Origin of the sequence: Kitasatospora sp. NPDC085895, from assembly GCF_040702125.1 — a bacterium.
GTDB lineage: Bacteria > Actinomycetota > Actinomycetes > Streptomycetales > Streptomycetaceae > Kitasatospora > Kitasatospora arboriphila.
In genome coordinates this window covers 1-57,671 of record NZ_JBFBJY010000037.1, presented here as the reverse complement: position 1 = coordinate 57,671, position 57,671 = coordinate 1, and the positions used below count along the sequence as shown (strand labels likewise).

Sequence of the window (57,671 nt, the reverse complement as noted above, 5' to 3'; positions counted from 1 at the left end):
AGCAAGAGGCCCGGATGACGAATCATCCGGGCCTCTCGTGCAGGTGGGGCTAACAGGACTTGAACCTGTGGCCTCTTCCTTATCAGGGAAGCGCTCTAACCGTCTGAGCTATAGCCCCTTGCCGCACTGAAAGATTAGCGGACCGACGGCCGATCTCCCAAATCCGTATCGGCCGGGTGCTCCGACCGGGGCCGGTCGGAGCTGTGGCGGGCCTCGGCGAGCCACTGCTCACGGGTGGCGGGGAGGCCGCTGGCACCGGCCTCGGTGGTGCGGACGGCGAGCACCTGGTTGATGCCGATCCGGTTCTCCTCGAAGGCGACGGCCGAGGCGGCCATGTACAGCCGCCACACCCGGGCACGGCCGCGGCCGGCCAGCTGGGCCGCCGTCTGCCAGTGCGCCTCCAGGTTGGCCACCCACTCGCGCAGGGTCAGTGCGTAGTGCTCGCGCAGCGACTCGACGTCCCTGACCTCGAAGCCGGCCTCCTCCAGGAGGGAGACGGTGCTGCCCACCGGCGCGAGCTCGCCGTCGGGGAAGACGTACCGGTTGATGAAGGGGCTGGGGGCGTAGGGCTCGCCGGGGCGGTCGGGGCGGCGGGAGATCTGGTGGTTGAGCAGCCGGCCGCCGGGGGCGAGCAGCCCGTACAGGCCGCGGGCGTAGCCGAGGTACTGGACGGCACCGACGTGCTCGGCCATGCCGACGCTGGAGATCGCGTCGAAGGGGCCGTCGGGGATCTCCCGGTAGTCCTGCAGCCGGATCTCGATCCGGTCGGCGAGCCCGGCGTCGGCGACCCGGCGGCGTGCGTACTCCACCTGCTCGGCGGAGATGGAGACGCCCACCGCGCTGACGCCGTGGTGCCGGGCCGCGTGCAGCAGCAGGGAGCCCCAACCGCAGCCCACGTCGAGCAGCCGCAGGCCGGGCCGCAGCCCCAGCTTGCGGCAGATCAGGTCGAGCTTGGCCTCCTGGGCGGCCTCCAGGCTCTTCGCCCCGGGCGTCCAGTAGGCGCACGAGTAGACCATGCTGGGGCCGAGGACGAGCCCGTAGAAGTCGTTGCCGACGTCGTAGTGGTGGCTGATGGCCTCGCGGTCCCGGCGGCGGCTGTGGGCGCGCCCGTGGCCCTTGGTGACCTCCTCCGGCGGGGGAGCGGGCTGCGGGCCCAGGGCGCCCGCCCGGAGGGCGGTGCGCAGGGCGCGCCGCCCGGGGCCCGAGAGGACGTCGGCGAGGCCGGGCCGGTGGACGTCGGTGCGGTCGGAGAACCGGCCGACGGCGGAGAGCACCTCGTAGAGGTCGGTGTCCGGGGCGGTGTCGAGGTCCCCGGAGACGTAGGCGCGGGCGAGGCCGAGCTCGTCCGGGTGCCAGAGCAGGCGGCGCAGGGCGCGCCGGTTGCGCAGGACGAGTCCGGGGGCGCCGGGCGGGCCGGCGGTGCTGCCGTCCCAGGCCGTCAGGCGCACCGGGATCCGGGCACCGAGCAGTGACTCCACCGCACCGACCAGCTCCGTCGCGACCTCGGCCATCAGACACCTCCGAGCAGCCATACCGGACAGTCCGGGCGCCCCCGGCACCGCCACAGCCAACCGCCGCCCGGGGCCGCAGGGCCGTCCGGCACGCCGGGGCGGTGGCGCTGTCACCCGGATGCCAGCGGGCCCCGACAGCTGCAACAGCCGTCGGGGCCCGCGTTGTTCCCGGGAACTGACCCGGTGTCAGCGATCAGGAAGGGAGGGGGGTGGAGGTCAGTCCTCCTCGGCGAGGGTCAGCTCGACACCGCCGGTGAAGCCGGCCGCGGTGTTGTAGATGAACGCCGAGAGGGTGGCGAGCGCGGTCATCAGCACGACGTCGATGATGGCGATCAGCGTGGTGAAGACCATCACCCGGCCGAAGCCGATGTACTCCATGAGGTCGAAGCCGCCGGAGGTGTCCGAGCCGGTGACGTCCTTGAGCGTGCTGGTCAGCGAGTCGAAGACGCCGAGCGCGTTGAGGACGATCCACAGCACGGCGGAGGCCACGATGATGACCACGCCGACGGCCAGCGACAGCAGGAAGCTGACCTTCATGACCGACCACGGGTCGGCCTTGATCACCCGCAGCCGGGCCTTGCGGACGCGGCCGCCGGCACCGGCGGCGGAGCCGGGGCTGCCGGAGGGCCGGCGCGCGGCCGGGGCGGACTGCGCCGCCGCGCCGGGGACGCGGGTGCCGCGGGCCGGCGTGGGCTGGCCCTTGGAGTAGGTGGTCGGCTGCGAGTAGCCGCCCGCCGCGGGCGGGGCGCTCGGGGCCGGCGGAGCGGCAGGCGCGGTGCCGCCGCCCGCGGCGAAGCCGCCGCCGGTGCCGCCGGAGCCGGGCTGGCCGGCTGAGGCGACGGGGGGCATCAGCGAGGTGGAAGCGGCCTGGTGCTCGGCCGGAGGCTGCGGTACGCCGCTGTAGGGCGTTCCGCCCTGCGCGGCACCCGGAGCTCCGCCCGCGGCACCTCCCGCTCCGCCCGTGGCTCCACTCACCCTGGTCCTCCCGCCGTTCCTTCCCGGGAGGCCGCCGCCGCCCGGTCATCGTCTGTCGGCCGGCCCCGGCCAGGTGGGCCGGCGCCGGTCGGCGGCCGGCGCGCCCCTCGGGGAGGGCTGCGCCGGCCGCCCGGACGTGCGGTCAGGCCTGGTCGGCCGTGCCGTCCGCCGTCGTCGTGTCCGCGGCGGCCTGGGCCTCGTCGGCCTCGCCCTCCGCGGTGTCCTCGTCCTCCGCCTCCGCGTTGCGGGCCATGCCCACCACCGCGTCGCGCTTTCCGAGGTTGATCAGTTGGACGCCCATGGTGTCACGTCCGGTTTCACGGACCTCGGAAACCCTCGTCCGGATCACGCCGCCCGAGAGGGTGATGGCCATGATCTCGTCGGTCTCCTCGACGACCAGGGCCCCGACCAGCGAGCCCCGGCCCTCGACGATCTTCGCCGCCTTGATGCCGAAGCCTCCGCGTCCCTGGACACGGTACTCGTCGACCGACGTGCGCTTGGCGTAGCCGCCGTCGGTGGCCGTGAACACGAAGGTACCCGGCCGGATCACGTTCATCGAGAGGAGTTCGTCGTCCTCGCGGAAGGCCATGCCCTTCACGCCGGAGGTGGCGCGGCTCATCGGGCGCAGCGCCTCGTCCGTCGCGGTGAACCGGATCGACTGGGCCTTGCGGGAGATCAGCAGCAGGTCGTCGTCGGCGGAGACCAGCTCGGCGCCGATCAGCTCGTCGTCCCGGCCCTCGTCGTCCTGGCGCAGGTTGATCGCGATCAGGCCGCCGGAACGGGGGGAGTCGTAGTCCTTCAGCGCGGACTTCTTGACCAGGCCGGCCCGGGTGGCGAGGACCAGGTAAGGCTTGTCCTCGTAGGTGCGCACCGCCATGACCTGGGCGATGTGCTCCTCGGGCTGGAAGGCGAGCAGGTTGGCGACGTGCTGGCCGCGGGCGTCGCGGCCGGCGTCCGGCAGCTCGTAGCCCTTGGCCCGGTAGACCCGGCCCTTGTTGGTGAAGAACAGGATCCAGTTGTGGGTCGTCGTCACGAAGAAGTGGTCGACGATGTCGTCCTGCTTCAGCTGGGCGCCGCGGACGCCCTTGCCGCCGCGCTTCTGCGAGCGGTAGAGGTCGGAGCGGGTGCGCTTGACGTAGCCGCCGCGGGTGATGGTGACGACGATGTCCTCCTCGGCGATGAGGTCCTCGATGGAGAGGTCGCCGTCGGAGGGGATGAGGGTGGAGCGCCGCTCGTCGCCGTACTTCTCGACGATCGCGGTGAGCTCCTCGGAGACGATCCCGCGCTGGCGGACGGGGGAGGCGAGGATCTGGTTGTACTCGTTGATCTTCGCCTGCAGCTCGTCGTGCTCGCTGAGGATGCGGGCGCTCTCCAGGGCGGCGAGGCGGCGCAGCTGCATCTCGAGGATGGCGTTGGCCTGGAGCTCGTCGATCTGGAGCAGGCCCATCAGGCCGGTGCGGGCGGCGTCGGCGCTCTCCGAGGCCCGGATGAGGGCGATGACCGCGTCGATCTGGTCGAGGGCCTTGAGCAGCGCGCGCAGGATGTGGGCGCGCTCCTCGGCCTTGCGCAGCCGGAAGGTCGTCCGGCGGACGATGACCTCGATCTGGTGGGCGACCCAGTGCCGGATGAAGGCGTCCAGCGAGAGGGTGCGCGGCACGCCGTCGACCAGGGCGAGCATGTTGGCGCCGAAGTTGGTCTGCAGGTCGGTGTGCTTGTACAGGTTGTTGAGCACGACCTTGGCGACCGCGTCCCGCTTGAGCACGATGACCAGGCGCTGGCCGGTGCGCGAGGAGGACTCGTCGCGGACGTCCGCGATGCCGGCGATCTTGCCGTCCTTGACCAGGTCGGCGATCTTCAGCGCGAGGTTGTCCGGGTTGACCTGGTAGGGCAGCTCGGTGATGACCAGGCACTGGCGGCCCTGGATCTCCTCGACCTCGACGACCGCGCGCATGGTGATCGAGCCGCGGCCGGTGCGGTACGCGTCCTCGATGCCGCGGCGGCCGACGATCAGCGCGCCGGTCGGGAAGTCGGGGCCCTTGATCCGCTCGATCAGGGCCTCCAGCAGCTCCTCGTTGGAGGCCTCGGGGTGCTCCAGGGCCCACAGGGCACCGGAGGCGACCTCGCGGAGGTTGTGCGGCGGGATGTTGGTGGCCATGCCGACCGCGATGCCGGTGGCACCGTTGATCAGCAGGTTGGGGATGCGCGAGGGCAGGACGGTCGGCTCCTGCGAGCGGCCGTCGTAGTTGGAGGCGAAGTCGACGGTCTCCTCGTCGATGTCGCGCATCATCTCCATGGCCAGCGGCATCATCTTGCACTCGGTGTAGCGCATCGCCGCGGCCGGGTCGTTGCCCGGGGAGCCGAAGTTGCCGTTGCCGTCGACCAGCGGCATCCGCATCGACCACGTCTGGGCGAGGCGCACCAGGGTGTCGTAGATCGACGAGTCGCCGTGCGGGTGGTAGTTGCCCATGACGTCGCCGACGACGCGGGCGCACTTGTAGTAGCCCTTCTCGGGGCGGTAGCCGCCGTCGTACATCGCGTAGAGCACGCGCCGGTGCACCGGCTTGAGGCCGTCGCGGACCTCGGGCAGGGCCCGGCTCACGATGACGCTCATCGCGTAGTCGAGGTACGAGCGCTGCATCTCCGTCTCGAGCTCGATCGGCTCGATCCGCAGGGCGCCCTGGGCCTCGGTGTTCTCCGGAGTCTCGTCGCCGTCCGGACGGTTGTCGTCGACCACTGGTGGTCAGTTTCCTTTCACGCGTGACTGGTCCGTGGGATCCCGGTGGGGATCACACGTCCAGGAAGCGGACGTCCTTGGCGTTGCGCTGGATGAAGGAGCGGCGGGCCTCGACGTCCTCGCCCATCAGGACGGAGAACAGGTCGTCGGCCCGGGCGGCGTCCTCCAGGGTCACCTGCAGCAGCAGGCGGTGCGCCGGGTCCATGGTGGTGATCCGCAGCTCCTCGGCGTTCATCTCGCCGAGACCCTTGAAGCGCTGGATGGCGTCGTCCTTGGGCAGGCGCCGACCGGCCTCGACGCCGGCCGCGATCACGGCGTCGCGCTCGCGGTCGGAGTAGGCGTACTCGAAGTCGTCCTTGCCCCACTTGATCTTGTACAGCGGGGGCATCGCCAGGTACACGTACCCGGCCTCGACCAACGGCCGCATGAAGCGGAACAGCAAGGTGAGCAGCAGGGTGCGGATGTGCTGGCCGTCGACGTCGGCGTCGGCCATCAGGACGATCTTGTGGTACCGCAGCTTCTCGGCGTCGTAGTCCTCCTGGATGCCGCAGCCGAAGGCCGAGATCAGCGCCTGGACCTCGGTGTTCTGCAGCACCTTGTCGATCCGCGCCTTCTCGACGTTGAGGATCTTGCCGCGGATCGGGAGGATCGCCTGGGTGCGGGGGTCGCGGCCCTGCTTGGCCGAGCCGCCGGCCGAGTCGCCCTCGACGATGAAGATCTCGCACTCCGCCGCGTCCTTGGACTGGCAGTCGGAGAGCTTGCCCGGCAGCGAGGCGGTCTCCAGCAGGCCCTTGCGGCGCGTCAGGTCGCGGGCCTTGCGGGCGGCGACCCGGGCGCTGGCGGCCTGGATGGACTTGCGGATGATGTCCGCGGCCTCGTTGGGGTTGCGGTCCAGCCAGTCGGCGAGGTGCTCGTTGACGACCTTCTGCACGAAGGTCTTGGCCTCGGTGTTGCCGAGCTTGTCCTTGGTCTGGCCCTCGAACTGCGGCTCGCCGAGCTTGACCGAGATGATCGCGGTCAGACCCTCGCGGATGTCCTCGCCGGAGAGGTTGTCGTCCTTCTCGCGGAGCAGCTTCTTGTCGCGGGCGTACCGGTTCATCAGACCGGTCAGCGCGGCGCGGAAGCCCTCCTCGTGGGTGCCGCCGCCGTGGGTGTGGATGGTGTTGGCGAAGGAGTACACGCCCTCGCTGTACGAGGCGTTCCACTGCATGGCGACCTCGACGGAGATCGTCCGGTCCTTGTCCTCGGCCTCGAAGGAGATGACCGAGGGGTGGACGACCTCGCCCTTGCGGGAGTTGAGGTGCGCGACGAAGTCGGCGATGCCGCCGTCGTAGCGGTAGGTGACGGAGAGCGGGTTGCCCTCGTCGTCGGAGTGCTCGGGGCGCTCGTCGGTCAGCGAGATGGTCAGGCCCTTGTTGAGGAAGGCCATCTCCTGGAAGCGGCGGGAGAGCGTCTCGAAGGAGTAGACGGTGGTCTCGAAGATGTCGCCGTCGGCCCAGAACGTGACGCTGGTGCCGGTGCGCTCGGTGGCCTCGTGCCGGACGAGCGGCGCGGTCGGCGCACCCATCTTGTAGTCCTGGGTCCAGCGGTGGCCGTCGGTGTGGATCTCGACCGCCAGGCGCGTCGACAGCGCGTTGACGACCGAGACGCCGACGCCGTGCAGACCGCCGGAGACGGCGTAGCCGCCGCCGCCGAACTTGCCGCCCGCGTGCAGCACGGTGAGGACGACCTCGACGGCGGGCTTCTCCTGCCCCGGCACGATGCCGACGGGGATGCCGCGGCCGTTGTCGACGACCCGGACGGCACCGTCGGCCAGGATCGTCACGCCGATGGTGTCCGCGTGCCCGGCCAGTGCCTCGTCGACGGAGTTGTCCACGACCTCGTAGACGAGGTGGTGCAGGCCGCGCTCACCGGTCGAGCCGATGTACATGCCCGGGCGCTTGCGGACGGCGTCCAGACCCTCCAGCACCTGGATGGCGTTGGCGTCGTAGGACTTCCCGGTCGCGGGGTCGATGGATTCATTGGTCTGGCTGGGATTGCCGGAATCGGCCACGAAGCGCCCTCTCTGGCACAGCGCGGGCCGCACCCCGCCCCTTCGTCGGGCGGGTCTGCGACCACGGCGTTTCGACTCGGTTGCTGCGAGCAACAGCGTTTGCTCTTCAGTCTACCGGTACGACTGACAGAGACGGGCGTTTGGCAGCCCCTGAGGGCAGATGTGCCGCCCTGAATCCCCTCCGCACATGTCCCGATACTCGCCAGGGGGGCTCAGGGCCCCTGGACGGGCTGCCAGCCGTTCCGGATCCGTTCACTCCGGGTGATGCCGTCAGCCCCAGGTGTCGCCCGGCCCGCGGCTGCCCGGCGCACGCAGCCGGCCGTAGCCGCGCTTGGGGGCGTCCGGCCCCAGAACCTTGATCACCCGCACCGTGCCGTGCCCCAGCTCGTGGTTCAAACGAGCCACCAACTGCCGCGCCAGAAGCCTTAGTTGGGTGGCCCATGCGGTGGAGTCGCACTGCACGGTGAGCACCGCCGCGGCCTCCTCGAACTGCTTGGGCACACAGTGCGCCGCGATGTCCGGGCCGACGATCTGCGGCCAGCGGCCCATCACCCCGCCGACCGCCGCCGGCGCCTCCCAACCCCGCTCCGTGATCAGACGGTTCAGCGCGGCCCCCAGCGGAACCGGATCGCGGCCGTCCGCCCGCGCCCCGCTGCGCAGCCCGTGCCGCTTGGCCTCGCGCTTCTCCCGGACCTGCTCACCGCGCCGGCGCGCCTGCTCCTTGGCCGCCCGCAGCGCCACCCGGGCCAGGTCGACCCCGGACGGATCGGCCTGCCCGGCCCCCTGCGGCGGCGTCTCGCCCATGCGCGGCTCTCCCTCGTCGCTGCAACGCTGAGCCTTCCAGGGTACGCACCGGCCCGACCACGAGGACGCGCGCGGGCACGCCCGCACGCCCGCACGCCCGGCGGGGCCTAGGGGTCGAGCCGGGCCACCGTGCCCTCGGAGACGGCGTAGCGCGCGCCGGTCAGGGCCTTCGGGACGTCCTCCGGGACGGCCGCGGTCACCAGCACCTGCTCGCCGCCGGCCACCAGCTCCGCCAGTCGGTCGCGGCGCCGCGCGTCCAGCTCGGCGAAGACGTCGTCCAGGATCAGCACCGGCTCGCCGCCGTCCGCCTTCAGCAGCTCGTACGAGGCCAGCCGCAGCGCCAGCGCGAACGACCAGGACTCGCCGTGGCTGGCGTACCCCTTGGCCGGCAGCGGGCCGAGCCGCAGCACCAGCTCGTCCCGGTGCGGACCGACCAGGGTCAGCCCGCGGTCGACCTCCTGCTTGCGCACCTCCTGCAGCGCGGCGAGCAGCTGCTCCTCCGCCTGCTCCCGGCTGGTGGGCAGCGCCCCCTCGAAGGAGCTGCGGTACTCCAGCACCGTCTCGCCGCCGCCCGGCGCGAGCTGCCGGTACGCCTGGGCGACCAGCGGCTGCAGCGCACCGACCAGCTGCAGCCGGAAGGCGGTCAGCTCCGCGCCGGCCCGGGCCAGGTGGCCGTCCCAGACCTCCAGGGTGGAGAGGTCCGCGCCCTTGCCGCCGCCCGCCCGGCGGGCCATCGCCGCCGTCTTCAGCAGGGCGTTGCGCTGCTTCAGCACCCGCTCGTAGTCCTGCCGGACCCCGGCGAGCCGGGGGGCGCGTGCGGTCAGCAGCTCGTCCAGGAAGCGTCGCCGCTCGCCCGGGTCGCCCTTCACCAGGGCGAGGTCCTCGGGGGCGAACAGCACCGTCCGCAGCAGCCCCAGCACGTCGCGCGGCCGGACGTTGTCCGAGCGGTTGATCCGCGCCCGGTTGGCCCTGCCCGGGGTGATCTCCAGTTCGACCAGGGTGGGCCGCTGCTCGCGCACGATCGAGCAGCGGACGACCGCCCGCTCGGCCCCCAGCCGGATCAGCGGGGCGTCGGTGGCCACCCGGTGGCTGCCGAGCGTCGCCACGTAGCCGACGGCCTCGACGAGGTTGGTCTTGCCCTGGCCGTTGGGCCCCACGAACGCGGTGACGCCCGGGTCGAGGGGCACCTCGACCCGGGCGTAGGAACGGAAGTCGGCGAGCGACAGATGCGCGACATGCATGGTGGTGGACTGCGCCCGCCTTCCGTGGACTACTTCGACTCGACCGCGTGGCCGCCGAACTGGTTGCGCAGGGCGGCGATCATCTTCATCTGCGGCGAGTCCTCCTGCCGCGAGGCGAAGCGGGCGAACAGCGAGGCGGTGATCGCCGGCAGCGGCACCGCGTGGTCGATCGCGGCCTCGACCGTCCAGCGGCCCTCGCCGGAGTCCGCCGCCCAGCCCTTGAGCTTGGCGAGGTGCTCGTCGTCGTCCAGCGCCCGGACGGCCAGGTCCAGCAGCCAGGAGCGGATGACCGTGCCCTCCTGCCAGGAGCGGAAGACCTCGCGCACATCGGTGACCTCGGGGGCCGCCTCCAGCAGCTCCCAGCCCTCGGCGAAGGCCTGCATCATCGCGTACTCGATGCCGTTGTGGACCATCTTCGCGAAGTGGCCGGCGCCGACCTTGCCCGCGTGCACCGAGCCGAAGTCGCCCTCGGGCTTCAGCGCGTCGAAGACCGGCTTGACCCGCTCGACGTGCTCGGCGTCGCCGCCGTACATCAGCGCGTAGCCGTTCTCCAGGCCCCAGACACCGCCGGAGACGCCGCAGTCGACGAAGCCGATGCCCTTGGCGGCCAGCAGCTCGGCGTGCTTGATGTCGTCCGTCCAGCGGGAGTTGCCGCCGTCGACCACCACGTCGCCGGGCGCGAGGAGCTCGGCGAGCTGCTCCACCGTCTCCTGGGTCGGACCACCGGCCGGCACCATCACCCACACCACGCGCGGGCCGTGCAGCTTCTCGATGAGCTCCTGGAGGCTGTCGACGTCCGCGAGGTCCGGGTTCCGGTCGAAGCCGATGACGGTGTGGCCGGCGCGGCGGATGCGCTCGCGCATGTTGCCGCCCATCTTGCCGAGACCGATGAGGCCGAGCTCCATGACAAGTCCTTCACTGTGGTTTCGTGCCGAGACGGCGGCGCCGTTGCCGCGCTGCCCTGAGCCTACGCCGCCCAGGGGCGAGGCCCCGCCGGTCGCAGCCGACCGGGCGAGGCCTCGTCGTCCACAGGGTGTGGACCGGGTGCGCCCGCCTGTGGACGGCGGGCGCAGCGGTCAGCCGGAGAGCCGGACCGGCATGATCAGGTACTGGTAGGCCTCGTCCGCCTCGGCGTCCACCGCGGGCTTGCCGCTGAGCAGCGCCGGCTTGGTCGGCGTGGTGAAGCTCAGCTGGGCGAAGGCGGAGTCGATGGCCTTGAGGCCCTCCTCCAGGTAGCCCGGGTTGAACGCGATCGAGATGTCGTCGCCCTCGAGGTCGGCGTCGATCCGCTCGGTGGCCTGCGCGTCGTCGCCGGAGCCGGCCTCCAGCGTCAGCACGCCCTGCTCGAAGCTGAGCCGGACCGGGGTGTTGCGCTCGGCCACCAGGGAGACGCGCTTGAGCGCCTCCAGGAACGGCTGGGTCTGGATCGCGGCGACGGCCGAGAACTCCGTCGGGAACAGGCTGCGGAACTTCGGGAACTCGCCCTCCAGCAGCCGGGTGGTGGTGCGGCGGCCGGCGCCCTCGAAGCCGATCAGGCCCTCGCCCGCACCGCCGGAGGCGAGCGCGATGGAGACCGTGTCGCCGCTGCCGAGGGACTTGGCGATGTCCTGCAGGGTCTTGGCGGGCACCAGGGCGACCGCGCTGATGTCCGGCTGCTCGGGCTTCCACAGCAGCTCGCGGACGGCGAAGCGGTACCGGTCGGTGGCGGCCAGGGTGATCCGGTCGCCCTCGATCTCGACCCGGACGCCGGTCAGCACCGGGAGGGTGTCGTCCCGCCCGGCGGCGACGGCGGCCTGGCTGACGGCGGAGGCGAAGACGTCGCCGGAGACCGTGCCGGTGGCGGTCGGCATCGCCGGCAGGGCCGGGTACTCGTCGACCGGGAGGGTCGGCAGGGTGAACCGGGAGCTGCCGCAGACCACGCTGACCCGCATGCCGTCGGTGGAGATCTCCACCGGCCGGTTCGGCAGGTTGCGGGAGATGTCGTTGAGCAGGCGGCCGGAGACCAGGACGGTGCCGGCCTCCTCGACGTCCGCCTCCAGCTCGACCCTGGCCGAGACCTCGTAGTCGAAGCCGGAGAGGGCCAGGGAGCCCTCCTGGGCCGTCAGCAGCAGGCCGGCCAGCACCGGCACCGGCGGCCGCGCCGGGAGGCTGCGAGCAGCCCAGGCCACCGCCTCCGCGAGGACATCACGCTCCACCCGGAACTTCACCGGTAACCGCCTCCTGGCTCACTGCTGTGCGCTGCGCGCTCGATCGTCTCGGTGCACTGGGCCGCCCGGCGCAACCGCGCGGCTTCCAGTTGCCGAGGACAGTCTGACGTACTCCACCGACAGACGGAGCAGATGGGCGGAAGCAACCCGAACAGGTGTCGGGATCGCGTTGTCCACAGATTTCGGCCCGCCCCCCTGTTGATCAAGCTCAGGGGTCTCTAGGTGTAGTGGTAGTAGTAGGGCCTGTGGAAACCGTGGATAACCCTGTTTCCACAGGTCAGGGCCGATATTTTGTCCACAGTCGCTGTGGACGGCCGCTGTGGACAACCGGGCCCCGCTGTGGACGACCGAGAGTTACCCACAGGGCACGCTGAGTATCCACAGGTTATCCCCAGGACTGTCCCCAGATGATGCCCCGGTTATCCACGGGTGTCGAGCAACATCACGTGACGCCTTTCACACCTGGGGGTGAACATCTACGCCGAGTTGTCGAACTGTGGATACAGCTGTGGAGAACCTGGGGAAAACCGTCCGTCCCCTGGGGACAACCGGTGGACAACCTGATCGGCCGACTGGCGGAACGTCAACTTTCCACACCCTGTGGATAACCGTTGTGCACAAGTCCACAGCCACCTGACCTGCAGGGAAGAGCGTAGCCCGGATGCTCCTGTGGACGAATTCTGGATAACCCGGCGTCCCGGCCCCTGTGGACGGGGGAAAACCCCGCCGTCCTGTGGATTGCAGCGCTCAGCGGCCGACCCGTTCGAATTGCTGGACGCGCGTTCCATTCGGCGCATTTCCCGCCCCTCGCGCCGTCCGGTGGATGCTGCCCCGGCGCGGCGGCGTCCACACCTGCCGCACGGCCCCGTCCAGCGGCCCCGTCCGGCGCCCGTTCCGGGCCGGCCCCGGGGGGACGGCGAGGCCCCGCCGACGGTGCGTCGACGGGGCCCTGGAACGCCCGGCTGCCGCCCCCGCGGGGCGACTCGGGGGATCAGCTCTTGATGCGGTTGGTCAGCTCGGTGACCTGGTTGTAGATCGACCGGCGCTCGGCCATCAGCGAGCGGATCTTCCGGTCGGCGTGCATCACCGTGGTGTGGTCGCGCCCGCCGAACTGCGCGCCGATCTTCGGCAGCGAAAGGTCCGTCAGCTCGCGGCAGAGGTACATGGCGATCTGACGTGCGGTCACCAGCACCCGGCTGCGGGAGGACCCGCAGAGGTCGTCGACGCCGAGGCCGAAGTAGGCGGCCGTCTGCTGCATGATCACCTGCGCGGTGATCTCCGGCCCGGCGTCCTCGTCGCCGCCAGGGATCAGGTCCTTGAGGACGATCCCGGCCAGCTCCAGGTCGACCGGCGCCCGGTTGAGGTTGGCGAAGGCCGTGACCCGGATCAGTGCGCCCTCCAGCTCGCGGATGTTCCGGGTGATCCGGGAGGCGATGAACTCCAGCACGTCGGCCGGGGCGTTCAGCTGCTCCTGGATCGCCTTCTTGCGCAGGATCGCGATCCGGGTCTCCAGCTCCGGCGGGGTGACGTCGGTGATCAGCCCCCACTCGAAGCGGTTGCGCAGCCGGTCCTCCAGCGTGATCAGCTGCTTGGGCGGCCGGTCGGACGACAGCACGATCTGCTTGTTGGCGTTGTGCAGGGTGTTGAAGGTGTGGAAGAACTCCTCCTGCGTGGACTCCTTGCTCGCCAGGAACTGGACGTCGTCCACCAGCAGGATGTCCATGTCCCGGTACCGCTTGCGGAACGCGTCCGCCTTGCCGTCCCGGATCGAGTTGATGAACTCGTTGGTGAACTCCTCCGAGCTCACGTACCGCACCCGCGTGCCGGGGAAGAGGCTGCGCGAGTAGTGGCCGATGGCGTGCAGCAGGTGCGTCTTGCCGAGGCCGGACTCGCCGTAGATGAACAGCGGGTTGTAGGCCTTCGCCGGAGCCTCGGCCACGGCGACCGCGGCCGCGTGCGCGAAGCGGTTGCTCGCGCCGATGACGAAGGTGTCGAAGAGGTACTTGGGGTTCAGCCGGGCCGGCTCGTCCTTGCGGGTGCCGCCCGCCGGCGGGGCCCCGGGCGGCGCGGGCACGCCGGGCGCCGGGGTGCGCTCGGGCAGGGCCGGGGGGCCCGGGGCCGGCGGCGGGGCGACGGGCAGCCGGGCGGCACCGCGGCGCGAGCCGCCGCCGGCCCGCGGCCGGGCCTCGGACGGGTCCGGCCCCAGCACCCCGCCGAACAGGTCGCCCTGCGCGGGGGTGGCGGTCGGCAGCCCCTTCGGCCGGGGCGGCTCGGGCTGCCGCTCGGCCGCGGGCGGAGGCGCCTGCTCGTAGTCGGGGCGGTCCCACTCGGCGGGGGCGGCGGGGCGCTCGCCCCAGGGCCGCTGCTCCTCGGCGTACGGGGCCGGTACCTGCTCGTAGCGGGGGGCGTCGTACCGGTCGGGCCGCTCCGGCTGCTCGTACGGGCGCTCGGGCTGCTGCTCGTACGGCCGGGGCTGGTCGTAGGACGGGGGTGCGTAGCGCTCGGGCTCGCCGTGGTACGGGCGCTCGGACCACTCCTGGCCGGGCTGCGGGCGCGGCGGCTCGGCCGGCTGCGGCTCGGGGGTCGGCAGCGCGTTGGCGTCCACCATCACGGCGATCCGGACGGGCCGGGCGAACTCGTAGGTGAGCGCCTCGGTGAGCTGGGGGAGGAGACGACCCTCCAGCACCTGCTTGGCCCGCTCGTTGGGGGCCGCCAGCAGGGCGGTGTCGTGCATCATCCACATCGGCTGGGTGCGCCGCAGCCACATCTTGTCGCTGTCCCCGACCCCGGCGTCGTTGACCAGCCGCTCGACGACCTTCGCCCAGAGCGGGACGAGATCGCTGTTGACATCAGCCACTGGTGCACGCTTTCTCGTTCCCCGCGGTGGGGGGCTCAGGGGGACTCGGGTGCAGGTCCGATCGATGAACAAACCCGACAAGTCCTGCAACGGTAGTCAGCGGGCAGAGCTGATTCAAGTTGTTGTCCACAGGCTGTGGGCGACGGGCGGCGGGGCTGCCGGTTTGACCCTCCGGGGCGGTGCCGCGTACCGTAACCAGGTCGAGTTGTCGATGGCCGCTGCCGCATGCCCGCGGGTCCACCCGCTTCCACAAGGCGCGCAGCACGGGCGCCGTGGATGGCCCCAACCCCAGCAGACCTGGGCCGTTGGGGTGGATTTCCCGTCGAAGGGGAGATCGCGCGGACGCACGGTGACGGCCAAGCGACGTCCCGTCATCCTACGATTCACCTCAGGAGCCCCCGAGTGAGCAAGCGCACCTTCCAGCCGAACAACCGCCGTCGCGCCAAGACCCACGGCTTCCGGCTCCGGATGCGTACCCGCGCCGGCCGCGCCATCCTGGCCGCTCGCCGTGGCAAGGGCCGCGCCAGCCTGTCCGCCTGATCCGGCGCACGGGTTCTGATCGTGCTGCCCTCCGAGAATCGGCTGCGGCGGCGCCAGGACTTCTCGACCGCGGTGAAACGCGGTCGCCGGGCCGGTAAGCCCCTGCTGGTCGTCCACCTCGACAGAGAGGGCGGCCGGCCGGGGCCGACGGACCGGGAAAGCGACTGCGGCCCGCACGCCGCCGAGGGGCTTCCTTCGGCGCGTGCGGGTTTCGTCGTGAGCAAGGCCGTGGGATCCGCGGTCGTGCGCAATCTCGTGAAGCGTCGCCTTCGTCACCTCGTCCGTGAGCGTCTGCCCCGGCTGCCCGCAGGTAGCCTGATAGTGGTACGCGCGTTGCCCCAGGCGGGGTCGGCGTCGTACATCGATCTCGAACACGACCTGGACGCGGCGCTGCGGCGGTTGCTCCGGGCGGAGCCGACCGGCAGTGCGCCGACGGGAGCAGGGCGATGAAGTACCTGCTGATGGGGCTGATCAGGCTCTACCAGTGGACGATCAGTCCGCTGCTCGGGCCGGTGTGCCGTTACTACCCCTCGTGCTCGCACTACGGGTACGAGGCGGTGCGCCAGCACGGTGCGATCAAGGGGAGCGGTCTGACCGCATGGCGCATCCTGCGCTGCAACCCCTGGTCGCCGGGCGGGGTCGACCATGTGCCACCGCGCAAGCACCCGGTGTGGCACCGCCGGGTCCGCAATCTGCTGAGCCCGAAGAGTGGGACCGCCGGGCCGGAGCCGGTGGCCAATCCTGATGTCCAAGGAGCCTGACCGGTGACGTTCTCCTTCCTTAGCCCCCTCTACACAGCGGTGTCCTGGATCATCGTCCAGTTCCACTCGCTGTACAGCCACGTCTTCGATCCGGACGGCGGCTGGGCCTGGGGTCTGTCCATCGTCTCGATGGTGGTCGTCATCCGGATCTGCCTGATCCCGCTCTTCGTGAAGCAGATCAAGGCGACCCGGGCCATGCAGGCGATCCAGCCGAAGATGAAGGCCATCCAGGAGCGCTACAAGAACGACCGGCAGCGCCAGTCCGAAGAGATGATGAAGCTCTACAAGGAGGCGGGCACCAACCCCTTCTCGAGCTGTCTCCCGATCCTGGTGCAGGCCCCGTTCTTCACGGCCCTCTACGGAGTGCTGGCCTCGGTGGCCGCCGACAAGACGATCGGCGTCATCAACGAGCAGCTGCTGGACAGCGCCAAGCAGGCCCACATCTTCGGTGCCCCGCTCTCGGCGACCTTCCTGGGCAGCAGCGAGCTGAGCGTCAAGATCGTCGTCGCGGTGATGATCGTCCTGATGTCGCTGTCGCAGTTCGTCACCCAGCGCCAGCTGATGACGAAGAACGTCGACCTGACGATCAAGACGCCGTTCATGCAGCAGCAGAAGATGCTCATGTACGTCTTCCCGATCATCTTCGCCGTGATGGGCATCAACTTCCCGGTCGGTGTCCTGGTCTACTGGCTGACCACCAACGTCTGGTCGATGGGCCAGCAGCTGATCGTCATCCGCAACAACCCGACGCCGGGCTCCAAGGCCTTCGCCGAGCGCCAGGCCCGCCTGAAGAAGGCCGGCCGGCTGAACCCGGACGGCTCCGTCCGCAAGGCCCCCTGGCTGGCCGCGCTGACCGGTGGCAACAAGCAGCCCGCGGCGACCGCCGAGGCCGTGGTGGCCGAGACCGTCCAGGTCCGTCGCCAGCAGCCGCGCAAGCAGAGCAAGGCGCAGCGCCAGCAGGCCGCCGGCCACCAGGCGCAGACGACGACCGGCGAGCACGCCGAGGAGCACGTCGCCGACGAGCCGGTGGCGCTGTCCAAGCAGGACGACGCCGTCCCGGCCGGCCACTCCGCGGCCAAGCAGCCCGCCGGCAAGACCGGCCCGCGCCAGCAGCCGAAGCGCGGCGGCCAGGGCGGCGGCCAGCGGCCGAAGAAGAAGTCCTGACCGGCCGACGCCGGTCGACGCGGACCCAGATCTTCCCTCTCGGCCCCACCCGAGGGCCCATCCCCGAAGGAGTCCATCAGTGACGGAAGGCACCACCTCCGCCGTCGAGGTCGAGGCAGGCGCGGAGTCCGGCGAGAGCGTCGTCGCGCGGCTGGAGCGCGAGGGCGACATCGCCGCCGACTACCTGGAGGGTCTGCTGGACATCGCGGACCTGGACGGCGACATCGACATGGACGTCGAGGGCGACCGGGCGCTGGTCTCGATCGTCAGCGACGGCACCGACCGGGCGCTGCAGCGGCTGGTCGGCCAGGACGGCGAGGTGCTGGAGGCGCTGCAGGAGCTGACCCGCCTGGCGGTGCACCGGGAGACCGGCGAGCGCAGCCGTCTGATGCTGGACATCGCGGGCTTCCGGGCCCGCAAGCGGGCCGAGCTGGCCACGCTCGGCGCCGAGGCGGCCGAGAAGGCGAAGTCCACCGGCGAGCAGGTCAAGCTCCGCCCGATGACCCCCTTCGAGCGCAAGGTGGTGCACGACGCGGTCGCGGCCGCCGGACTGCGCAGCGAGTCGGAGGGCGAGGAGCCCCAGCGGTGCGTGGTCGTGCTTCCGAGCTGACCCCGTGCCCTGTCGAGCGACCCCGTCCGCCGCGTGCGGGCGGGGTCGTCGTTCCTTCGAGGGTGGTTCGTACGGCCCGGTTTGCGTGCGGGGCGGGTGTCCGCGTGAGGATGGTGCCTGATGTGGGGTGGATACGGTGAGCGGAGAGGCTGACATGGAGACGGACGGCGTGGCGACCGAGGGCGGCCCGTCGGAGGGCGCACCCGGTCGGGGCACCCCGGTGGAGGACGCCGCTGCCGGCGTTCCGACCCCCGGTGCGGGGCCCGGCGAGCCGCCGGCGGCCGCGGCGGGCATCTTCGGGGACCGGCTGCCGGTCGCGGTGCGGTACACCGAGCTGCTCGCGACGGCCGGGGTGCAGCGCGGGCTGATCGGTCCGCGCGAGGTGCCGCGGCTGTGGGACCGCCACGTGCTGAACTGCGCCGTGCTGGCGGAGCTGCTGCCGGCCAACGCCTCGCTCTGCGACGTCGGCTCCGGGGCCGGCCTGCCGGGCATCCCGGTGGCGATGGCCCGGCCGGACGTCTCGGTCACCCTGCTGGAGCCGCTGCTGCGGCGCACCACCTTCCTGGAGGAGGTGGTCCGCGAGCTCGGTCTGGAGAACGTGACGGTGCTGCGCGGGCGGGCCGAGGAGATGGTCGGCAAGGTCGCGGTGGACATCGTCACGGCCCGGGCGGTGGCCCCGCTGGACCGGCTGGCCGGTTGGGGGATGCCGCTGCTGCGGCCGTACGGCCAGATGCTGGCGCTGAAGGGCGACACCGCGGAGCAGGAGATCGAGGACTCGCGGTCCGCGCTCACCAAACTGGGTGCGGAGCGCTGGTCGGTGATCTCGGTGGGCGAGGGCACGCTGGAGACCTCGACCCGGGTGGTCCGGGTGGAGGCGGGCGAGAGCCCCGGCGGTGTGAGGGCGGCCACTCGGCGGGCCAAGGCGGCCCGGGCCGGCCGCGGCGCCAAGGACGGCGGCCGCGGGGGTGCGCGCCGCCGGCGCTGATCGACCGGTTCCGGAGGTACCGGGAGCGGGTGGCCGTCGGGCCGCCCGCTCCTCGCGTTTGTGCAGGCCGGAGGCGGTGCGCCGGACGGGGATGTCGCCAGGAGGGTGGTATCGGATCGGGGACGGAGTGTCGCACCGTCAGATGTGCGACATTCCGGTCATGGTGTTTCACGTGAAACGACGCTCACTGCTCCCCGGAATCCTCGACCGCGCCATGGCGGTGACTGTTGCCGCTCCGGTTTCACGTGAAACACTGACCCCCATGCAGGACTCCGAGACCATTCACCAGATCGACGACACGCCGATCGCGCGCGCCGCCCAGGCCGCGGTGCAGGCCATCGGGCGGACCGGGGAGGGGCTGCCCAGGCCGGCCAGCACCCGGGTGATCGTGGTGGCCAACCAGAAGGGCGGGGTGGGCAAGACCACCACGACCGTCAACCTGGCCGCCGGCCTGGCGATGCACGGGCTGCGGGTGCTGGTCGTCGACCTCGACCCGCAGGGCAACGCCTCCACCGCGCTCGGCATCGACCACCACGCGGAGGTGCCGTCGATCTACGACGTCCTGGTCGAGGGCAAGCCGCTCGCCGACGTCGTCCAGCCGGTGGTGGACGTGGAGGGGCTGTTCTGCTGCCCGGCCACCATCGACCTGGCCGGTGCGGAGATCGAGCTCGTCTCGCTGGTGGCCCGCGAGAGCCGCCTGCAGCGCGCGATCGCCGCGTACGAGCAGCCGCTGGACTACGTCCTGATCGACTGCCCGCCCTCGCTCGGCCTGCTGACCGTCAACGCCCTGGTCGCCGGCCAGGAGGTGCTGATCCCGATCCAGTGCGAGTACTACGCGCTGGAGGGCCTCGGGCAGCTGCTGCGCAACGTCGAGCTGGTGCGCGCCCACCTCAACCCGGCGCTGCACGTCTCCACGATCCTGCTCACCATGTACGACGCCCGCACCCGGCTGGCGGCCCAGGTCGCGGAGGAGGTCCGGACGCACTTCGAGCACGAGGTGCTGCGGACGGCCATCCCGCGCTCGGTCCGGATCTCCGAGGCGCCCAGCTACGGGCAGACCGTGCTCACCTACGATCCCGGTTCCACCGGTGCGCTCTCCTACCTGGAGGCCGCCCGGGAGATCGCGCTGCGGTCCGCGGAGGGCGGTTTCGCGCCCGGTGCCCCGGCCGGTTACGGTGCGGTCGGGCAGCAGCGGACGGCGGCCGCGGCGGCGACCGCCGCGACGGCACAGCACGGCACGATGGAGGGCAACCGGTGAGTGGTGGGCGCAGAGGACTGGGACGGGGTCTGGGGGCGCTGATCCCGGCCGCCACCCCGGCGGCAGGGGCGCCGGCGGCCGTCCCGGCCGTGACCGCGGGGTCGGCGACCCCGGTGGCCGTGCCGGTCCTGCCGACCGGCCGCGGCACGGTGGCGGCGAAGGCCGCCGCGGAGAGCCTGCGGGAGCTGGCGGGCGAGGCCCATGCGCGGAGCGTTCCGGAGGCGGCGCTGGCGCCGGTGAACGGGGCGCGCTTCGCCGAGCTGCCGCTGGACGCGATCACGCCCAACCCCCGGCAGCCGCGCGAGGTCTTCGACGAGGCGAAGCTCGACGAGCTGGTCACCTCCATCAAGGAGGTGGGCCTGCTGCAGCCGGTGGTCGTCCGGCAGACCGCCCCGGAGCGCTTCGAGCTCATCATGGGCGAGCGCCGCTGGCGGGCTTCCCGGGCGGCTGGCCTGGAGGTGATCCCGGCGATCGTCCGGGACACCGAGGACGACAAGCTGCTGCTGGACGCGCTGCTGGAGAACCTGCACCGGGCCGAGCTGAACCCGCTGGAGGAGGCGGCCGCCTACGACCAGCTGATGCGGGACTTCGCCTGCACCCACGAGGCGCTGGCCGACCGGATCGGCCGCTCGCGTCCGCACGTCTCCAACACCCTGCGGCTGCTGAAGCTGTCGCCCGCGCTGCAGCGCCGGGTCGCGGCCGGGGTGCTGAGCGCCGGCCACGCCCGGGCGCTGCTGCGGGTGCCGGACGCCGAGCGGCAGGACGCGCTGGCCCAGCGGATCGTCGCGGAGGGGATCTCCGTGCGGAGCACCGAGGAGATCGTCTCGCTCATGGAGCGGGAGGAGAAGCCGAAGAAGGCCGCCGCCCCCAAGGCCGGGCGGATCCTCTCGCCGGCCTTCGACGACCTGGCGGGCCGGCTCTCCGACCGGTTCGAGACCCGGGTGAAGGTCGAGGTCTCGCAGCGCGGCGGCAAGCTCGGCAAGGGCAAGGTGGTGCTGGAGTTCGGTTCGGTCGAGGACCTGAACCGGATCCTGGACAGCCTCGCCCCGGGCGAGGAGGGGCTGCGGCTCTCCCAGGGCTGACCGGAGGCTCACCGAGAAGCGGACGAGCGGGTGCATGTTTCACGTGAAACGTGCACCCCTCGCGTTTTTCGGAGCAAGCTCGTGGTGTGGGACCGAGCCGGAGGAGGTGTGTGGGGCGTGGGTCGCAGGCTCGCTCCGCTGACGCTGGACAACCTGGCCGACCTGCCGGACGGCTGCCGCTCGTGCGTGTTCTGGGAACTCGACCCGGTCAGCGGACGGGCAGCGGTGGACGGGGGCAAGGGGGAGCTGGAGAAGGAGGGGTGGATCTCGGCGGTGCTGCTGGAGTGGGGCTCCTGCGGACGCATCGTCTACGTGGACGACGTCCCGGCGGGCTTCGTGCTCTTCGCACCGGCGGCGTACGTGCCGCGCTCGCAGTCGTTCCCGACCAGCCCGGTGTCCTCGGACGCCGTGCAGCTGATGGTGAGCCGGGTGGTGCCCGGCTACCAGCGGCAGGGACTCGGCCGGGTGCTGGTCCAGGCGGTCGCCAAGGACGTGCTCCGCAGGGGCTTCCGGGCGATCGAGGCGTTCGGGGCGGTGGGCCGCCCGACGCCGAGCTGCGTGCTGCCCGCCGACCACCTGCTGGCGGTGGGCTTCAAGACCGTACGGCCGCACCACCGCTACCCGCGGCTGCGGCTGGAGGCCAGGAGCACGCTGTCCTGGCGCAGCGACGTCGAGGGGGCGCTGGAACGGCTGCTGGGCGGAGCCCGGAAGGAGCCGGCGCTGCGGCCGTTCTGAGCGGTGCCGGAGGTGGCCGGGAAACGCCGGAGGGCCCCCGGATCGTCCGGGGGCCCTCCGCGGCCGGCAGGCGGGCGGCGACTCAGATGAAGTCGGCCAGCTCGCGCAGCAGCGCGGCCTTCGGGCGGGCGCCGGTGATGGTCTTCACCAGCTCGCCGTTCTGGTACACGTTGAGCGTCGGGATCGAGATGACGTTGTAGGCGGCAGCGGTCTCCTGGTTGTTGTCGACGTCGAGCTTGGCGATGGTCAGCTTGTCGCTGTGCTCGGCGGCGATCTCCTCCAGGATCGGAGCGACCTGGCGGCACGGGCCGCACCAGGTGGCCCAGAAGTCGACCAGGACGGGCTTGTCGCTCTTGAGCACCTCGGCGTCGAAGGTCGCGTCGGTCACGGTGATGGTGGCGCCGGCCACGGAACTCTCCTTGGGGTCACGGACGAGGCGGTGCCTCGCCGCCCGGGCGGCGGCTCGGCACCTTCGGTAGGGACAACAACCGCGAGGGCTGTTCTGTTTCGGGGGCCTTCGAGGCCTCGTGGCCTCGGCGGCGTCAGACCGCGACGGCCGCGGCCTGGGCCTCCAGGTCGGCGAGCGAGGCGAGGTAGCGCTCGGCGTCCAGGGCGGCGGAGCAGCCGGTGCCGGCGGCGGTGATGGCCTGGCGGTAGGTGTGGTCGACCACGTCGCCGGCGCCGAAGACGCCGGGGATGTTCGTCCGGGTGGAGGGGGACTCCACCTTGAGGTAGCCCTCGGCGTCCAGGTCGAGCTGGCCGGTGAAGAGCTCGGTGCGCGGGTCGTGGCCGATCGCGATGAACAGGCCGGTGACCGGCAGCTCGCGCAGCTCGCCGGTGGTGGTGTCGCGCAGGGTGAGGCCGGTCAGCTTCGGGTCGCCGTGGATCTCCTGGACGGCGCTGTCCCAGGCGAAGGTGATCTTCGGGTCGGCGAAGGCGCGCTCCTGCATGGCCTTGGAGGCGCGCAGGCTGTCGCGGCGGTGCACGACGGTGACGCTGCGGGCGAAGCGCGAGAGGAAGGTGGCCTCCTCCAGGGCGGTGTCGCCGCCGCCGACCACGGCGATGTCCTGGTCGCGGAAGAAGAAGCCGTCGCAGGTGGCGCACCAGGAGACGCCGCGCCCGGACAGGACGTCCTCGCGGGGCAGGCCCAGCTTGCGGTGCTGGGAGCCGGTGGCGACGATCACGGCGCGGGCGCGGTGGACGGTGCCCTCGGAGTCGGTGACGGTCTTGACGTCGCCGGTGAGGTCGACGGCGACGATGTCGTCCGGGACGAGCTCGGCACCGAACTTCTCGGCCTGCGCGCGCATGTTGTCCATGAGCTCGGGGCCCATGATGCCGTCGCGGTGGCCGGGGAAGTTCTCGACCTCGGTGGTGTTCATCAGCGCGCCGCCCGCGGTGACGGCGCCCTCGAAGACCAGCGGCTTCAGGGAGGCGCGCGCGGTGTACAGCGCAGCGGTGTATCCGGCGGGGCCGGAACCGATGATGATCACGTTACGGACGTCGCTCACTGCATCTCCTGGTTCGCTTCGCGACCCGCGCTGGGGCGGGGAGGGCGGTCCTGCTCCGCCGCCCGGGACAACGACTGACCAGTCTCCCGCATTCCCGGGCCCGGCTGTGTCACATGCCCGCACTGTGGGAGCGGATGTTCCGATGGGTGGCCGTTCCCGGTACCCGATGCCGGGTGTTCCGGGTCGGGGCGGCCGGCCCGGTCAGCCCGCGGGGACCGTTCGGTGGAGCACGACGCCGGGGGCCGAGCAGTCCGGGGTGATCAGGTAGACGTCCAGCCGGTCGGAGCCCTCGGGGTACACCAGGGCGGTGACGGCCGTGGAGCCGTACCGGCCGCCGGCGACGGCGAGCGGTGTCCGGTCGCCCTGCCCGGTGAGGGCCGCGGCGCAGGACGGCGCACCGGTGCCGGCGGGGGATCCGTCGCGGTCCGGCTGGGCGAGCCCCTCGGGCGTCTTCGAGCTGCCGGGGGCGGCAGGGGCGGCGCGGACCAGCTGCTGGGCCTGGGCCGCCAGGGTGCCGTCCTGGAAGGCGGTGCCCGCGGTGAGCGCGGGCTTCTGGGCGGAGCCCGCGGCGGGCCGGGCGGCGCTGTCGGCGGGTGCCCCCGTGGTGCCGCCGCCGGTCGTGGAGAGCGGGAGCAGCAGCGCGCCGAAGCCGATCGCGGCGGCGGCCGTGACGGTGGCCAGCAGGAGGCGGGCGCGGCGTCGGGGGCGCCGCTCGCGGCCCGGTCCGCCGTTGCCCGGCCGGGTGCCGCCGGCCGGCCGTCCGGCGGGGGGCGAGGCGGCACCGGGACCACCGGGAGCTGTGGCGGGGCGGTCGGCAGCCGGCGTCGTGGCGGCGGCCGGTTCGGTGCGGGCCGCGGCCAGGGCGGCGTCGATCCGTTCGGCGACGTCGGCGGGCATCGGCGGCGTCTCCACCTCGCCCAGCAGCTCCCGCACCTCGGCGAGGGCCGCGAAGGTGTCCGCGCACTCGGCGCAGCCGGCGAGGTGGCGCCGGAGGGCCGGTTCGTCGGCGGGGTCGGTCAGCTGCTCGGCGAGGTCGGCCAGTACCTCGACGTCCGGGTGTCCGGGGTCCGGGGCGGACGGCGTGGAAGGCGGGTGCGGCGTCATCGCTTGGTCGCATCTCCTTCCACCATGCTGCGGCGCCCGGCGGCGTCCGTAGCTGGGACGGTGCGGGTGCCGGACGGGTTCCCGCGGGGCGGCGTTTCACGTGAAACATCCGTACGGGTGCCGCGGGCCGGGCCGTCCTCCTCCGCCGTTTCACGTGAAACGGCGTCGCCGCGCAGATGGCGGACCAGTGGCAGCAGACGGGCCCGACCACGGGCGCAGCGGCTCTTCACCGTGCCGACCGGTACGCCCAGCACCTCGGCCGCCTCGGCGACCGGGTACCCCTGCATGTCGACCAGGACGAGGGCGGCCCGTTGCTCGGCCGGCAGGGCGGTCAGTGCCTCGGCGACCTCGCGGCGCAGTTCGGCGCGGACCACCACGCTGTCGGTGGCCTCGGCGCTGCCGAGGGCGGCGTCGAGGCGCTGCGGGTCCTCGTCCAGCGAGCCGGCGCGGCGGGAGGCGGCCCGGCGGGCCCGGTCGAGGCAGGCGTTGACCACGATCCGGTGCAGCCAGGTGGTGACCTGGGAGCGCCCCTGGAAGGTGTGGGCGGCGCGGAGCGCGGAGACCAGGGCGTCCTGGAGGGCGTCGGCGGCCTCCTCGCGGTCGCCGAGGGTGCGCAGGGCGACCGCCCACAGGCGGTCCCGGTGGCGCCGGAAGAGGAGGCCGAAGGCGTCCGGGTCCCCGGCCGCGTGCCGGGCCAGGAGATCGGCGTCGGACGGCTCCTCCGCCATGTCCGCCACCCCCTGTCCGTCCTCGCTCAGCCGTTGACCGTGATCTCGGCCACCTGGCCCTTGTAGTCGCTCCCATCGTTGGGGATGGCGGTCAGCCAGATCAAGAGGAAGCGGGTGGTGACCGGCTTCTTGGGCTTCAGCTGGAGCTCGTTGCTGCTGGTGCCGGAGGCGATCGCGTCGCCGAAGCTCTCGAAGCCGGCCTTGCTGGTCTGCGGGGCCGAGGTGGCGCCGGGCAGCGCCTTCAGCTCGACGGTGTGGGCGCCGCCGGCGAGCTTGACGACGACCGAGCCGACGGGGCGGGCCGAGCCGAGGTCGAGCAGCAGACCCGTGCCGGGCCGGTAGCCGCCGCCGAACGGGTCGTTGTAGCTCTGGGTCGTCCAGGCGGTGTCGGCCTTGCCGTCCTTGAGGAGCGGCAGCGCCGAGGCGTGCTCGTCCTTGCGGTCGCCGAAGGCGTTGAACGAGGTCGGGGTGTAGTCGAGGGTGACGCCCGAGAGCGGCGCACCGGACTGCTGCTGGGCCGGCGGAGCGCTGGACTGCTGGGCCGGCGGGGCGTCGGCCTGCCCGTTCTTCGACTTGTTCAGGTACTCGACGCCCTGCCAGGAGCCGACCACGATCGCGGCCAGTGCCACCAGCGAGGCGGTGGCCCGCAGGACGGTGCGCACCAGCCGACGGCGGCGCCGGGGTCGTGGGGCCGGCACGGGGTCCGGGTGGGCGGTGTGCGGCGGTCGGGAGTGCGGGGGCTGGAGCACGGCGGTGTGCGCGGCCGCGCCGTGCTGGGCCGGCTGCGGCTGGGGCTTCGGCTTGGCGGTGAACGCCGGGGCCGGCTGCTCGGGCTGTCGGACCTTGGGCATGAGCGCGATCGCCTTGGCGAACTGCTCGGGGGTGGTGATCGGGTCCTGGTGGTGCGGGGGGTGCTCGCACAGGGCCCGGGCGGCCAGCTCGGACAGGCCCTTGTGGACGCCGGCCCGGACCTGGTCCGGCGGCACGCAGCCGAGGCTCTTGGGCATGCCCCGCAGGTCGTAGCGGTCCTCGGGGTACGGCCAGCGGTGGGTGAGCGCCGCGAACAGCAGGGCGCCGATCGCGCGGGTGTCGGTGCGCTCGGCCTCCTCGGTGGGCAGACCGCGCAGGGCGGCGTCCACCGCGATGCCGTTGATCCGGTACTGGCCGGTGTCGGTGCGCAGCACGCAGCGCGGGGTGAGCCGCAGGTGGGCCTGGCCGCGGCGGTGGGCGGCGGCGACCGCGTCGGTGACCTGACGGACCATCTGGTACGCGTCGTAGGGCTCCATCGGGCCGTCGGCCAGCAGGTGGGCCAGGTCGGAGGCGTCCGGCAGCCACTCGCGGACGACGTAGACCAGGTCGCCCTCCTGGACGGCGTCGAGGACCTGGACGAAGCGCGGGTCGTTCAGCAGGGCGGCGGCACGGGCGGCGGTCAGCACCGCCTTGGCACGCCGGTGGCCGGCCGCCATCAGGTGCACGCCGACCGCGCGGCGGAGCTTCTCGTCGACCGCGCGCCAGCTGCTGAAGGTCTCCGACTGGGTGATGCACTCCTCCAGCCGGTAGCGGCCGCCGATCTTGTCGCCGCTGTGCCGCAGGGGGGCCGGCTTGGCGGCCGGGAGGGTGCCGGTGTCGGCGTCCAGGGTCTCGGTGCTGACGACGGGTCGGTCCTCGCGGGCCGGGGCCTGCGGGGCGGGGCGGCCGGAGCGGGAGGGGCGGCGGGCCGGGGCGGCGGCTCCCCGGGCGGTGAGTTCGGCGGCGAGCTCGGCGGCGGAGAGCTGGGCGGTGGACTCCCCGGCGTCGTCCGCGTCCGCCGCGTCCGCCGTGTCCGAGGCGGTCGCGGGGGCACCGGTGGCATGGTCGGCACCGGAGGACCCGGAGGCGGGCTCACGGGCCGTCACGGCCGCCTCGACGGCCTCGGAGGCGGCCTTGCCGACCTCCGTGCCGTCGGCGTCGTCAGCGGCCCCGGAGGGCTGCTGAGCGGCCTCGGAGGGGCTCTCGGGGCCCTTGCCGCGGGTGGTGGCTGCGGCGGGGGCGGAGACGGCGTCAGAGGCGTCCGAGGCGGCGTCAGGGGTCCCGTCCGTGGAGCCGTGCCCGTCGGCCGCGGTGCCGTCCTCGGGCTCGACGTCCTCGATTGCCATGGCCAGCGCCGCCCCGTCCGCGACGGACGTGTCGACGACCGCCTTGGTGCCATCAGCCACCGTGGTCCTGCCTCCCCTTAGTTCCGGCCCGGTCCTGGGAATCCGGTCTGCCCGTCCGCCCGGCCGCCGGGTCCGCCAGGACAATTGTGCCCACTGATCCTCCCCTGGTACGACCGCTGGGCCGCCCGACCGGTTGCGCAATCATCCGCGATCCGGTGGACGGCCCGTCATCGGGGTCCCCCTCGGCGCAGCCGCTCGGGCCGCGCCGGGTTGACGTCATGTCATGCTCAGCGGCCGAGCCGGCTGCGCACCATGCCGAGCATCGCGTTCAGCTCCTCGATGCGCATCCGCCGGGCGACCAGCAGGAAGGTACCGGTCTGCACCGAAGCGGCGAGCACCAGGGTCAGCACCCCGGCCGGCCAGCCGTCCAGCAGGTCGAGCATCACCAGCTCGACGGCGAGCCCGAAGGCTGCGGCCGGCAGCGAGGCGATCGCCAGACGGACGTAGGTGCGGCCGATCCGGCCGGTGTCCAGGCCGCCGATCCGGGCCTTCAGCCGGGGCACCGCGACGGCGACGCCGACCGCGTACGAGGCGCCGTAGCAGAGCGCCATGCCGGTGACCGCCCACTGGGCGGGCAGCACCAGCCAGCAGAGCACCGCGGTCGCGGCCTGGCAGGCGGCCACCCAGACGGTGTTGGAGAACGGGGTCCGGGTGTCCTCGTAGGCGTAGAAGCCGCGCAGCAGCACGTACTGCACGGAGTAGGGGATCAGGCCGAGCGCGAACGCCGACAGCATGTAGCCGATCGACAGGGCACCGTGGGCGGACGAGCCGCCGTTGCCGAGACCGTAGACGGCGTAGCCGATCACCGGGCCGAGCGAGAGGAAGAGGAAGGCGGCCGGGACGATCGCCACCGCGGAGGTGCGCAGTCCGTACGACAGGTCGTCGCGGACGGCGCCGCCGTCGTGGTCGGCGGCCGCCCGGGAGAGCCGGGGCAGCACCGCGCTCATCACCGAGACCGTCACCACGGCCATCGGCAGCTGCCAGATCAGCAGCGCGTTGGAGTACGCCGCGAGGCCGACGCCCAGGTGGCCGTCCTCCTCGGCCGCGGCGCCGGCGGCGGTGGCGAGCTGGGTGACGACCAGGAAGCCCGCCTGGTTGGCCAGCACGAACAGGAAGGTCCACTTGGCCAGCCGGGCGGCCTTGCCCAGGCCGTGGCCGCGCCAGTCGAAGCGGGGCCTGAACGAGAACCCGGCGGCCCGCAGGTAGGGGATCATCGACAGCGCCTGGACGGCCAGGCCCAGCAGGGTGCCGACGCCGAGCAGCCGGACGCCTTCGGGGGCGATCGTCTGCGGCGTCACCTGGCTGTGCTGGAAGGTGCCGTAGACCCAGATGTAGGCGCCGAAGGTGGAGATCACCACCAGGTTGTTGAGCACCGGCGTCCACATCATCGCCCCGAACCGGCCGCGGGCGTTGAGGATCTGGCCCATCACCACGTGCACGCCCATGAAGAACATGGTCGGCAGGCAGTACCGGGCCAGGGCGACGGTGGTCTCCGCACTGGCGGGGTCGCGCATCAGCGAGTGCGAGATCAGCTGCACGAGCAGCGGCGCGGCGATCACGGCCACCGCCGCCACGCCCGCCAGCCCGCAGACGACCAGGGTGAGCAGCCGGTTGGCGTAGGCGGTGCCGCCGTCCTCGTCGTTCTTCATGCTGCGGACGAGCTGCGGCACGAAGACGGCGTTGAGCGCGCCGCCGCCGATCAGGATGTAGAGCAGGGTCGGCAGGGTGTTGGCGGCGTTGTACGAGTCGCCCATGGTGCCGACGCCGATCGCGGCGGCGATCACCATCGTGCGCAGGAAGCCGGTGCCGCGGGAGACGAGCGTGCCGGCGGCCATCAGCGCACTGGAGTTGACCAGGCCGGTGACCCTGCCCGCCGCCGGGGCGGGCACGGTCGTGGGCGGGGGAGCGGCCGGCGGGGCCGCGGGCGGCGGGGCCGCGGGCGGTGGAGCGGCGGGCGGTGGGGCGGCGGAGGTGTCCTGGGGGCCGCCCTCGGCGAGCGCCTCGTGCAGGCTCGCCTCCTCCGCGGTGAGCGGCGGGTCGAACTCGATCGCCGGGACGAAGGGCAGCGGCTCGGGGGCGCTGCGGTCGCCGCTCAGCAGCGCGTCGACGCCCAGGTAGTCGGCGGCCTCGGCCTCCGCCTCGGCCTCCGCCCGGGCTTCGGCATCGGCCCCGGTCTCGCCGGCCCCGTCCGCGTCGGGGTCCGCGTCGGGGTCCTCGTCGGCCGTGCCGCCGTCGTCCCCGCCGCCGTCGTTCCCCTCGTGGCTCCCGCCGTTCCGGGCGGGCGGCTCCGCCGCGGTCGGCACCGGGGTCCCCGCCCAGTGCGGGACGGGGGCGCCGAGGACCGCCGGCTGCGCCTCGGCGGGCTGGGGGCCGGGCTGCGGCGGCAGGGCCGCGGCCTCGGCGGCGGCCAGCCCGTACGGATCGTGCTCCGCCGCGCTGCCGAAGGCGTCGCCCGCGTGCGGATCACGGGCGTAGGTGTCGTCCACGTACCAGTCGGTGGCGGGTTCGGCGGCCTTCGGCCCGCCCGTGCTGCCGGGGCCGCCCCGGCCCTGTGCTCGCTCCTCGCGCGGACCGCTGCTCATGCCACCTCTTCGCTGGTCGGTGGAGCCCGGACGGGGTTCCCTCAGTGACCAACCTTCTCATCACCGGTGGCCCGATCCCGGGCATCTGAGGCGCTCTCCGGCGTGGAGTCGGACGGCTCCCCGGCACCCTCCGGGCCGGCCGCGCCGACCGCTCCCGCGGCGCTCCCCGGGGCGGTCTCCGCGGTGCCGTCCGCGGGCGCCGAGTCGTCGGCCCCGGCCTCGGTGTCCTCGGGCTCCAGCAGCCGCTCCGGGTCGAGGTCGACCTCGCCGGCCGCGGAGCGCTTCTTGCGTTGCAGCGAGAACCGGACGCCGGCCAGCGCCATCAGCACCACACCGCCGCCGATGACGTACATGACACCGCTCGCCACCGAGGTCACCTCGACGGTGAAGGACACCGCCTGGCCGTACGGCTGCGCGTTCGGCCCGGTCGTCCACAGCTGGGCGGTCATCTGCACCGGTCCGTTGACCTGCGCCTCGGCCGGGAAGCGGAAGGTGCGGCTGGTGGTGCCGTCCAGCACCACGGTCGCCGGCTGGCCCACGTTGAGCCGGTTCACCTGCGCTGAGGTGACCCGCAGTTCGAGGTTGCCGACCGCCTGGTTGAGGTCGTTCTTGACGCTCACGAGCAGGATGGCGTTGTCGCCCGGCAGCGTGATCGAGCTCTTGGCGGGCACCTTCACCGCCGTGGTGAGGTTGTCCAGGTAGCTCCGCACGCCGTTCCGGTAGGCGGCGGACGCCTCGGCGTGGTCGCGCCACTGGGTGGACATCGAGCGGACCATGGCGGCGTTGAACGGGCCGCGCACCCGCTGCGGCTGGGTCAGGATCTGCAGCAGCTGGTCCAGCCCGGTCTGCACGCCCATCACCGAGCCCAGTGCGGCCGAGGAGAGCTCGGAGCCCCGCAGCTCGCCCGGGTAGTCGCCCGGCACCGAACCGTTGGCCTCCGGGTCGGCGGCGGCCGTGGCCACCGCGTCGAGGCGGGTGGGCGCCACCCAGCCGTTCGGCTGCGCCGCCGCGTGCAGGGCGTCGGCGAGCGCCTCCGCGGTGCCCACCGTCAGCGTCCGGGAGGGCATCACCAGCAGGCTGCGCTGGTCGTCCGGGCGCTGCTGGGTGATCGTCATCGTCTCGGCCAGGAAGCGCTGCTGCGCGAGGCTCTGAGCCTGGTCGGAGTCGAGGTCGCCGGAGAACAGCGAGGAGAGCACCGGGTCGGCGACCACCGCGGTCTGGCCGTTGCCGATCGGGCGCACCGCGTTCGGCGTGTAGGAGAGCGAACGGGACTCCGGCATGCTCGACCCGTTCACCAGCAGCAGGTCCTCGCCGGCCGTCCGGGCGACACCGGCGGTCGCCTGGTCCAGCCGTCCCAGGAACGGCCAGGCGACGTTGCCGCTCACGTCCACCGACAGCCGGCCCTCGGCGGTCACCTTGCCCGCGGTGGAGGCCTTGCGCAGCGCGGTGTCCATGCCCGCCAGCCCGTTGCCGTTGTGCGCGATCGAGGCGAGGTCCGGGTCGGCGTACGGCAGCGCCACGACCTGTGAGCCGTTGGCGGCCACCGCGGTGCGCAGCTGCGCCAGCCAGGCGGCGGCGACGTTCTGGCCGGTGCCGGCGACGGTGTTCTCGTCCTTGGCGGACTCGCCCGCCGTGCCGGGCTTCTGCACCCGGTACGGCTTGGTCATCGCGTACACCGTGTCCAGCAGGTCCGGGTCGACCACCCAGGTCAGGTTGGGCAGGGTCTGGCCGATGCTCACCAGCTTGCCGAGCCGGCCGTCCGGCGCGAGCTCGGTCGCCAGGCTGTCGTCCCGCAGCACCGGCATCTGGTCGTTGTCCGGCATGGTCTGGGCGACCAGCTCGGGGGCGTGGGTGATCGGCCACAGCGTGGCGATCCGGGTCTGCTTGCCGCTCGGCGCCGTGTTGAACGGCAGGAAGGTGCGGGCGATGCCGAGCGGGTGGTCCTCGTCCGCGTCACGGACGTCCACCGCCAGCTCGTACACGCCGGCCGTCCTGAGCCCGAGGTCGGCGGTCGACACCTGCAGGGTGTACGCCCGGGACTGGCCGGGCGCGAGGTCGCCGAGGTCGGCCTTGTGGCCGGCCAGGACGGTGCCGTCCTTGCCGGTCGGCCCGGTGCGCCCGGCGACCAGGTTGATCGCGCTGCGGGTGTCCAGCTCCTCCTTGGGGGAGCGCAGCACCACGTGCGCGGCCTTCACCGTGGACGAGCCGGCGTTGGTGACCCGGCCGGTGACCGTCACCGTGGCGTTGTCGCCCGCCACCGGCGCGGAGAGCGAGTCGATCTGCACGGTCGCCGGGTAGTCCGGGGAGGCGGCCGGGAAGCCCGTCCGGGCCGGGGCCGCGGCGGTGGCGTACGGCGCCGCGGACAGCAGGACGGTGCCGCCGGCCAGCACCGCGGCCAGGCGGCGCGCCGCCCGTCCCACGCGTCCGTACGCTGTCAGGCCGTGCCGCGCCTCGCCCACGTGCTGTGCCCTCGCCGTTTCTCGATCGAATGAGTGGATAGCCATGACCATCGCGGACCCGGCCGGAGGCCTCGCCGGCGCCGGGCAGCCCCGACCGACCGGAGCACCCGCGGGCGCCGCCCGCACCGGGCTCTCCCCGGCATGGTAACGACGTGTCCGAGCGACCGGTGGTGCGGGCCGCCGACTGCCCGGAGGAGCAAGCCGGCGCGCCCCGGCGCCGAGCGCCGCACACGGCGGAAACGGACGGGCGGCGCGGCCTGCCGGGCACGTACCCTAGGGAGCCGTGTCCACTGCCAATGACTCCAGCGTCCATCATTCCAGTTCCACCGCGCCGACCGCCCTTCCCGGGCTGAGCGAGGCGCAGACCCTCGGTCTGCAGGAACTGCTCCGGGTCTCGCCGGTCGCCGACGAGATCGCCCGCCGCTTCCAGGCGGCCGGCTTCCGGTTGGCGCTGGTCGGCGGCTCCGTCCGGGACGCGCTGCTCGGTCGGCTGGGCAACGACCTCGACTTCACCACCGACGCACGCCCGCACCAGGTGCTCAAGCTGGTCAAGGGCTGGGCCGACGCGGTCTGGGACGTCGGCATCGCCTTCGGCACGGTCGGCGCCCGCAAGGACACCGCCGACGGCTCCTTCCTGATCGAGATCACCACCTACCGCTCCGAGGCGTACGACCGCACCTCGCGCAAGCCCGAGGTCACCTACGGCGACACCATCGAGCAGGACCTCGTCCGCCGGGACTTCACCGTCAACGCGATGGCCGTCGACCTGCCCGGCCGCGGCTTCGTCGACCCGCACCGCGGCCTGGAGGACCTGGAGGCCCGGGTGCTGCGCACCCCGGCGACCCCCGAGGAGTCCTTCTCCGACGACCCGCTGCGGATGATGCGCGCGGCCCGCTTCGCGGCGCAGCTGGACTTCACGCCCGCGCCCGAGGTCGTCACCGCGATGACCGCCATGGCCGAGCGGATCACCATCGTCTCCGCCGAACGCGTCCAGGCCGAGCTCAACAAGCTGCTGCTCGCCGCCCACCCGGTGAAGGGCCTGCGGCTGCTGGTCGACACCGGCCTGGCCGAGCACGTGCTGCCGGAGCTTCCGGCGCTGCGGCTGGAGAGCGACGAGCACCACCGCCACAAGGACGTCTACGAGCACTCGCTCACCGTCCTGGAGCAGGCGATCGCGCTGGAGCAGGACGGCCCGGACCTCACCCTGCGGCTCGCCGCGCTGCTGCACGACATCGGCAAGCCGCGCACCCGCCGCTTCGAGTCCGACGGCCGGGTCTCCTTCCACCACCACGAGGTGGTCGGTGCCAAGATGACCCGCAAGCGGATGCGCGCCCTCAAGTACTCCAACGAGCTGGTGGACGAGGTCTCCCGGCTGGTCGAGCTCCACCTGCGCTTCCACGGCTACGGCGGCGGCGAGTGGACGGACTCCGCGGTGCGCCGCTACGTCACCGACGCCGGCCCGCTGCTGGAGCGCCTGCACAAGCTCACCCGCTCCGACTGCACCACCCGCAACCGCAAGAAGGCCGCCGCGCTCGCCCGCACCTACGACTCGCTGGAGGAGCGGATCACCCTGCTCAAGGAGCAGGAGGAACTCGACGCGATCCGGCCGGCGCTGGACGGCAACCAGATCATGGAGCTGCTCGGCCTCAAGCCCGGCCCGCAGGTCGGCAAGGCGTACAAGTTCCTGATGGAACTCCGCCTGGAGCACGGCCCGATGGAGTACGAGGAGGCCGTCGCCGCGCTGCGGGAGTGGTGGGCGGGCCAGCAGTGAGCCGCCCGGCCCCGGCCGGGAATCCCGCATCCGAGCATCGCCGAGCGTAACCACCCGCTCGGCGGAGCGTTGCTCCGTCCGAGGGAGGGGATCCGCCCCTCCCCGGACGGAAGGACACGGCCATGGCTGTGGATGCGGTCCTCCTGGAGTCGCCGACCATGCGGGCGACCGTCGCGGGCCGGGTCGAGGCGCTCGACCGGGTGCGGGCCCTGGAACTGCTGCCGGACGGTGTGCACGTCACCACCGAGGGGGTGGCCTACTTCGGGGTGGGAATCAACGCGATCTACTCCCTGGTGGCCGACCACCGCTCCGAACTCGCCTCCAACGGGTACGTCGTGGTGGCCGGTGCGCGACTGACTTCCTTCAAGGAAGTCAGTGGGATTCAGTCGCGCGCGCTCGCTCGCCCTGTTCACCAGGCGCGCCGTCCTCAACGTCGCCATGCTGCTGCGGGACAGCGAGACCGCCCGGCAGGTGCGCTGCCACCTGCTGGACGCCGAGCGGGCGGCCCGCCCGGCGGCTGTGGACGGCGCCGCACCACCTGTGGACAACGCACCGCCTGTGGACAACGCTCCGCGGTGGCCCGAGGGCTCGCTGCAGGCGGCGGTCGCCGGGGTGGCCGAGCAGGTGGTCCGGGACGTGGTCGGCACGGCGGTGGTGCCGCTGCTCAACGCACTGGCGGTCGAGGTCGGCCGGAACAGCAGGAAGATCGACGCGATGGCCGACCGGGTCGACCGGCTGGAGCGGATCGTCCTCGACGACGGCGAGCGCACCGTCGCCCGGCGCCGCCGCCTGCTGCTGCAGGCGGTCGACGAGGGTGCGGACGGTGACGAGCTGGCCGCCCTGCTGAGCTGACGGCGCGGGGCCCGGGGCGGGAACACCCGCCCCGGGCCCCGTGGGGTGCCGAGGGTCAGAACTTCTTCGGCGAGGCGGCCGAGCCTGGGGTCTTCACCGAACCGGAGGTCAGCGGGCCCAGGCAGAGGACGTAGTGCTTCTTCCGCCAGCGGCGGCCGGTGCTGCCGCTGAAGGTGGCCGTCGTCCCGGGGGTGCCGTCGCAGGCGGCCGTGCTGCCGCCGCTGATGTTGTTCAGCACCTTGTAGGTGGCCTTCGGGTCGGTGCAGGACACCTTGGAGACGCTCTTGTAGCCGGTCTTCTCCACGCAGTCGCCCGCCTTGGCCGCCGACGGCGAGGAGTCGGCGACGAAGAACCCGATGACGATCACGACCAGGCCGGCCGCCGCCACGGCGCCGCGCAGCCAGGACTTCAGCGGGCGCTTCGGCTTCGGCGGTGCGGGCATCGCGGCGGGGCCGGGCGGCGGCGGGTACGCGGGCGCCTGGTGGCCGGGGCCGCCGCCGTACGGGGGCTGCGGCCCGCCGGGCGGTGCGGGCGGCGGCTGCCCCGGACCGGGGTAGCCGTACGCCGGCGGTTGCTGTCCGTACGCGGGCGGCGCTCCGTAGGCCGGAGGCTGGCCGTAGGACTGCTGCTGCCCGTAGGCGGGCGGCTGGCCGTACGCCGGAGGCGGCGGCGGTGCGCCGTAGGGCGGCTGCCCCTGGGGTGCTGCGCCGTACTGCGGCTGGCCGTACGGATTCTGCGGTGTGCTCATCGGTCCCCCCGTGGGCTCTGAGATCGCGCCGGTACGCGGACGTACCTTAGCGACTCCCGGCGGGCCGACGGGACGTCAGTCCCGGCCCGCGGCGGTCGGAACGGGCCGCCCGGGCGTAGTACAGGGCGCCCAGCGCGTAGGTCAGGGCGACTCCGCAGACCACCGCGACGGACCGCCCGTCGAGCGGCAGGACCACCGCGGTGACGCCGGCGGCGGCGACGAAGGAGACGTTGAACAGCACGTCGTAGACGGCGAACACCCGGCCGCGGAAGTCGTCCTCGACCGACTCCTGGACGAGCGTGTCGGCACAGATCTTGGTGCCCTGGGTGACCACGCCGAGCAGCAGGGCGGCGGCCAGGCTCGGCCACTCGCGGAAGAACAGGCCGAGGGCGGGGACGAAGACCGCCGCGGCGGCGAGGCAGGTGACCATCCAGCCGGTGAGCCCGAGCCGGCGCGTGCACCACGGGCTGATCAGCGCGGCCAGGAAGAAGCCGACCGCGGAGAAGCCGACCGCGCGGCCCAGGCTGGTCAGGCCGCCGGCGGCGTCGTCGGGGGAGTTGAAGGTGTAGCGGGAGAGCATCAGCACCACGACGATCAGCACGCCGTAGCAGAACCGGGCCAGGGTGACCGCGGCCAGCGCGTGGGTGGCCGGGCGGCAGTCGCGGACCAGGTGCCGCAGCGCCGTGCCGAGGTCGCGGGCGGCGGTGGTGAGCGCCCGGCTCAGCGGTGGCCGGCCGGGGTGGTGCTCGGGGCCGAGCAGGTCGCGGTCGATCAGCAGGGCGGCCAGGGCGGCGGAGAGGTACAGCAGTGCGGCGATGCCGACCAGGGCGGCGTCCGCCCGCGGGCTGGGCGGGAGCACCTGGTGGACGAGGAAGCCGAGTCCGCCGCCCAGGGTGGCGGCGACCGTGCCGAGGGTGGGGGAGACGGCGTTCGCGGTGACGAGTTGGCCCGGGCCGACGACCCGGGGCAGGGCGGCGGACAGGCCGGCGAGGATGAACCGGTTGAGGGCGGTGACCAGCAGCGCGGAGGCGAAGAACAGCCACTCCGGGGCGCGGCCGAGCAGCAGGGCCGCGGTGACCAGGCCCAGCCCGAACCGGGCGAGGTTGCCGTAGTGGAGGACCTGCCGGCGGCGCCAGCGGTCGAGCAGCACACCGGCGAACGGCCCGACCACCGAGAAGGGCAGCAGCATGACGGCGAGCACCGCGGCGATGTCGGCGGGCGAGGACTGCCGCTCGGGAGAGAAGATCACGTACGCGGCGAGGGCGACCTGGAAGGTGCCGTCGGAGAGCTGGCTGAGCATCCGGACCACCAGCAGCCGGCGGAAGTCGCGCCCTCGCAGCAGCCCGCGGAGGGTGGCGCGGTGGGGTGCCTGCCTGCCGTCGTTCTGGATGATCGCCACTCGGACAGGTTGCCATGCCGGGCGGCACGGTTTCACGTGAAACATCCCTCGACCCGGGAACGCCGAGGGGCCCCGGTCGTGGACCGGGGCCCCTCGGGGAGGCGTGCTCAGCGGATCAGCGCCCGTCGCCGGGTGCGGAGCCGTCCGTTCAGCGCTCGACCTCGCCGCGGATGAACTTCTCGACGTTCTCCTTGGCCTCGTCGTCGAAGTACTGAACCGGCGGGGACTTCATGAAGTAGGAGGACGCGGAGAGGATCGGGCCGCCGATGCCGCGGTCCTTGGCGATCTTCGCGGCGCGCACGGCGTCGATGATGACACCGGCCGAGTTCGGGGAGTCCCAGACCTCGAGCTTGTACTCCAGGTTCAGCGGGACGTCGCCGAAGGCGCGGCCCTCGAGGCGGACGTACGCCCACTTGCGGTCGTCGAGCCACGCGACGTAGTCGGACGGGCCGATGTGGACGTTCTTCGCACCCAGCTCGCGGTCGCGGATCTGCGAGGTGACGGCCTGGGTCTTGGAGATCTTCTTGGACTCCAGGCGCTCGCGCTCGAGCATGTTCTTGAAGTCCATGTTGCCGCCGACGTTCAGCTGCATGGTGCGCTCGAGGATGACACCGCGGTCCTCGAAGAGCTTCGCCATCACGCGGTGCGTGATGGTGGCGCCGACCTGGGACTTGATGTCGTCACCGACGATCGGCACGCCGGCCTCGGTGAACTTGTCCGCCCACTCCTTGGTGCCGGCGATGAACACCGGGAGGGCGTTCACGAAGGCGACCTTGGCGTCGATGGCGCACTGGGCGTAGAACTTGGCGGCCGCCTCGGAACCGACGGGCAGGTAGCAGACCAGGACGTCGACCTGCTTGTCCTTGAGGACCTGGACGACGTCGACCGGGGCCTCGTCCGACTCCTCGATGGTCTCGAGGTAGTACTTGCCCAGGCCGTCCAGGGTGTGGCCGCGCTGCACGGTGACGCCGGTCGGCGGCACGTCGCAGATCTTGATGGTGTTGTTCTCGCTGTTGCCGATGGCGTCGGCCAGGTCGAAGCCGACCTTCTTGGCGTCGACGTCGAACGCGGCGACGAACTCCACGTCACGGACGTGGTAGTCGCCGAACTGCACGTGCATCAGCCCGGGGACCTTGCCGGCCGGGTCGGCGTCCTTGTAGTACTCGACACCCTGCACCAGCGACGCGGCGCAGTTGCCCACGCCCACGATGGCTACGCGAACCGAACCCATTCCGGTTGCTCCCTGTGTTCTCATGAGGCCCGCCGGGAAGGCGGTTCTCGTCCCTACTGGTATGACTGTCTGACGGGCGCGCGGCGCCCACTCCTCCCGTGGATCCGGCGCTGCGAGGGCGCCGGGCCGCGGGTCTCAGCGCTCCTGTGCGGAGCGCCCCGGGCGGTCGTGCGGTGGCCCCGGCGGGTCCGAGGACCCGGCCTCCTGGCCACGGCCGTCCGAAGTCCGTGTGGCACCGTTCGGCGCGCCGTTGCGCCCGGTGCGGTTGGCCCGCTCGGTCTCGATGAGCTCGTTGAGCCAGCGGACCTCGCGCTCGACCGATTCGAGGCCGTGCCGCTGGAGTTCGAGCGTGTAGTCGTCGAACCGCTCGCGGGTGCGGGCGATCGAGCTGCGCATCCGCTCCAGCCGCTCCTCCAGCCGGCTGCGGCGGCCCTCCAGGACGCGCATCCGCACGGCCTTGTCGGTCCGCGCGAAGAACGCGAAGTGGACGCCGAAGTGCTCGTCCTCCCAGGCGTCCGGGCCCGAGTCGGCGAGCAGCTCCTCGAAGCGCTGCTTGCCCTCGGGGGAGAGCCGGTAGACGATCTTCGACCGCTTGCCGTTGAGCGCGGTGGCCGGGACGTACTCGACGTCCGGGTTGTCCTCGACCAGGAAACCCTGGGCCACCAGGTTCTTCAGGCAGGGGTACAGCGTGCCGTACGAGAAGGCGCGGAACGAGCCGAGCAGGACGTTGAGCCGCTTGCGCAGCTCGTAGCCGTGCATGGGGGCGTCGTGCAACAGGCCGAGAACGGCGAACTCCAGCACTCCGGAACGCCTGCTCATCCCCTGCCGCCTCCTCTCCCCGTGGCCGTCCGGTCCGGTGCACGGCGCGGCTATGCCGCTCCGATGTATCGGCTCGATATATCGAGAACAGTAAACCGGGGTCACGATGCGAGCAAGGGGGGCACGCGTGAACGTGATCACAAGGCGGCGGGGGCGCGTGTCGATGGGGTGCGCAGGGCCCCGCGTCAAGGGCCGACGCGGCCCGCTAGGCAACGGCACTGTAATGATCTGCCGAACATATGCGGCATTTGCCCTTTGATGTCTGAATGTTGGCGATTGAAGGATGCGTACGCTGTCGCGTGTGCACGAGGACCACCTCCGGGGATTCAGGCGGTTGCGGGCATCGGACGTGAACCCTGCCTTCGGGCCCGGACAGCCCGACCGAGGAGTTGCTGAGAGATGAGCGAACACCGGCGAAGGTCGCCCAACGGCGGAGGCCAGCCTCCGGGCGGCCACGGCGACGGTCGTCGCCCGTATCCGCCGGGCAACCCCCCGCAGGGTGCGCCCTCCCGCGGTCGGCCCGGGCAGGACGAGCTCCGCGCCGACGGGCTCCGCCGTGCGCGCGCGACCGCCCGGGAGACCGCGCAGCAGCCCCGGCTCACCCGTGCCGAGATGCGCCGCCAGGCCCAGAAGGGCGGCGGCGCGGCCGCCGGCACGGCCGGCGGCGGCCGGCGCGGAGGCCCGCCGGCCGGCGGGCCGCCCAAGAAGCGCTTCGTCGACTACCCGCGCTGGGGCAGGAGCGGCTTCCGCCGCTGGATCCCCTCGTGGAAGCAGATCCTCACGCTCTTCCTCGTCTTCTTCGGCGGCACCGTCGCGGCCGTGGGCGTCGCCTTCGCGCTGACCCCCGTCCCGGACGCGAACAAGGAGTTCGACGAGCAGAACAACATCTACTTCTGGGCCGACGGCAGTGAGATGACCCGCACGGGCGGCACCACCAGCCGCCAGGTCGTCCCGCTGGCCGACATCAGCCGGGCGGCGCAGGACACCACGATCGCGGCCGAGAACGAGACCTTCCGCACCGACAGCGGCATCGACCCCAAGGGCATCGCCCGCGCCGTCTACAAGATGGCCTCCGGCGGCGAGACCCAGGGCGGCTCGACGATCACCCAGCAGTACGTCAAGAACTACTACCTGAGCAAGGACCAGACCCTGACCCGCAAGGTCAAGGAGCTGTTCATCACGCTCAAGATCGCCGACCAGAAGGACGAGGTCCTCAAGGGCTACCTCAACACCAGCTGGTACGGCCGCAACTCCATCGGGGTCCAGGCCGCGGCCCAGGCCTACTACGGCAAGGACGCCTCGCAGATCGACATCTGCCAGGGCGCCATGCTGGCCGGCCTGCTCAAGGGCGCCGGCCTCTACGACCCGTCGCTGACCCCCGACAACCACAAGCGCATGCAGGAGCGCTGGGAGTACGTCCTCAAGCGCATGGTCGTCGCGAACCTGGCCACCCAGGCGGACGTCGACAAGTGCGGGAAGACCTTCCCGGAGCCGATCAAGCCCAAGGCCCAGTCGAACATGAAGGGTGAGATCAGCTACCTGGTGGAGACGGCCAACAAGTACCTGATGGCGAAGGACCCGACCATCACGGACAACGACCTCCAGCACGGCGGCTACAAGATCTACACCACCTTCGAGAAGGCCAAGGTCGACGCGCTGAAGTCCGCCGTGGACGGCTTCCAGAAGGACAACCTCCACCCGGACAAGCACGACAAGGACAAGTTCGTGCAGATGGGTGCGGCCTCGGTGGTGCCCAACGACGGCGCCATCGTCGCCATCTACGGCGGCGACGGCATCGAGAACGGCCACTACACCAACAACGCCGACGCCCCCGGCATCCCGGTCGGCTCGACCTTCAAGCCCTTCGTCCTGGCCACCGCCATGCAGACCGGCGTGCTGACCAAGACGGACGACGAGGGACATCCCACCAGGATCAGCACCGACAGCCGGTACATGGCCAACAACCTGACCGAGATCTTCAAGCCGGACGGCAGCCCCGTCATCGGCGACAACGGCCAGCCCTACCGCCAGCGCAACGACAGCACCTCCGCCCCGGGGTACGTGACGCTGAAGGAGGCCATGAAGAACTCCTACAACGTGCCCTTCGTCCAGCTCAACCAGGACGTCGGCGGCAAGAACGTCGAGGCCATGGTGCTGAAGATGGGTCTGCGCCAGGGCAGCCTGGCGCCGTCCAGCACCATCACCTTCCCGCTGGGCACCTCGACGCCGAGCGCGATCCGCATGGCCTCGGCCTACTCGGTGTTCGCGGCCCACGGCCAGCAGACCGACCCGTACTCGGTGCGGCGGGTGTCCAAGGACGGCGTCGACCTTCCGATGTTCACCAAGCCGCCCGCGAAGAAGGTGCTCGACCCGGCCGTCGCCGACAACATCACCGACGTGCTGGAGAACGTGGCCAAGAACGGCACCGGCAAGAAGACCAACGAGCTGGGCTTCCCGGTGGCGGGCAAGACCGGCACCACCGACTCCGGCACCTCGGCCTGGTGGGTCGGCTACACCAACAGCCTGGTGACCTCGGTCGGCATGTGGCGCGAGGAGCCGGGCAAGCCCGGCCTGCTCTCGCTCGACGGCACCGCCGGCAAGACCGAGATCCACGGCGGTGACTTCCCGACCGACGTCTTCACCCGCTACATGAAGGTCATCGGCCCGGGCAACCCGCGCAACTTCCCGGACCCGGGCGAGACCGGTGTGAAGGTGGACGCCTCGGGCGCCCCGTCGACCGCGTCGCCCTCGGCCTCCGCCTCGGCCTCGGCCTCGGCCTCCCCGTCGGGGAGCCCGTCGACCACGCCGAGCCCGACCAGCGGGCCGACCGGCAGCCCCTCGCCGACCGCGACGGAGAGCTGCTTCCTCATCTGCCCGACCAGGACACCTCCGACCAAGTCCGGCAAGCCCACGGCGAGCCCGACCGACACCTCCACCCAGGGCGGCGGCGGTGCCGGCGGAGGCGGCGGAGGCGCGCTGACAGGACAGTGACGGAGCACCGGCGCCGGTCCACCCCCAGGGGGCGGGCCGGCGCCGGTGTCTTTGCCGGGGTCTCCTCGTCGTGCGGGCGGTGGTGCGGCAGTATGTCCGCCATGACGTCCAGCACCCACGAGACCGCCGGGCCCGCGCCCGCACCGGCGGCCGGTCCGCTGCCCAACACCGTCGTCGTGCCGGCCGACGAGGACCCGGTCGCGGCGGCCGGCAGCGAGGTGTTCGGCGGCCCGCCCGGACGCCGCGCGCTGCTCGGCGTCTCCTGGTGGACCCCGGCCCGCTTCCTCGCCCTGGTCGTCATCGCCACCTACGTGCTCGGCCTGGTGCAGAAGGTGCCGTGCTACGACGGCGGCTGGTTCCACGGCGCGACCACCCAGTACACCCACGCCTGCTACAGCGACATCCCGCACCTGTTCTCCGGCCGCGGCTTCGACAGCGGGCGCCACCCGTACCTGGACCCGCTGCCCTTCCCGACCCAGGACATGCAGTACCTGGAGTACCCCGTCCTGACCGGTCTGTTCATGCAGGTCGCGGCCTGGCTGACGCCGACCGGCGGCGAGCTGCAGGGGCGCGAGCAGTGGTTCTGGATGGTCAACGCGGGCATGCTGATGGTCTGCGCGGTGGTCGTCGTGGTGGCGCTCACCCGCACCCACCGCCGGCGCCCCTGGGACGCGCTGCTGTTCGCCGTCGCGCCCTGCCTGGCCCTGGACTCCACCATCAACTGGGACATGCTCGCGGTGGCGCTGGCCGCCGTCGCCATGGCGTACTGGGCGGGCTCCCGGCCGGTCGCGGCCGGTGTCCTCATCGGACTGGCCACCGCGGCCAAGCTCTACCCCGTGCTGCTGCTCGGGCCGCTGCTGGTGCTGTGCTGGCGCGCAGGCAAGTGGCGCGACTTCGGCCGGGCGCTCGGCGGCGCGGTCGCGGCCTGGCTGGTCGTCAACCTGCCCATCATGATCGCCAATTTCAAGGGCTGGGCGACCTTCTACACCTTCAGTCAGGTCCGCAAGGAGGACTTCGGCTCGTTCTGGCTGATCCTCATGCAGGACCGCAACCAGCAGCTGCCCACCCTCAACACCTGGATCTCGGTGCTGCTGGTGCTGTGCTGCCTGGCCGTCGGCTGGCTGGCCCTCTCCGCGCCGCGGCGCCCCCGCTTCGCCCAGCTCGCCCTGCTGGTGGTCGCCGCGTTCGTGCTCACCAACAAGGTCTACTCGCCGCAGTACGTGCTGTGGCTGATCCCGCTCGCCGCCCTCGCCCGGCCGCGCTGGCGGGACTTCCTGATCTGGCAGACCTGCGAGGTGCTGTACTTCCTCGGCGTCTGGTCGTACCTCGCCTACACCGGTGACTCCAAGCAGCACGGCATCGGCCAGGACTGGTACCACCTGGCGATCGCCCTGCACCTGCTCGGCACGCTCTACCTCTGCGCGATGGTCGTCCGCGACATGCTCCACCCGGAGCACGACCCCGTCCGCTGGGACGGCAGCGACGACCCCTCCGGCGGTGTGCTGGACGGCGCCCCGGACGTCTTCGTGCTCGGCGCCGCCCGCCGGCTGCGCGAGGAGGCGACCTACGCGGAGTACGCGCCGCAGTACGACTGGACCTGGAGCGCGCCCGACGAGGCCGCCCCGGTACCCGCCGACGGCGCGGCCCCCGACCGGGACGCGCCCGGCGCCTAGGCCGCGCCCAGCAGGGTCTCCCGGTGGTCGACCACCCGGTCGAAGTGGGTGGTGGTGTGGCGGACGGTGAGCGGGAGTTCGTCGCCGATCACCGGGGGCTTGGTGGCGCCGGGCAGGAAGAGGATCGACACCTGCATGTGCGGGGGTTCGGCGAACCACAGCTGGCGGCCGCCCCAGGCGTACGGGGAGAGGGTGCGGTTGACGGCGGCCAGCCCGGCCCGGGCCAGACCCTTGGCGCGGGGCAGCACGCCGTGCAGGTACTTGGGGGCCTCCATGCCGACGCCGTGCGCGGTGCCGCCGGTGACCACCAGCAGGTGGCCGTCGGAGGGCGCCTTGTGCTGGCGGTAGCCGTAGCGCTCGCCCCTGGCCACCGCGGTCACGTCCAGCACGGTGGCCGCGGCGTGCAGCGCGGCGACGTCGCCGAGCCAGAGCCGGGTGCCGATCCGGGAGCGGAAGGCGGTGTCCGGGTACCGGGAGCCCAGGCGCGCCACGTCGGCGGCGGCCAGGTGGCTCAGGTAGACCGTGCCCGGCGCCGGGCCCGCCGCGGCGATCGCCTCCATCCAGTCGGCCACCTCGCCGACCGGGTCCGAACCGTCGGGGCGGTCCAGCGGCAGGTGCAGCGCGAAGCCCTCCACCACCGGGCCGTCGGCGGGCAGCTTGGGCAGGTCGGCGCGGGCGATGCCGTGGCGTCTCATGCTGGTCATGCACTCCACCACCACCCGTGCGCCGGCCGGCAGCGCCCGCAGGGCGTCGAGGTGGGCGACCGTGCGGATCGTCCCGGGCGGCACCGCGGGCGCGTCCTCGCCCGGCCGGTACGGGGTGAGCACCAGCAGGTCCCCGGGGAAGGACACGTCGGCGGCCTCCTGGGCGGTGCCGACCGCCAGCATCCCGGTGCCGAGCAGCGCCGCCTCCTCGGCGAGCCGGGCGTTGCCCAGTCCGTAGCCGTTGCCCTTGGCCACCGGCACCAGGCCGGGGTACTCCGCCAGCACCGCCTGCTGGTGCGCCCGCCAGCGGGCGGTGTCCACGTACAGCGACAGGGTCATCGTCACTCCCCGAGGATGTGGTGAGGGCGTCTCAGCGGCGCGACATGTAGAGGTCGAGCGCCTTGTGCAGCAGCTTGTTCAGCGGGAAGTCCCACTCGCCGAGGTACTCGGCGGCCTGGCCGCCGGTGCCGAGCTTGAACTGGATCAGCCCGAAGAGGTGGTCGTCCTCCTGGAGGGTGTCGCTGATCCCGCGCAGGTCGTAGAGGGTGGCGCCCAGTGCGTAGGCGTCGCGCATCATCCGCCACTGGATCGCGTTCGACGGCTTGACCTCGCGCTTGTGGTCGGCGGAGGCGCCGTAGGAGTACCAGACGTGCTCGCCGACGGTGAGCATGGTGGTCGCGGCCAGCGGTTCGCCCTCGTGGTAGGCGATGTAGAGCCGGATCCGGTTCGGGTCCTCGGCGGCGAGCGACTTCCACATCCGCTGGAAGTAGGCCAGCGGGCGGGGGGTGAAGCGGTCCCGCGCGGCGGTGACCAGGTAGAGGCGGTGGAAGACCTCCAGGTCGTCGAAGCCGCCCTGGACGACCTCGACGCCGCTCTTCTCGGCCTTCTTGATGTTGCGCCGCCACAGCTGGTTGAAGCCGCGCTGGACGTCGTCGAGCGAACGGTCGGCGAGCGGCACCTGGAAGACGTAGCGGGGCTGGACGTCGCCGAAGCCCGCGCCGCCGTCCTCGCCCTGCAGCCAGCCGGCCTTGCGGAGCCGGTCGGCGACCTCGAAGGCGCGCGGCTCGTACCAGTCCGGCTCGACGTCGCGCAGCCGCTTGGCCTGCCCGCCGGCGATGGCGGCCTTGAGGGTGGTGGCGTCCCAGCGGCGGACGACCACCGGCGGGCCCATCTTCACCGAGAACGCGCCCCGGTCCTTGAGGTGCGCCAGCATCGGCTGCAGCCAGCCGTCGAGGTCCCGGTCGAACCAGTCGATCACCGGGCCCTCCGGCAGGTAGGCCAGGTAGCGCTTCACCTTGGGGAGCTGCCGGTACAGCACCAGGCCCGCACCGACCTGCACGCCCGACCCGTCGAACCAGCCGAGGCTCTCCGAGCGCCACTCCGCCTTCACGTCCGCCCAGGCGGGCACCTGCATGTGACTGGCGGAGGGACGGGACTGGATGAAGGCGAGGTGTTCCTCGCGGCTGATCGTCCTCAGGCGCAGGCTCATGCTGGGATGCTCCTCCTCGGTCGGGCGGTCCAGGGTGAGGTCACGGCGACCCTATCGCCCGAATGGTCCGTTTCTGCCGGGGCTGGCCGGACATGCCGGTGCCCTCTCCGCGTACCTGATACCCGAGCACGGGCGAGTACGCGAGGAGGGCACCGGAGGTCATGCGGCGGACCGGCGCGCGCGGGTCACCACAAGCCCCCGAAGAAGCCGCCGTGCGCGAGGCCTAGGTAGAGGCCCACACCGGCCAGGCCGGTGGAGATCACCAGGGCGAAGCGCTCGGCCGTGGTCACCGAGATGAACTGGCCCCACAGGCCGGCCACGATGCCGACCATGCCGGTCCACGAGCTCATGATGTGCAGGTTGTCGAAGAACGCGCTCACGAAGGCCAGCAGGCCGAAGACGGCGGCCACCGCGACGAACGCGTTCTCGCGCGGGTGCGTGTGGCCGTCGGTGTTGAGGGTGAGGGCCGGAAACCGGCGGACGGTCTGAGCCATGGGACCCACCTCCCGGGTGGACTACGGGCGGGACGGGGCGGTGCCCGTCGGCGGCACGGACCGGACAGCGTGCCGTTCCGTCCAGATTGCGGCCGGTATGCCCAGGATCACAACCCCTATGCGTTTTGGGTCGGACCCTCCGGCCCGGTAGGCTGTGCGGTCTGCACTGGTGTAGGTGTGCCCCCGTGTGCCCTTCGCCGGGACCGGTTGTCAGACCCCGCCACTACGGTGGCCGGAGTCGACACCGCACCGGTGCGACGCTGCACAACCCTCCTGCCACGGAGAGACCGTGGCCGTTGAGTCCAAAGGAGGTGGGTTACCCATGCGTCACTACGAGGTGATGGTGATCCTCGACCCGTCGGTCGAGGAGCGCGCTGTCTCCCCCCTGATCGAGAACTTCCTCAACGTTGTCCGCACCGGTGGCGGCAAGGTCGAGAAGATCGACACCTGGGGCCGTCGTCGTCTGGCCTACGAGATCAACAAGCAGTCCGAGGGCATCTACTCGGTCATCGACCTGAAGGCCACGCCTGAGGTCGTCAAGGAGCTCGACCGCCAGCTCAGCCTGAGCGAGTCGGTTCTGCGGACCAAGGTCCTGCGCCCGGACACCCACTGAGCCACCTCTGACGCCTCCGGCGTCAGGTGACTCACGCCCGGTGTTTCACGTGAAACACCGAGCGAGCACCGCAGAACTCCTTTTTCCGAGAGGTCATCACCACCATGGCAGGCGAGACCGTCATCACCCTCGTCGGCAATCTCGTCGACGACCCCGAGCTGCGCTTCACCCCGTCGGGTGCCGCGGTCGCGAAGTTCCGTATCGCGTCCACCCCGCGCACCTTCGACCGCCAGACCAACGAGTGGAAGGACGGCGAGAGCCTCTTCCTCACGTGCAACGTCTGGCGGCAGCCGGCGGAGAACGTCGCCGAGTCGCTGCAGAAGGGCATGCGCGTCATCGTGCAGGGCCGACTGCGCCAGCGGTCTTACGACACCAAGGAAGGCGAGAAGCGGACGGTCTTCGAGGTGGAGGTCGACGAGGTCGGCCCGAGCCTGCGGTCGGCGACCGCCAAGGTCACCCGGGCCAACCGGTCCGGCGGCCCCGGCGGTGGCGGCGGCTTCGGCGGCCAGCAGGGCGGGGCTCCGTCCGGCGGCGGCTGGGGCGGCCAGCAGGGCGGTGGCGGCGGCGGCTGGGGTGGCAACTCCGGCGGTCAGTCCGGCCCGTCCGACGACCCGTGGGCGTCCTCCGCGCCCTCCGGTGGCAACCAGGGCGGCGGCGGCTGGGGTGGCAACTCCGGCGGCGGCTACTCGGAAGAGCCCCCGTTCTAGCGGTGCACGCCGGGCGCGGCCCCTGGGCCGGGTCCCGGCATGCTGAGAGATTTCGTGCGGTCCGCGCCGCCTCGCGCGTCCGGACCGTCCATCCCCAATGGAGCACATGATGGCGAAGCCGCCTGCTCGCAAGCCGAAGAAGAAGGTTTGCGTCTTCTGCAAGGACAAGGTCAACTACGTTGACTACAAGGACACGAACCTGCTGCGGAAGTTCATCTCCGATCGCGGCAAGATCCGTGCCCGCCGGGTCACCGGCAACTGCACCCAGCACCAGCGTGACGTCGCCACGGCCGTGAAGAACAGCCGTGAGATGGCGCTGCTGCCCTACACCTCCACCACGCGCTAAGAGAGGGTGACCGAACAATGAAGATCATCCTCACTCACGAGGTCCCCGGCCTCGGCAGCGCCGGCGAGGTCGTCGAGGTCAAGGACGGCTACGCCCGCAACTTCCTGGTCCCGCGCGGCTTCGCCATCCGCTGGACCAAGGGCGGCCAGAAGGACGTCGACGCGATCCGTCGCGCCCGCAAGATCCACGAGATCCAGACCCTCGAGGCGGCCAACGAGGTCAAGGCCAAGCTCGAGGGCCTGCAGGTCAAGCTCGCCGTCCGCTCGGGCGACGCCGGCCGCCTGTTCGGCTCGGTGACCCAGGCCGACGTCGTCGACGCCATCAAGGCCGCCGACGGCCCGGCGGTGGACAAGCGCGCCGTCGCGATCGCCTCCCCGATCAAGACCCTGGGCACCCACAAGGTCTCGGTCAAGCTGCACTCCGACGTGCAGGCCAACCTCGACGTCAACGTCGTGGCCGCCTGAGCGCTCCCGTAGCAGTTCGAGGGCCGGTCTCCCCGCAGGGGGAGGCCGGCCCTCGGTCGTTCCCGCCGTCCCGTCCGGGCCCGCCAGGAGGGGACTGGCGCGGCTCAGGCCCGGCTCAGGCGCGGACGGCGCCGGTCACCAGCCAGCGCCCGGTGCGCACCCGGAGCACCAGGAAGAGCGCCCGGGTGAGCATGAAGAGGTTCATCGCCCACCAGAGCGCGGCCAGCCCGCCGCCGAGGCCCGGCACCGCGAGCGCGGCCGGGGCGAAGACCACCAGGGTCGCCAGCATCGCCGCCGCCAGGTAGCCGCCGTCGCCGGCGCCCATCAGCACCCCGTCCAGGACGAACACCACACCGCCCACCGGCTGGGTGAGCGCGGCCAGCAGCAGCGCGGTGCCCAGCTCCGCCCGCACCGCCGGGTCGGCGGTGAACAGCGGCACGTACAGCGGGCGGGCCAGCGCGATCAGCAGGCCGAGCAGAAGGCCTGCGCCGATGCCCCACTCGACCATCCGCCGGGTCGCCGCGCGGGTGCCCGCCACGTCGCCGGCACCCAGGTACCGGCCGACGATCGCCTGCCCGGCGATCGCCACGGCGTCCAGGGCGAAGGCCACGAAGGACCAGATGGTCATGGTGATCTGGTGGGCGGCGATCTCGGCGTCGCCCAGGGTGGCGGCCACCGCGGTGGCGATCAGCAGTACGGCCCGCAGGCTGAGGGTACGGACCAGCAGCGGCCCGCCGGCCCGGGCGCAGGCCCGGATCCCGGCGGCGTCCGGGCGCAGGCCGGCGCCCTCCCGCCGGGCGCCGCGCACCACCACGACCAGGTAGGCGGCGGCCATCGCGTTCTGGGCCAGCACGGTGCCCCAGGCGGAGCCGGCCACGCCGAGGCCGGCCCCGTACACCAGGCCGAGGTTGAGCACGGCGTTCGCCGCGAAGCCGGCCACCGCGACCAGCAGCGGGGTGCGGGTGTCCTGCAGGCCGCGCAGCACGCCGGTGGCCGCCAGCACGACCAGCATGGCGGGGATGCCGAGGGCGCTGATCCGCAGGTAGGTGACGGCGTACGGGGCCGCGGTGGGGGAGGCGCCCAGCAGGCCGGCCGCCTGCGGGGCCAGCGCCACGGCCAGCAGGACGAGCCCGGCGGAGAGGAGCAGGGCCAGCCAGATGCCGTCCACGCCCTGCTGGACGGCGGCCCGCCGGTCACCGGCGCCGATCCTGCGGGCGACCGCGGCGGTGGTGGCGTAGGCGAGGAAGACGAAGACGCCGATGACGGTGGTGAGCACGGCGGAGGCGATGCCGAGCCCGGCCAGCTGTGCGGTGCCGAGGTGGCCGACGATCGCCGAGTCGGCCATCAGGAAGAGCGGCTCGGCGACCAGGGCGCCGAAGGCCGGCACGGCGAGCGCGAGGATCTCGCGGTCGTGGCTGCGACGGGCGGTCGGGGAGGTCATGTGAGCCAGACTACTCATCCACAGGTAAGTGGTGAATAGGATCTGCATCACTTACTCGAAATCTTGATCGAGGGACCTCGGAGCGGGATGTCCACGGCCCGTCGGGTGAACGGGCGGCCGTGTGAACTTTTTCTCATGCACAGCCGATCGAGGAAGTAGTCGCAGGTCAACCCGTTGACGGTGGAGGGTGGTGTGGTTATCCACAGACCTGTCCACAGGGTTGTGCACAGGTTTCGGGCACTTCTCCACAGGTGGCGACCCGCTGTCCACACCCCCTGTGGATAACCGTCTTGGCCGAACGGCCCCCGGCGCCGTAGCGTGGGGCGCCGACCCGCCCCCTGCCCCGGTGCCCGTTCCGGGCCCGGCCGGGGCCGCCCCGCGCGACACCCGTGGCCCGGTGGCGGAAATGTCGGCCGGGTGGCGTATGAAGTGAGGATGCGTCATCGGCAAGGCCCGCTCCACTCGCACGATTCGCTGATCGGGGAACACGCGTGACCGGCCCCCAGTACGACGACCACGACGTTCCCCCGCCCCCGGAGGACGACTGGCAGCCGTCCGACGACGCCTTCGGTCCCGGTTCCTTCCCCAGCACGCCGAGCGACCGCCTGCCGGTCTCCCGCAGCCGTGACGGCGGCGGACAGGGCGGCGGCCGGGGCTCCCTCCAGCGAGGCGGCGACGGCTTCCGGCGCGGCGACGGCGGCCGGCGGGACGGCGGGTCCGACGGGGAGCGGATGCCCGCCGCGGACGGCTTCGAGCGCGTCCCCCCGCAGGACCTGGCGGCCGAGCAGTCCGTCCTCGGCGGCATGCTGCTCTCCAAGGACGCCATCGCCGACGTCGTCGAGGTGCTCAAGCCGGCCGACTACTACCGGCCCGCCCACGAGCTCATCCACGGCGCGATCCTCGACCTGTACGCCCGCGGCGAGCCCGCCGACCCGATCACCGTCGCCGGCGAGCTGACCAAGCGCGGCGAGCTCGCCCGGGTGGGCGGCCCCGGCTACCTGCACACCCTGGTCAACTCCGTTCCGACCGCGGCCAACGCGGAGTACTACGCGGAGATCGTCCACGAGCGGGCCGTCCTCAGACGCCTGGTCGAGGCCGGCACCAGGATCGCCGGCATGGGCTACGCGGCGGAGGGCGACGTCGACGAGATCGTCAACGCCGCGCAGGCCGAGATCTACGCCGTCACCGAGCAGCGCACCAACGAGGACTACGCCCCGCTCGCCGACATCATGGAGGGCGCCCTCGACGAGATCGAGGCGATCGGCTCGCGGGCCGGCCAGATGAACGGCGTGCCCACCGGGTTCGCCGACTTCGACCAGCTGACCAACGGACTGCACCCGGGTCAGATGATCGTCATCGCGGCCCGTCCCGCGATGGGCAAGTCGACCCTGGCGCTGGACTTCGCCCGGGCCGCCTCCATCCACAACAACCTGCCCAGCGTCATCTTCTCGCTCGAAATGGGGCGCAACGAGATCGCGATGCGCCTGCTGTCCGCCGAGGCGCGGGTGGCGCTGCACCACATGCGCTCGGGCAACATGACGGACGACGACTGGACGCGGGTGGCCCGCCGGATGCCCGACGTCACCAACGCGCCGCTCTACATCGACGATTCGCCGAACCTGTCGATGATGGAGATCCGGGCCAAGTGCCGTCGGCTCAAGCAGCGCAACGACCTCCGACTGGTCGTCATCGACTACCTCCAGCTGATGCAGTCCGGCGGCTCCCGCCGGGCCGAGAGCCGCCAGCAGGAGGTCTCCGACATGTCCCGAAACCTCAAGCTGCTCGCCAAGGAGCTGGAGCTCCCGGTCATCGCGCTCAGCCAGCTGAACCGTGGACCCGAACAGCGCACCGACAAGAAGCCGATGGTCTCGGACCTGCGAGAGTCCGGATCCATCGAGCAGGACGCCGACATGGTCATCCTGTTGCACCGCGAGGACGCCTACGAGAAGGAGTCCCCCCGCGCGGGCGAGGCCGACCTGATCGTCGCCAAGCACCGCAACGGCCCCACCGCGACCATCACCGTCGCCTTCCAGGGCCACTACTCGCGCTTCGTCGACATGACCCGCGACATGGGCTGAGGGGCAGGCAAGGTCTCGGAGTCCGTGGCCGGTGACGGCATGTCCGACACGGATCCGGGGCAGCGGGCAGTTGCTCAGCGCCTCGTCCCGTACCTGGTCAGGACCACGCCGCCGGGCAACGTCCGCGTCTCCACCAGGTTCAGGTTCACCCAGCTGTCCAGCGCGGTGAAGAACGGCGTGCCGCCGCCCACCAGGACCGGATGGGTGGCGATCACGTACTCGTCGATCAGCCCGGCGCGCATGGCGGCCCCGGCGAGCGTTGCGCCGCCGATGTTCATGGGGCCGCCGTCCTCGGCCTTGAGCCGGGTGATCTCGGCGATCGCGTCGCCGGTGACCAGGCGGGTGTTCCAGTCGACCTCGTGGATCGTCGAGGAGAACACCACCTTCGGCGTGTCCCGCCAGTTCCGCGCGAACTCGACCTCCGCCGGGGTGGCGTCGGGCTGCCGGTCGCCGGTCGGCCAGTAGGAGCTCATGGTCTCCCACAGCTTGCGCCCGTACAGCGAGAGTTCACTCGCCTGCTCGTGGTCGAGCCACCACTGGAACAGCTCGCTGCTCGGCGGTCCGCTCCAGCCGATGTCGTCACCGGCCGCGGCGATGTAGCCGTCCAGGGTCAGGTTCATCCCGTAGATCAGTTTCCGCACGGCGCAGCCTTCCGTCCGTAGGTGTCCGGCGTGTGGACCGGCGCGTACGACGACCTGACGGCGTGCGATCCTGGCCGGCCGGTGGTCCTCGTGCTCGGGGCTCAGCCTGGTGTACTTGGCCGACCCGGGCAAGCCGCCCGATCCCGGCCTCGCCCTCGCGAGGACATGCCACGGATGTGAACCGATCATGGATGACAGGGCCGTGAGGCGGCCGGGAACGCCCGGGTCACGCGAGATCGACATGTCGCGGGCGGCGAGACCTTGCGAGGGGGTCGTGGACGTGCTCGCCGTCGCCCTGGACGACTGCCGGACACCGCGGCTGCGGCCGCTGCCGCAGGAGGTCGCCGAACTGCTGCGGCGCCTCGGCGCCCCGCCCCGGCTGGTGGCCCACCTGCGGGCCGTCCACGAGGTCGCGGGGCAGCTCGTCGGCTGGGTGGCGGAGCACTGCCCGGCGCTCGAACTCGACCGGGGGGCCGTGCTGTTCGGCGCGGCCACGCACGACATCGGCAAGGTCCGGCACCCCGCCGAGCTGTCCGGCCCCGGCTCCGCGCACGAACCGGCCGGGCGGGACCTCCTGCTGGAGCACGGGGTGTCCGCGGAGCTGGCCCGGTTCGCCGCCGGGCACGCCACCTGGGACGCCCCCGGCACCCGGGCCGAGGACCTGCTGGTGAGCCTGGCCGACAAGGTCTGGAAGAACAAGCGCGTCCCGGACCTGGAGGACCGCGTGGTGGCCGAGCTGTGCCGGGCCGGCGGCCGCCCCGTGTGGGAGGAGTTCCTGGCCCTGGACGGACTCCTCACCCGCATCGGTGACGGCGCCGACGAACGCCTGGCCTACCAGGCCGCCCACCCCGTCCTGGGCTGAGGCCCGGAGCGTCGCCCGGTCACACGGTCAGCACCACCGCGCCCCGCGTGCCGCCCGCCTCCAGCCGGGCGTGCGCGGCGGCGACCTCCTCCAGCGGGAGGACGGAGTCCACCCGGACGACGAGCCGGCCGTCCGCGACCAGCTTCGCCAGTCCGGCGAGCGCGGGCCCGTCGGGGCGGACGTTGTGGACGGCGACCTCGATGCCGCGTTCGGCCGCGGGTGCGGCCGGCGGACGGACGGCGACGAACAGCCCGCCGTCGCGCACCGCCGCCAGCAGCGGCGTGGCGAGGCCGGCGGCATCGACCACCGCGTCGGCTCCGCCGGGGGCGAGGCCGCGCAGGGCGTCCACCGCCGACTCCCCGCGGGCGACGAACTCCGCCCCCATCGCGGTGAGTTCCGCCTCGTCCCGGGGGCCGGCGACGGCGAGCACGCGCAGCCCGCGGGCGAGCGCCAGCTGCGTGGTGAGGTACCCCAGGTTGCCGCCCGCACCGGTGACCACCAGGGTGGCGCCGGCGCCGAGGCCGGTGCGCTCGACGGCCTGCAGCGCGGTCAGCCCGTTGAGCGGGAGCGCCGCGGCGGTGGCGGCCGGGACGTCGTCCGGGGCGGGGGCGAGCTGGTCGGCGGGCAGCACCGCGTAGTCGGCGTGGGTGCCGTTGCGGGTCGCGAACCAGTGCGAGAGGCCGATGACGTCCTCGCCGACCGCGAAGGCGGTGACGCCCTCGCCCACCGCGTCGACCGTGCCGGCCACGTCCCAGCCCAGCCGGAACGGCGGTGCGCCGAGCAGCCCGGCCATCAGGCCGGAGCGCACCGCGGTGTCCGCGGGGTGCACGGCCAGCGCCCGGTTGCGGACCCGGACCTCGCCCGGACCGGGGGCGGGTACGGGCGCTTCGGTGATCTCCGCCTGCCGGGCGTCGCCGTAGCTGCGGACGGTGACAGCGCGCATGGTGCTCTCCTCGGTTCTCGTCGGCCGGGCGTCGGCCCGGCCGGTCGGTGTGCTTCGAGGCTGTCACCGCGTGATCGGCGGCGGCAGAGGAGAGTTGACCCTGGGACCGCCGGTCCCAGGGTGGGCGGCGGGGCCGTCGTACTCCGCCGCCCGGGCCGAGCCGGCGTCAGAGGGTGACGGTGGCGCGGAAGACGGTGGCGCCCGGCCCGGCGACGGCGGTGTCGGTGCCGTCGGCGGGCAGGAAGGCGGACTGCCCGCGGGCGAGGTCCAGCGTGCCGCCGTCGGCGGAGGTGAGCCGGACGGAGCCCTCGGTGCAGAGCAGGACCTGCGGGGCCGGGCCGGGCAGTACCGCGGGCTCGGCGCCCAGGGTGTACCGGGAGAGCCGGAACTCGTCGACCGGCACCGGGTAGTGGTGCTCGCCGTCGGCGGCCGCCGCGGGCCGCAGCACGTCGGGGGCGCCGGGCTCGAAGCGGACCACGCGCAGCAGCTCGGGGACGTCGATGTGCTTGGGGGTGAGCCCGCAGCGCAGCACGTTGTCGGAGTTGGCCATGATCTCGACGCCGGTGCCGCGGAGGTAGGCGTGCGGGACCCCGGCCCCCAGGTAGAGCGCCTCGCCGGGCTGCAGCCGGACGTGGTTCAGCAGCAGGGCGGCGATCAGGCCGGTGTCGCCGGGGAACTCGCGGGCGGCGAAGGCGTATCCGGCCATGGCGCCCGACGGGTCGCCCTCGGCGGCGGCCTCGACGGCGCGGGCCACCTCGGCCACGGTGCGCCCGGCCTCCTCGCCGGTCAGCGAGAGGACGGCGGCGAGGGTCTCGGCGAGCGCCTCCGTGGCGGGCTTGCTGCGCAGGACGTCGATCAGCGGGTCGAGCGCCGGCACCGCGAGCGAGGCCATCAGCGCGGCCGCCTCCGCGGGCTCGCGGAAGCCGCAGAGGCCCTCGAACTCGTCCAGCGCGCAGAGGAGCTCCGGCTTGTGGTTGGCGTCCTTGTAGTTGCGGTGCGGGGCGTCGACCGGGATGCCGGCGGCCTCCTCGGCGGCGTACCCGGCGCGGGCCTGCTCCAGCGTGGGGTGGGCCTGGATGGAGAGCGGCCGGCCGGCGGCGAGGACCTTGAGCAGGAAGGGCAGGGCGGGGCCGAAGCGGGCGACGGCGGCGGCGCCGAGTTCGCGCCCGGGGTCGGCGGCGATCACCGCGTCGAGGGTGGTCGGCCCGTTGCCGCGGTCCACCCGGGAGGAGTCGCCGGGGTGCGCCCCGAGCCACATCTCGGCCTGCGGTTCCCCGGTGGGCTGCTGGCCGAGGAGGGCGGGGATGGCGGTGGTCGATCCCCAGGCGTAGGGGCGGACGGTGTTCTGCAGCCTGTCCATCGGCTCGGTTCCTCGCTGTTCCCTGCGGGGTTGCTCTGTCGGAACGCCAGACTCTAGCCGAGCGGTGTGTACGGAGGGTGCGGTGCGGCGGTCCGGCCGGGCCGCCGCACCGCACCCCGGGGGTCAGGCGCGGACGATCGCCAGGACGGCGTCGCGGAGCTCGGCCATCCGGGCCGGGTCCTCGGCCTCGACGTTCAGCCGCAGCAGCGGCTCGGTGTTGGACGCCCGGAGGTTGAACCACCAGTCGGCGCCGGCCACCGTCAGGCCGTCCAGCTCGTCGACGGAGACGCCCTCCAGCGCGCCGTAGGCCGCGCGCACCTCGGCCGTCCGGCCGGCCTGGTCCGCCACGGTGGAGTTGATCTCGCCGGAGGCCGCGTAGCGGTCGTACCGGGCGCACAGCTGCGAGAGCGGCTGCTCCTGGCCGGCGAGCGCGGCCAGCACGTGCAGGGCGGCCAGCATGCCGGTGTCGGCGCGCCAGAAGTCGCGGAAGTAGTAGTGCGCGGAGTGCTCGCCGCCGAACACGGCGTCGGTGCGTGCCATCTCCTCCTTGATGAAGGAGTGGCCGACCCGGGTCCGGACGGGCACCGCGCCCAGGTCGGTGACGACCTGCGGCACCGTCCAGGAGGTGATCAGGTTGTGGATCACGGTCGGCTTCTCCTCGCCGGCCGCGCGGGCGCGGGCGATCTCCCGCTCGGCGACCAGGGCGGTGATCGCCGAGGGCGAGACCGGCTCGCCGCGCTCGTCCACCACGAAGCAGCGGTCGGCGTCGCCGTCGAAGGCGAGGCCGAGGTCGGCGCCGACCTCGCGGACCTTGGCCTGCAGGTCGACGAGGTTCTTCGGGTCCAGCGGGTTGGCCTCGTGGTTCGGGAAGGTGCCGTCCAGCTCGAAGTACATCGGGACGACCTCGACGGGCAGTCCGGCGAGCACGGCCGGCACGGTGTGGCCGCCCATGCCGTTGCCGGCGTCGACGGCGACCTTGAGCGGCCGCATTCCGGACAGGTCGACCAGCGAGAGCAGGTGGGCCGCGTAGCCGTCCAGGGTCTCCCGGGAGGAGAGCGTGCCCGGGACGGTGCCCTCGGCGGCGGCGGGGACGGTGACGGTGCCGTCCTCGGCGAGCCAGGACTCCACCAGCTCGCGGATCTCGGTCAGACCGGTGTCCTGGCCGACCGGGGCGGCGCCGGCCTTGCACAGCTTGATGCCGTTGTACCGGGCCGGGTTGTGCGAGGCGGTGAACATGGCGCCGGGCAGGTCGAGGCTGCCGGAGGCGTAGTAGAGCTGGTCGGTGGAGCAGAGGCCGATCTCCACCACGTCCGCGCCGTACGCGGCGGCGCCCTCGGCGAAGGCCCGGGACAGCTCGGGGGAGGAGGGCCGCATGTCGTGGCCGACGACGACCGCGGAGGCGCCGAGCACCTGCACGAAGGCCGCGCCGAAGGCACGGGCGTACGAGGCGTCCCACTGGTCCGGCACCACGCCCCGGACGTCGTACGCCTTCACCAGCTGACTGAGGTCCCGCATCGCGGCTCCCACCCTGTTTCGGTGCGGGACGGCCCGCACGGTCTCTTCGTCGACACCCGGTGCGGGGCTCCGGGTGCCGGGCGCCGCCGATGCCCGGGGAGGGCGCCGGCCGGCCGGGGAGCCGGTCGCGAGCGACCGGTTGCTGCGCGACCTTCGGGTGTTCACGTGGTGCTGAGACTACCTGTTGCCCGGGGAGGGCCCGTCCCGGCGGCCGGTCGGGTGGACACGACGCTGTACGATCCGCATTCCGGGCCGTGTGCTCGGGAGCCATCCGGGCCCTGTCTCGACGACATGCGCCGTCGACCCCCCGGCTGCGGGCTCGCCGCACGTTCCCCAAAGTTTCGAAAGGCTGTGCCGTGACTGCCCCTGAGGAGACCACCTTCGCCGATCTCGGCAGGGTGCTGGTGATCATCCCGACCTACAACGAGGCCGAGAAC

47 protein-coding genes, 1 tRNA gene and 1 pseudogene are annotated in these 57,671 nt (G+C 72.5%); 20 read left to right on the top strand and 29 right to left on the bottom strand.

What is annotated here, in order from left to right; all coding sequences use genetic code 11:
• Window positions 1-44: 44 nt before the first annotated feature.
• From AB0442_RS22780 to dnaA, 10 genes are all read right to left on the bottom strand, one after another.
• Window positions 45-118: transfer RNA gene (locus AB0442_RS22780), tRNA-Ile, on the bottom strand.
• A 16-nt stretch (window positions 119-134) separates the two neighbouring features.
• A complete protein-coding gene (locus AB0442_RS22775; protein ID WP_366164864.1) occupies window positions 135-1,511 on the bottom strand; it encodes a cyclopropane-fatty-acyl-phospholipid synthase family protein in 1,377 nt (458 codons plus the stop codon).
• Between the two features lie 216 nt (window positions 1,512-1,727).
• The gene (locus AB0442_RS22770; protein WP_366164862.1) at window positions 1,728-2,360 is read right to left on the bottom strand and encodes a DUF3566 domain-containing protein; all 633 of its coding nucleotides are present in this window, start codon (window positions 2,358-2,360) and stop codon (window positions 1,728-1,730) included.
• A 268-nt stretch (window positions 2,361-2,628) separates the two neighbouring features.
• Entirely contained in the window at window positions 2,629-5,157 is a 2,529-nt protein-coding gene (gyrA, locus tag AB0442_RS22765) for a DNA gyrase subunit A (RefSeq protein WP_344623083.1), read from the bottom strand.
• A 115-nt stretch (window positions 5,158-5,272) separates the two neighbouring features.
• Window positions 5,273-7,273 (bottom strand): DNA topoisomerase (ATP-hydrolyzing) subunit B, encoded by a 2,001-nt coding sequence (gene gyrB / locus AB0442_RS22760; RefSeq protein ID WP_366164860.1) that lies wholly within the window; start codon window positions 7,271-7,273, stop codon window positions 5,273-5,275.
• A 270-nt stretch (window positions 7,274-7,543) separates the two neighbouring features.
• Window positions 7,544-8,077: a DciA family protein gene (locus tag AB0442_RS22755; RefSeq protein WP_344623017.1), complete on the bottom strand. Its 534-nt coding sequence runs from the start codon at window positions 8,075-8,077 to the stop codon at window positions 7,544-7,546.
• 107 nt (window positions 8,078-8,184) lie between these two features.
• Entirely contained in the window at window positions 8,185-9,318 is a 1,134-nt protein-coding gene (gene recF, locus AB0442_RS22750) for a DNA replication/repair protein RecF (RefSeq protein ID WP_366164859.1), read from the bottom strand.
• A 29-nt stretch (window positions 9,319-9,347) separates the two neighbouring features.
• A complete protein-coding gene (gene gnd, locus AB0442_RS22745; RefSeq protein WP_366164857.1) occupies window positions 9,348-10,223 on the bottom strand; it encodes a phosphogluconate dehydrogenase (NAD(+)-dependent, decarboxylating) in 876 nt (291 codons plus the stop codon).
• A 171-nt stretch (window positions 10,224-10,394) separates the two neighbouring features.
• Entirely contained in the window at window positions 10,395-11,525 is a 1,131-nt protein-coding gene (dnaN, locus tag AB0442_RS22740) for a DNA polymerase III subunit beta (RefSeq protein WP_030270114.1), read from the bottom strand.
• 991 nt (window positions 11,526-12,516) lie between these two features.
• Window positions 12,517-14,382, bottom strand: coding sequence for a chromosomal replication initiator protein DnaA (dnaA, locus tag AB0442_RS22735; protein WP_366164855.1), 1,866 nt, complete (start codon window positions 14,380-14,382; stop codon window positions 12,517-12,519).
• A 402-nt stretch (window positions 14,383-14,784) separates the two neighbouring features.
• Here dnaA and rpmH point away from each other — a divergent pair, with 402 nt between their 5' ends.
• The 9 genes from rpmH to AB0442_RS22690 all read left to right on the top strand — a co-directional run bounded on the left by rpmH (window position 14,785) and on the right by AB0442_RS22690 (window position 21,517).
• Complete coding sequence (gene rpmH / locus AB0442_RS22730) at window positions 14,785-14,922, top strand: 50S ribosomal protein L34 (protein WP_030059672.1); 138 nt, start codon at window positions 14,785-14,787, stop codon at window positions 14,920-14,922.
• A 21-nt stretch (window positions 14,923-14,943) separates the two neighbouring features.
• On the top strand, window positions 14,944-15,372 hold the full coding sequence (gene rnpA / locus AB0442_RS22725) for a ribonuclease P protein component (RefSeq protein WP_344623014.1): 429 nt from the start codon (window positions 14,944-14,946) through the stop codon (window positions 15,370-15,372).
• The gene (yidD, locus tag AB0442_RS22720; RefSeq protein ID WP_344623013.1) at window positions 15,369-15,683 is read left to right on the top strand and encodes a membrane protein insertion efficiency factor YidD; all 315 of its coding nucleotides are present in this window, start codon (window positions 15,369-15,371) and stop codon (window positions 15,681-15,683) included. The genes rnpA and yidD overlap by 4 nt, the downstream gene beginning before the upstream one ends.
• Window positions 15,684-15,686: 3 nt before the next feature.
• A complete protein-coding gene (yidC, locus tag AB0442_RS22715; RefSeq protein ID WP_366164853.1) occupies window positions 15,687-16,847 on the top strand; it encodes a membrane protein insertase YidC in 1,161 nt (386 codons plus the stop codon).
• A gap of 151 nt (window positions 16,848-16,998) precedes the next feature.
• Window positions 16,999-17,457: a R3H domain-containing nucleic acid-binding protein gene (locus AB0442_RS22710; protein ID WP_344623082.1), complete on the top strand. Its 459-nt coding sequence runs from the start codon at window positions 16,999-17,001 to the stop codon at window positions 17,455-17,457.
• A 136-nt stretch (window positions 17,458-17,593) separates the two neighbouring features.
• The gene (gene rsmG / locus AB0442_RS22705; RefSeq protein ID WP_366164851.1) at window positions 17,594-18,442 is read left to right on the top strand and encodes a 16S rRNA (guanine(527)-N(7))-methyltransferase RsmG; all 849 of its coding nucleotides are present in this window, start codon (window positions 17,594-17,596) and stop codon (window positions 18,440-18,442) included.
• Window positions 18,443-18,731: 289 nt separating this feature from the next.
• Complete coding sequence (locus AB0442_RS22700) at window positions 18,732-19,700, top strand: ParA family protein (RefSeq protein WP_366164888.1); 969 nt, start codon at window positions 18,732-18,734, stop codon at window positions 19,698-19,700.
• Window positions 19,697-20,782 carry a ParB/RepB/Spo0J family partition protein gene (locus AB0442_RS22695; RefSeq protein WP_366164849.1) on the top strand — a complete coding sequence of 362 codons (1,086 nt, stop codon included), beginning with the start codon at window positions 19,697-19,699 and terminating at the stop codon, window positions 20,780-20,782. Before AB0442_RS22700 ends, AB0442_RS22695 begins: the two co-directional genes overlap by 4 nt.
• A gap of 117 nt (window positions 20,783-20,899) precedes the next feature.
• Window positions 20,900-21,517: a GNAT family N-acetyltransferase gene (locus AB0442_RS22690; RefSeq protein WP_344623009.1), complete on the top strand. Its 618-nt coding sequence runs from the start codon at window positions 20,900-20,902 to the stop codon at window positions 21,515-21,517.
• Window positions 21,518-21,599: 82 nt separating this feature from the next.
• Here AB0442_RS22690 and trxA read toward each other — a convergent pair whose 3' ends face one another.
• The 7 genes from trxA to AB0442_RS22655 all read right to left on the bottom strand — a co-directional run bounded on the left by trxA (window position 21,600) and on the right by AB0442_RS22655 (window position 32,054).
• A complete protein-coding gene (gene trxA, locus AB0442_RS22685) occupies window positions 21,600-21,926 on the bottom strand; it encodes a thioredoxin (protein WP_263104408.1) in 327 nt (108 codons plus the stop codon).
• Window positions 21,927-22,059: 133 nt separating this feature from the next.
• A complete protein-coding gene (trxB, locus tag AB0442_RS22680) occupies window positions 22,060-23,025 on the bottom strand; it encodes a thioredoxin-disulfide reductase (protein ID WP_366164847.1) in 966 nt (321 codons plus the stop codon).
• 201 nt (window positions 23,026-23,226) lie between these two features.
• Window positions 23,227-24,129, bottom strand: coding sequence for a hypothetical protein (locus AB0442_RS22675; RefSeq protein ID WP_366164846.1), 903 nt, complete (start codon window positions 24,127-24,129; stop codon window positions 23,227-23,229).
• The gene (gene sigM / locus AB0442_RS22670; RefSeq protein ID WP_366164845.1) at window positions 24,126-24,857 is read right to left on the bottom strand and encodes an RNA polymerase sigma factor SigM; all 732 of its coding nucleotides are present in this window, start codon (window positions 24,855-24,857) and stop codon (window positions 24,126-24,128) included. The genes AB0442_RS22675 and sigM overlap by 4 nt, the downstream gene beginning before the upstream one ends.
• Window positions 24,858-24,883: 26 nt before the next feature.
• A complete protein-coding gene (locus AB0442_RS22665; RefSeq protein ID WP_366164843.1) occupies window positions 24,884-27,052 on the bottom strand; it encodes a protein kinase family protein in 2,169 nt (722 codons plus the stop codon).
• Window positions 27,053-27,279: 227 nt separating this feature from the next.
• Window positions 27,280-29,634, bottom strand: coding sequence for a murein biosynthesis integral membrane protein MurJ (gene murJ / locus AB0442_RS22660; RefSeq protein ID WP_366164842.1), 2,355 nt, complete (start codon window positions 29,632-29,634; stop codon window positions 27,280-27,282).
• Window positions 29,635-29,675: 41 nt separating this feature from the next.
• On the bottom strand, window positions 29,676-32,054 hold the full coding sequence (locus AB0442_RS22655; protein ID WP_366164841.1) for a DUF6049 family protein: 2,379 nt from the start codon (window positions 32,052-32,054) through the stop codon (window positions 29,676-29,678).
• A 388-nt stretch (window positions 32,055-32,442) separates the two neighbouring features.
• On the opposite strand from AB0442_RS22655, the gene AB0442_RS22650 reads away from it, so the two are divergent.
• Both AB0442_RS22650 and AB0442_RS22645 read left to right on the top strand, forming a co-directional pair.
• A complete protein-coding gene (locus AB0442_RS22650; protein ID WP_366164886.1) occupies window positions 32,443-33,864 on the top strand; it encodes a CCA tRNA nucleotidyltransferase in 1,422 nt (473 codons plus the stop codon).
• A 375-nt stretch (window positions 33,865-34,239) separates the two neighbouring features.
• Window positions 34,240-34,716, top strand: coding sequence for a hypothetical protein (locus AB0442_RS22645; protein ID WP_366164840.1), 477 nt, complete (start codon window positions 34,240-34,242; stop codon window positions 34,714-34,716).
• 55 nt (window positions 34,717-34,771) lie between these two features.
• Here AB0442_RS22645 and AB0442_RS22640 read toward each other — a convergent pair whose 3' ends face one another.
• The 4 genes from AB0442_RS22640 to AB0442_RS22625 form a co-directional block, all read right to left on the bottom strand.
• The gene (locus tag AB0442_RS22640) at window positions 34,772-35,464 is read right to left on the bottom strand and encodes a hypothetical protein (protein ID WP_366164838.1); all 693 of its coding nucleotides are present in this window, start codon (window positions 35,462-35,464) and stop codon (window positions 34,772-34,774) included.
• A 46-nt stretch (window positions 35,465-35,510) separates the two neighbouring features.
• Window positions 35,511-36,863 (bottom strand): MFS transporter, encoded by a 1,353-nt coding sequence (locus tag AB0442_RS22635; RefSeq protein ID WP_366164836.1) that lies wholly within the window; start codon window positions 36,861-36,863, stop codon window positions 35,511-35,513.
• A gap of 148 nt (window positions 36,864-37,011) precedes the next feature.
• Window positions 37,012-38,094: an inositol-3-phosphate synthase gene (locus tag AB0442_RS22630; RefSeq protein ID WP_263104417.1), complete on the bottom strand. Its 1,083-nt coding sequence runs from the start codon at window positions 38,092-38,094 to the stop codon at window positions 37,012-37,014.
• Window positions 38,095-38,229: 135 nt separating this feature from the next.
• Complete coding sequence (locus AB0442_RS22625; RefSeq protein ID WP_366164835.1) at window positions 38,230-38,913, bottom strand: helix-turn-helix transcriptional regulator; 684 nt, start codon at window positions 38,911-38,913, stop codon at window positions 38,230-38,232.
• Between the two features lie 399 nt (window positions 38,914-39,312).
• On the opposite strand from AB0442_RS22625, the gene AB0442_RS22620 reads away from it, so the two are divergent.
• Together AB0442_RS22620 and AB0442_RS22615 are read left to right on the top strand one after the other, a co-directional pair.
• A complete protein-coding gene (locus AB0442_RS22620; RefSeq protein ID WP_366164833.1) occupies window positions 39,313-41,904 on the top strand; it encodes a transglycosylase domain-containing protein in 2,592 nt (863 codons plus the stop codon).
• Window positions 41,905-42,005: 101 nt separating this feature from the next.
• On the top strand, window positions 42,006-43,577 hold the full coding sequence (locus tag AB0442_RS22615) for a glycosyltransferase 87 family protein (RefSeq protein WP_344622998.1): 1,572 nt from the start codon (window positions 42,006-42,008) through the stop codon (window positions 43,575-43,577).
• On the opposite strand, the gene AB0442_RS22610 is transcribed toward AB0442_RS22615, so the two are convergent.
• The 3 genes from AB0442_RS22610 to AB0442_RS22600 form a co-directional block, all read right to left on the bottom strand.
• Window positions 43,574-44,620 (bottom strand): alanine racemase, encoded by a 1,047-nt coding sequence (locus AB0442_RS22610; protein WP_366164884.1) that lies wholly within the window; start codon window positions 44,618-44,620, stop codon window positions 43,574-43,576. The genes AB0442_RS22615 and AB0442_RS22610 overlap by 4 nt on opposite strands.
• A gap of 31 nt (window positions 44,621-44,651) precedes the next feature.
• The gene (locus tag AB0442_RS22605; RefSeq protein WP_366164832.1) at window positions 44,652-45,770 is read right to left on the bottom strand and encodes a peptidoglycan bridge formation glycyltransferase FemA/FemB family protein; all 1,119 of its coding nucleotides are present in this window, start codon (window positions 45,768-45,770) and stop codon (window positions 44,652-44,654) included.
• Between the two features lie 185 nt (window positions 45,771-45,955).
• Entirely contained in the window at window positions 45,956-46,264 is a 309-nt protein-coding gene (locus AB0442_RS22600) for a hypothetical protein (RefSeq protein ID WP_366164830.1), read from the bottom strand.
• A 322-nt stretch (window positions 46,265-46,586) separates the two neighbouring features.
• On the opposite strand from AB0442_RS22600, the gene rpsF reads away from it, so the two are divergent.
• The 4 genes from rpsF to rplI all read left to right on the top strand — a co-directional run bounded on the left by rpsF (window position 46,587) and on the right by rplI (window position 48,394).
• Window positions 46,587-46,877 carry a 30S ribosomal protein S6 gene (gene rpsF / locus AB0442_RS22595; protein ID WP_030270167.1) on the top strand — a complete coding sequence of 97 codons (291 nt, stop codon included), beginning with the start codon at window positions 46,587-46,589 and terminating at the stop codon, window positions 46,875-46,877.
• Window positions 46,878-46,981: 104 nt separating this feature from the next.
• Window positions 46,982-47,584: a single-stranded DNA-binding protein gene (locus AB0442_RS22590; RefSeq protein ID WP_030270168.1), complete on the top strand. Its 603-nt coding sequence runs from the start codon at window positions 46,982-46,984 to the stop codon at window positions 47,582-47,584.
• Window positions 47,585-47,693: 109 nt separating this feature from the next.
• Complete coding sequence (rpsR, locus tag AB0442_RS22585) at window positions 47,694-47,930, top strand: 30S ribosomal protein S18 (RefSeq protein ID WP_030270170.1); 237 nt, start codon at window positions 47,694-47,696, stop codon at window positions 47,928-47,930.
• 17 nt (window positions 47,931-47,947) lie between these two features.
• A complete protein-coding gene (rplI, locus tag AB0442_RS22580) occupies window positions 47,948-48,394 on the top strand; it encodes a 50S ribosomal protein L9 (protein ID WP_263104424.1) in 447 nt (148 codons plus the stop codon).
• 115 nt (window positions 48,395-48,509) lie between these two features.
• Here rplI and AB0442_RS22575 read toward each other — a convergent pair whose 3' ends face one another.
• Window positions 48,510-49,835: an MATE family efflux transporter gene (locus AB0442_RS22575; RefSeq protein WP_366164828.1), complete on the bottom strand. Its 1,326-nt coding sequence runs from the start codon at window positions 49,833-49,835 to the stop codon at window positions 48,510-48,512.
• A 605-nt stretch (window positions 49,836-50,440) separates the two neighbouring features.
• Here AB0442_RS22575 and dnaB point away from each other — a divergent pair.
• The gene (gene dnaB, locus AB0442_RS22570; RefSeq protein WP_366164883.1) at window positions 50,441-51,913 is read left to right on the top strand and encodes a replicative DNA helicase; all 1,473 of its coding nucleotides are present in this window, start codon (window positions 50,441-50,443) and stop codon (window positions 51,911-51,913) included.
• A gap of 74 nt (window positions 51,914-51,987) precedes the next feature.
• Here dnaB and AB0442_RS22565 read toward each other — a convergent pair whose 3' ends face one another.
• Window positions 51,988-52,554: a dihydrofolate reductase family protein gene (locus tag AB0442_RS22565; protein WP_366164826.1), complete on the bottom strand. Its 567-nt coding sequence runs from the start codon at window positions 52,552-52,554 to the stop codon at window positions 51,988-51,990.
• Between the two features lie 274 nt (window positions 52,555-52,828).
• Here AB0442_RS22565 and AB0442_RS22560 point away from each other — a divergent pair, with 274 nt between their 5' ends.
• A complete protein-coding gene (locus AB0442_RS22560; RefSeq protein WP_366164825.1) occupies window positions 52,829-53,416 on the top strand; it encodes an HD domain-containing protein in 588 nt (195 codons plus the stop codon).
• 19 nt (window positions 53,417-53,435) lie between these two features.
• Here AB0442_RS22560 and AB0442_RS22555 read toward each other — a convergent pair whose 3' ends face one another.
• From AB0442_RS22555 to AB0442_RS22545, 3 genes are all read right to left on the bottom strand, one after another.
• Window positions 53,436-54,359, bottom strand: a complete 924-nt coding sequence (locus AB0442_RS22555; RefSeq protein ID WP_366164823.1) for an NADP-dependent oxidoreductase — start codon at window positions 54,357-54,359, stop codon at window positions 53,436-53,438.
• Between the two features lie 166 nt (window positions 54,360-54,525).
• The gene (manA, locus tag AB0442_RS22550) at window positions 54,526-55,719 is read right to left on the bottom strand and encodes a mannose-6-phosphate isomerase, class I (protein ID WP_366164821.1); all 1,194 of its coding nucleotides are present in this window, start codon (window positions 55,717-55,719) and stop codon (window positions 54,526-54,528) included.
• 123 nt (window positions 55,720-55,842) lie between these two features.
• Window positions 55,843-57,234, bottom strand: coding sequence for a phosphomannomutase/phosphoglucomutase (locus AB0442_RS22545; protein WP_366164819.1), 1,392 nt, complete (start codon window positions 57,232-57,234; stop codon window positions 55,843-55,845).
• A 254-nt stretch (window positions 57,235-57,488) separates the two neighbouring features.
• Here AB0442_RS22545 and AB0442_RS22540 point away from each other — a divergent pair.
• Window positions 57,489-57,671 (top strand): annotated as a pseudogene (locus AB0442_RS22540) (hypothetical protein); the annotation flags it as partial.

Coding starts and splice junctions, on each gene's coding strand:
- AB0442_RS22775 (WP_366164864.1), bottom strand. CDS start 1,511: ATGGCCGAGGTCGCGACGGAGCTGGTCGGTGCGGTGGAGTCACTGCTC.
- AB0442_RS22770 (WP_366164862.1), bottom strand. CDS start 2,360: ATGCCCCCCGTCGCCTCAGCCGGCCAGCCCGGCTCCGGCGGCACCGGC.
- AB0442_RS22755 (WP_344623017.1), bottom strand. CDS start 8,077: ATGGGCGAGACGCCGCCGCAGGGGGCCGGGCAGGCCGATCCGTCCGGG.
- recF (WP_366164859.1), bottom strand. CDS start 9,318: ATGCATGTCGCGCATCTGTCGCTCGCCGACTTCCGTTCCTACGCCCGG.
- gnd (WP_366164857.1), bottom strand. CDS start 10,223: ATGGAGCTCGGCCTCATCGGTCTCGGCAAGATGGGCGGCAACATGCGC.
- yidD (WP_344623013.1), top strand. CDS start 15,369: ATGAAGTACCTGCTGATGGGGCTGATCAGGCTCTACCAGTGGACGATC.
- AB0442_RS22675 (WP_366164846.1), bottom strand. CDS start 24,129: ATGACGCCGCACCCGCCTTCCACGCCGTCCGCCCCGGACCCCGGACAC.
- sigM (WP_366164845.1), bottom strand. CDS start 24,857: ATGGCGGAGGAGCCGTCCGACGCCGATCTCCTGGCCCGGCACGCGGCC.
- murJ (WP_366164842.1), bottom strand. CDS start 29,634: ATGAGCAGCGGTCCGCGCGAGGAGCGAGCACAGGGCCGGGGCGGCCCC.
- AB0442_RS22640 (WP_366164838.1), bottom strand. CDS start 35,464: ATGAGCACACCGCAGAATCCGTACGGCCAGCCGCAGTACGGCGCAGCA.
- AB0442_RS22630 (WP_263104417.1), bottom strand. CDS start 38,094: ATGGGTTCGGTTCGCGTAGCCATCGTGGGCGTGGGCAACTGCGCCGCG.
- AB0442_RS22625 (WP_366164835.1), bottom strand. CDS start 38,913: ATGAGCAGGCGTTCCGGAGTGCTGGAGTTCGCCGTTCTCGGCCTGTTG.
- AB0442_RS22620 (WP_366164833.1), top strand. CDS start 39,313: ATGAGCGAACACCGGCGAAGGTCGCCCAACGGCGGAGGCCAGCCTCCG.
- AB0442_RS22615 (WP_344622998.1), top strand. CDS start 42,006: ATGACGTCCAGCACCCACGAGACCGCCGGGCCCGCGCCCGCACCGGCG.
- AB0442_RS22610 (WP_366164884.1), bottom strand. CDS start 44,620: ATGACCCTGTCGCTGTACGTGGACACCGCCCGCTGGCGGGCGCACCAG.
- AB0442_RS22605 (WP_366164832.1), bottom strand. CDS start 45,770: ATGAGCCTGCGCCTGAGGACGATCAGCCGCGAGGAACACCTCGCCTTC.
- AB0442_RS22600 (WP_366164830.1), bottom strand. CDS start 46,264: ATGGCTCAGACCGTCCGCCGGTTTCCGGCCCTCACCCTCAACACCGAC.
- rpsF (WP_030270167.1), top strand. CDS start 46,587: ATGCGTCACTACGAGGTGATGGTGATCCTCGACCCGTCGGTCGAGGAG.
- AB0442_RS22590 (WP_030270168.1), top strand. CDS start 46,982: ATGGCAGGCGAGACCGTCATCACCCTCGTCGGCAATCTCGTCGACGAC.
- rpsR (WP_030270170.1), top strand. CDS start 47,694: ATGGCGAAGCCGCCTGCTCGCAAGCCGAAGAAGAAGGTTTGCGTCTTC.
- rplI (WP_263104424.1), top strand. CDS start 47,948: ATGAAGATCATCCTCACTCACGAGGTCCCCGGCCTCGGCAGCGCCGGC.
- AB0442_RS22575 (WP_366164828.1), bottom strand. CDS start 49,835: ATGACCTCCCCGACCGCCCGTCGCAGCCACGACCGCGAGATCCTCGCG.
- AB0442_RS22555 (WP_366164823.1), bottom strand. CDS start 54,359: ATGCGCGCTGTCACCGTCCGCAGCTACGGCGACGCCCGGCAGGCGGAG.
- manA (WP_366164821.1), bottom strand. CDS start 55,719: ATGGACAGGCTGCAGAACACCGTCCGCCCCTACGCCTGGGGATCGACC.
- AB0442_RS22545 (WP_366164819.1), bottom strand. CDS start 57,234: ATGCGGGACCTCAGTCAGCTGGTGAAGGCGTACGACGTCCGGGGCGTG.